The organism is Nocardioides panacisoli, from assembly GCF_019448235.1.
In the GTDB taxonomy this organism is placed as follows: domain Bacteria; phylum Actinomycetota; class Actinomycetes; order Propionibacteriales; family Nocardioidaceae; genus Nocardioides; species Nocardioides panacisoli_A.
In genome coordinates this window covers 2,711,294-2,767,875 of sequence record NZ_CP080409.1, presented here as the reverse complement: position 1 = coordinate 2,767,875, position 56,582 = coordinate 2,711,294, and the positions used below count along the sequence as shown (strand labels likewise).

Below are 56,582 nucleotides of genomic sequence, written 5' to 3'. Positions count from 1 at the left end.
ACGGCGGTGGGCTTGAGGACCTTCAGGCGCAGCACGGACTCGTCGAGGTTGAGGCGGCGCTCGAACTCCTTGACGGTCTCGGTCGCGGCGGTGAGGTCGATGACGACGTAGATGCCCTCGGCGTGCTTGTTGATCTCGTAGGCCAGCCGGCGGCGGCCCCACACGTCGACGTTCGCGATCGTGCCACCGGCCTCGGTGATCACGTCGAGGTACTTGGTCAGCGACGGCTGCGCGCGGCGCTCGTCGATGCTCGGGTCGAGGATGACCATGACTTCGTAGTTGCGCAAAGCGATCTCCACCTCCTGTGGACTCAGCGGCCGCGGTCTCTCCGCGGCAGGAGGGCCTTGCCTGTGCGTCCCCGTCGGTGGGAACGCGACAGGGAACAGTAGCAACGGCCGCGGCCGGCGACCCAATCCCCGTGTCCGTGGTCGGTGGCACGCTGGAGCCATGACCGCATCGCTGAGCCCCAAGCTCGTCCTGGCCGACACCGCGGCCGCCCTGCAGTGGTACGCCGACACCCTCGGCGCCGAGGTCGACCAGCGCTACGTCGCGGGCGACTCGATCGTGTTCGCCTCGATGCAGCTGTTCGGGGCGACGGTCACCCTCAAGGACGGCGACGCCCACGACCCGGTGCCGTCGCCGGGCCCGATCCTGGAGCTGACCGTGGACGATCCCGACGACCTCGTGCACCGCATGCTGGATGCGGGCGCCGAGACGGTGTTCCCCGTCGCCGACCAGCCCTACGGCGCCCGCGGCGGCCGGGTGCGCGACCCCCACGGCGTGCAGTGGCTGGTGCAGACGCCGCTGTGGCTGACGCCGGACCAGGTCCAGGCGGCGATCGACGCGATGGGAGGGTGAGGCCGTGATCGCCATCGGAGCCCACGTCGACCAGACCGACCCCGTCGCCGAGGCGCAGGCCCGCGACACCTCGCTGGTGCAGTTCTTCCTCGGTGACCCGCAGAGCTACCGCGGGCCCGAGGTCACCTACGACGGCGGTGCGGCCGCGCTGCGGACCGCCGCCGAGGCGGCGGGCGTCGACCTCTACGTCCACGCGCCGTACCGGATCAACGTGGCCAGCCTGAACAACAAGATCCGCATCCCCAGCCGCAAGCTGCTCCAGCAGCACATGGACGCTGCGGCCGAGATCGGCGCGAAGGGCCTCATCGTCCACGGCGGTCACGTCACCAAGGACGATGCGCCGGAGAAGGGCTACGACAACTGGCGCAAGGCCATCGAGTCGACCGACATCAAGGTGCCGCTGCTCATCGAGAACACCGCCGGCGGCGACCACGCCATGGCGCGGCTGCTGGACAGCATCGGCCGGGTCTGGGACGCGATCTCCGGAGCGGAGGGCTTCGACGACGTCGGCTTCTGCCTCGACACCTGCCACGCCCACGCCGGCGGCAACCCGTTGGCGACGCTCGCGGCCGACGTACGCGCCATCACCGGCCGCATCGACCTGGTGCACGGCAACGACAGCCGCGACGAGTTCGACTCCGGCGCCGACCGCCACACCAACTTCGGCGAGGGGCTCATCGACCCCGACCTGCTGGCGACCGTCGTGCGCGACGCCGGCGCCCCGGTCATCTGCGAGACGCCGGGTGGCCCGGAGGAGCACCGCGCCGACTTCGCGTGGCTGCGCGACCGGCTCTGACGCCGACACGGTCCCGATCGTCCCGGCCGTTAGCCTGTGCCCCATGCCGAGCGTGCGCGTGATCTCCCCGTCCGAGCACCACGACTTCCTCACCAGCCGAGCCAGTGCCAGCTTCCTGCAGACGCCCGGTTGGGCGGCCGTCAAGAGTGAGTGGCGCCCCGAGTCGCTGGGGTGGTTCGAGGGTGAGGAGCAGGTCGGCGCCGCGCTCGTGCTGCACCGCAAGCTGCCCAGGCTCAACAAGTCGCTGGCCTACCTCCCCGAGGGCCCGGTCATCGACTGGACGACCGACCGCCTCGGCGACTGGCTGGAGCCGATGGTGACCCACCTCAAGCAGCAGGGGGCGTTCGCGGTCCGCATCGGCCCGCCGGTCGTCACCGCCCGCTGGGACGCCCAGCAGGTCAAGGCCGGCATCGCCGACGACGCCGTCACCCGCCTCACCCAGCTGCCGCCCACCGAGCAGGACCCCGCCGGCGCCCGGGTGGTCTCGCAGCTCACCTCGCTGGGCTGGCGCCGGCAGGACGCCGGGGGCGGGTTCTCCGCCGGGCAGCCGCGCTACAACTTCCAGATCCCGCTGGTCTCGACAGGCTCGACCACCGGGGACGGCTCGACCACCGGGGAACGCTCGCCACGCACCGAGGACGACGTCCTCAAGGGCATGAACCAGCAGTGGCGCCGCAACATCAAGAAGGCCACCAAGGCCGGCGTCGAGGTCGAGCAGACCGACCCCCGCGGCGGGCTGAAGCTCTTCCACGACCTCTACGTCCACACCGCCGAGCGCGACGGCTTCACCCCGCGGCCGCTGTCCTACTTCCGCGCGATGTTCGAGGCGCTGGCCGAGCCCCGCGCCGACGCCGTCACCGACCTGCGGCTCTACCTCGCCCGCCACGAGGGCGACCTGGTCGCGGCGACCATCTGGATCCGCGTGGGTGAGCACAGCTGGTACTCCTACGGCGCCTCCTCCACCGAGAAGCGCGACGTACGCGGGTCGAACGCCATCCAGTGGCGGATGATCACCGACGCGCTCACCGAGGGCGCCGCGATCTACGACCTGCGCGGCATCACCGAGACCCTGGACGCCGACGACCCGCACGTGGGCCTGATCCAGTTCAAGGTCGGCACCGGCGGCGAGGCCGTCGAGTACGCCGGCGAGTGGGACCTGCCGATCAACCGTGCCCTGTACAAGGCCTTCCAGATCTACCTGAGCCGGCGGTGACCCGATGAGCCTCACGCTGCACGTCGACGGGCCGCGCTGGCGCGCCCACCTGGAGTCGGTCGCCGCCGCCCACCCGGGGCTGGTGCCGGTCGCCAAGGGCAACGGCTACGGCCTCACCGTCGGCCGCCTCGCGCGGCGGGCGCAGTGGTTGCGCGACCGCGGTCACGACGTACCGGCCGTGGCAGTGGGGACCTATGACGAGATCGCGCAGGTCGCGCCCCGCTGGGACGGCGACATCGTGGTCCTCACGCCCTGGCGGCCGTGGATCGAGCCGCTCGAGCCCCGCCTGGCCGACCGGGTCGTCCACACCGTGAGCCGCGCCGAGGACGTCGGCGCCCTGCTCGCGGTCGACCCCCGCGCCCGGTTGGTGCTGGAGCAGGTCACCTCGATGCAGCGCCACGGGATGCGCGCCGACGACCTGTGGCAGGCGGCGAGCCTGCTGCGGCGCCACCCCGGGGCCCGGTTCGAGGGCTTCGCGATCCACCTGCCGCTGGGCCACGGCGCCCACGTCGCCGAGGTCGGGCGGCTGCTCACCGACGCGGTCGGCGCGGGCCTGGGGCCGGTGACGGCGTGGGTCAGCCACCTCTCCGAGGCCGAGCTCGACCGGGTGCGGTCGGCCCACCCGGGCGTCACGCTCCGGCCGCGGATCGGCACGGCGCTCTGGCTCGGCGACCGCGGCGCGTTCTCGGTGCGGGCCCGCGTGCTGGACGTCCACGCGGTCGCACGCGGTGAGGAGTTCGGCTACCGCGGCCGCAGCATCCCGCGCGACGGGCACCTGTTGGTGGTCAGTGGCGGCACCGCCCACGGCATCGGCCTGGAGGCACCGGCCGGTGACCAAGGTCTGCGGTCCCGGGTCGCGACCGTCGCCCGCGGCGGGCTCGACGCGGCGGGCTGGGTGAAGTCGCCGTTCACCGTGGCCGGCAAGGCGCGGCTCTTCGCCGAGCCCCCGCACATGCAGGCCTCGATGCTCTACCTCCCCGCGGGCGCCGAGGTCCCGGAGGTCGGCGACGAGGTCGACGTCCGCGTCCGCTACACCGCCACCGACGTCGACCGGGTGGTCATCTCCGACTGACGTCGCGGGGACCGTACGACGTCGTGCTCGGGGCGCCAGACGTCGCGGGCGACGAGCGCCACGAGGTAGAGCTCGGCGGCGACGCGGACGAGGATCGCGACCCAGTAGAAGCCGGCGTCCCCGCCGCCGGCGGGCTCGAGGAACCCGCCGAGGTACCACCAGACCATCGCGAAGTAGAAGAGCTCGCCGCCCTGCCACACCAGCTGGTCCCGCCACTGGGGCCGGGCGAGCACGGCCAGCGGGAGCAGCCACAGCACGTACTGCGGCGAGTAGACCTTGTTGATGATCAGGAAGCCGGCCACGATCAGGAAGCCGAGCTGCGCCAGTCGCGGATCCTCGGGGGCCTTCATCCCGAGCACGAAGACACCCAGGCACCACAGGGCGAAGAGCGCCCAGCTCCAAGTGTTGATGGTGCCGGCGGCGAACCCGATGTCGGTGGCCTGGTCGACCAGGAGCCACAGCGAGCCCAGGTCGGCGCCGCGCTCGGCGTTGAAGTCCCAGAAGACGCGCCACTGCTCGCGCCCGGTGAGGTACGCCGGCGCGTTGGCGGCCAGCCAGGCCGCGAAGCTGGTGACCAACAGCGTGGTGAAGTCGGCGATGCGGCGCCGTCGCAGGCACAGCACGAGGAGCCCGCCCAGCAGGAACAGCGGATAGAGCTTGGCGGCGACGCCGAGCCCGATCAGGACTCCGGTCAGCACGGTGCGCTCCCGCGTCCACGCCCACAGGGCGGCGGCGACGAGCGCGACGGCGATGAGGTCCCAGTTGATCAGGCCGGTCAACGCCAGCGCCGGGGAGAGGGCGAACGCCGCCGCGTCCCACGGGCGTCCGGGTGAGACACCGGTGAGGAACCACACCGTGAGCAGCGCGAGCAGGGCGAACCCGACCGCGTTGACCAGCACGAACACGGTGATCTCGGCATCCATCCCGTCCAGCCCCCACAGCTGGGAGGGCGCGGCGGCGTACCGGTCGTCGAGGTCCGGCGAACCCACCAGCCAGTGCGTCACCCACGAGGTGCCCCACGCCCAGTAGGAGATCCCGACGGGGTACTCCATCACCTCGTAGCGGCTGCGCGTCTGGTCGTCACCGGAGTAGGGCCAGGCGTTCTCGGCGAAGCCGCGCGGGATGTAGAGCGGGCGCAGGTCGGTGTAGCACATCTGGGCGTACGTCGCCTCGGTGTCCTCGCTCGCCCCCAGCGAGCACGGCGCCTTCTGCACCACGCCGAGGGCGAAGACCACCGCCGCCAGCAACAGCAGCACTCGCCGCGGGGTCCACCACGGGTGCCGTCCGGCGTGGTCGCCGACGGGTCCACCCACCGCCTCGGAGAGACCGGCCACGACCGGGTCCTCCTGCGTCGGGTGGCGGTGCGTCATCCGCGCGCAGCGGTACGCCGCCGACGGCGCTGGTTGCCACTCCGCGTCGCGGAGGGCTTGGCCGTCGGACTCTGCGAATCGCTCGGGGACTCACTCGGCCCGGTGGGCAGCGACGGTGACGGCTCCTTGCTGGACTTCGTCGGCGACGGCTCCTGGGTCGGCTCCGAGGTCTCCTCGGTCTCCTTGGTCGTCGGTGCCGAGCTCGACGGCTTCTTCGACTGCTGCGTCTTCGTCGGCTCCGGGGGCGGCGGCGGGGGCGGCTCGTAGCCATCGGAGGGCGCCTCGCCGTCGACGTTGGCCGGCGGCGGGAACTCCTCGACCTCCATGCCTTCCATGGAGCGCCGCATCACCGAGTTCCAGGTGTCGAGCGGGAAGCCGCTGCCGAAGAAGGAGGGCAGCCAGCCGTCGAGGCGGCCGACGCCGTTGCCGCGGGTGTAGGAGACCGCGATCGAGCGCTGCGGGGTGTAGCCGGTGTACCAGGCCGAGGTGACCCACCCCTTGTCGTTGGTGGCCGTGCCGGTCTTGCCGGCGCTCGGGCGTCCGATGACCGAGGACTTGCTGCCGGTGCCGAACTGCGCGTTGCGCTGCAGCGCGTAGGACACGTCGGCGGCGATGTCCTCGCTCATGGCGCGGCCGCCGGTGACCTTGTGCTGGTAGCGGGTGCGGCCCTCCTCGTCGACGACCTTGTCGATGATGAAGGCGTCGCTGCGCTCACCGCCGTTGGCGATCGTGCCGTAGCCGTTGGCCATGTTGATCGGGCTGACCGTCTGCGGCCCCAGCGCCACCGAGAGGAACGGGTTCAAGCCGGGGCTGGAGGTGGGCAGGCCGAAGGGGTCCTTCTTGTTGGCCTCGTTGCCGGGGATGCCCATCTTCTCCGCCATGGCGACGATGGCCTCGGGGCCGTCGTTCATGCCCATGGTCATGTCGACGTAGGCGGTGTTGATGGAGTTCTCGGTGGCGGTGACCATGTCCACGCTGCCGTAGTCGTCATCGCCCTGGTTCTCGATCTCGCCCCCGGGGACCTCCAGCGGGGAGTTGCCCTCGAAGCGGTCCTCGAGCGAGAAGCCCTGGTCGATGCCGGCGGCGAGCGCGACGGGCTTGAAGATCGAGCCGGCCTGGCCGCCCTTGACCGCCCAGTTGAGCTGGGAGTCCAGGTAGTCCTGCCCGCCGTAGATGCCGCGGACCGCGCCCGTCCCGGGCTCGGTGACGGCGACGCCCACGTGCAGCTCGTCGTCGGAGAAGCCCTCGGGGCGGGCCTCCTTAACGCCCTGCTCGGCGGCGGCCATGTCCTTCTTGGTGAAGGTGGTGGTGACCTTCAGGCCACCGCCGTCGATCTCCTCGTCGCTGAAGCCGAGGCGCTGGAGCTCACTGCGGACCATGCTCAGCGCGTGGCCCTTCTGGCCGCCGTACCGGTCGCTGTTGGAGATCTGGGGGAACTTGGGCAGCCGCTTGCGCGCCTTGTCGGTCTTCTCGACCGGGGCCGTGCCCATGTCGGCCATGGAGGACAGCACGTAGTCGTAGCGGACCTTGAGGTTGGCCTTGGCGTCCTCGCCGTTGGCCGGGTCGAAGCGGCTGGGGTTGTTGAGCACCGCGGCCAGCACGGCGGCCTGGCGGATGTTGAGCTTCTTGGCGGGCTTGCCGAAGTAGGCCTGGGAGGCGGCCTGGATGCCGTAGGCGCCGCGGCCGAAGTAGATGGTGTTGAGGTAGCCCTCGAGCACCTGCTCCTTGCTGAGCTGGTTCTGCACCTTCAGCGAGAGGACTGCTTCCTTCGCCTTGCGGGTGTAGGTGCGGTCCTGGGTCAGGTAGAGGATCTTGACGTACTGCTGGGTGATGGTCGAGGCACCCTGGGTGGCGTTGCCCTGCGCGTTGCTGAAGGCGGCGCGCAGGATGCCCCGGGGGTCGATGCCGCGGTCGGTCCAGAAGGTCTGGTTCTCCGCGGCGACGACGGCGTCCTTGATGTTGTCCGGCATCTCCTCCAGCGGGATGGAGTCACGCTTCTGCACCGCGAAGGTGCCCATCTCCTGCTTGCCGTCGGCGTACATCACCTGGGTGGTCTCGGTGAGGAAGTCCTCGTTGGGGTCGGGGATGTCGACCGCCTGGTAGAACCAGAAGCCCCCACCGGCGAGCACCAGGGCCAGCACGAGGCCCGAGATGCCGCCCCACTTGAGGAGACGACGACGCCACACGCGCGGCGTGCTCTTCGAGCTCCGCCCGCGTGCGGTCCGCTTCTTGGCAGGGGTCGATGCCCGCTTGCCCTTGGATCTGGCTGCCACGACGAAACAGAGTACGGGTCCACACACGCGCCGTCCCACTTCTCGGACCCGGGTCGCCCGGAGATTCGCGCCGCGGACACACCCCCGGTGGACACTCTCGATCCATCGAGAGTTCACGTTTCGCAGATATATCGATACGATAGGTGTCATGGCACGGCGTGGCGAGACCATCGAGCTGGCAGTCCTCGGACTGCTGCACGAAGGACCCATGCACGGCTACGAGCTGCGCAAGCGCCTCAACCTGATGCTGGGCTGGGGCCGCCTGCTGTCCTACGGCTCGCTGTACCCCGCGCTGAAGAAGATGCTCCGCGCGGGGCTCATCGAGGAGGCGCCGCACCACAGCGCTCCCGCCAACCGTCGCCAGCGCATCGTCTACCAAGTCACCGACCAGGGCACCGACGAGTTCCAGCGCCTGATGTCCGAGGTCGGACCGACCGCCTGGGAGGACGGCAACTTCGACATCCGGTTCCGGTTCTTCTCCTCCACCGACATGGGGGTGCGACTGCGCGTGCTCGAGGGCCGCCGGTCGCGACTGCAGGAGCGCCTGGACCGGGTGCAGCGCGAGCTGTCGATGACCCAGAAGGAAGTGGACCGGTACGCCGCCGAGCTGCAACGGCACGGCGTCGAGTCGGTCGAACGAGAAGTCAAGTGGCTCTCGGAGCTGATCCAGGCCGAACGCGGCGAGGAACCGGCTCCGCAGGGCGACAACTGAGATGGACACCCGACGCGAGGGCTCCCTCGCACCCGAGGCCATGACCACGGCCGCCAAGACAAGGAAGGAATCCCCGATGGGTTCGGTACGAGTAGCGATCGCCGGTGTAGGCAACTGTGCGACGTCGTTGATCCAGGGCGTGCACTACTACAAGGACGCCGACCCGGACGGCTCCATCCCCGGGCTGATGCACGTCACGTTCGGTGACTACCACGTCAGCGACGTGGAGTTCGTCGCCGCGTTCGACGTCGACGCCAAGAAGGTCGGCTTCGACCTGGCCGAGGCGACGCAGGCCTCGGAGAACAACACCATCAAGATCTGCGACGTCCCGCCGACCGGCATCACCGTGCAGCGCGGCCCGACGCTCGACGGCCTCGGCAAGTACTACCTCGAGACCATCGACGAGGCCGACGCCCCGGCCGTGGACGTGGTGCAGGCCCTCAAGGAGGCCGAGGTCGACGTCCTCGTGTCCTACCTGCCGGTGGGCTCGGAGGAGGCCGACAAGTTCTACGCCCAGTGCGCCATCGACGCCGGCGTGGCCTTCGTCAACGCGCTGCCGGTCTTCATCGCGTCCGACCCGGCGTGGGCGAAGAAGTTCGAGGACGCGGGCGTCCCGATCATCGGTGACGACATCAAGTCGCAGGTCGGTGCCACCATCACCCACCGCGTCATGTCCCGCCTCTTCGAGGACCGCGGTGTCGTGCTGGACCGCACCTACCAGCTCAACATCGGCGGCAACATGGACTTCAAGAACATGCTCGAGCGCGAGCGGCTGGAGTCGAAGAAGGTCTCCAAGACCCAGGCCGTCACCTCGAACCTCAGCGGTCCGCTGTCGGGCAAGATCCACGACAAGGACGTCCACATCGGTCCCTCGGACTACGTCCCGTGGCTCGATGACCGCAAGTGGGCCTACGTCCGCCTCGAGGGTCGCGCCTTCGGTGACGCCCCGCTGAACCTGGAGTACAAGCTCGAGGTGTGGGACTCCCCGAACTCGGCCGGCATCATCATCGACGCCATCCGTGCGGCGAAGATCGCCAAGGACCGCGGCATCGGTGGCCCGATCATCTCCGCGTCGTCCTACCTGATGAAGAGCCCGCCGGTGCAGATCGAGGACACCGAGGGTCGCGCCCGCGTCGAGGCCTTCATCAAGGGCGAAGAGTGAGCGCTCGACCCTGAAGGTCCCACGACGACCGTCACCGACGCCCCGGAGGTTCGCCTCCGGGGCGTCGGTGCATCGTGACCGTACTCAGCGTGCGACGGCCACGCTGATCGTGGTGTTGCTGCACCCGAGCGCCGCGGCCTCGTCGCGCAGGAAGTCGCGCTCGGCGGCGTCGACGCTGAGCCGCCACCGGTGCTTCACCGCGACCCACTGCTGCAGGTAGCGGCACTGGTAGAGCGCGGGCATCCACTCACGCGGGTCGCGGTCGCCCTTGGAGCGGTTGGAGCTGGCGGTGACGCCGACGAGCGTGCGGTAGTCGCCCAGGTCGTTGGCGAAGGACTCGCGCGTGCTCGCCGACCACGTGCGGGCACCGGAGTCCCAGGCCTCGGCCAGCGGCACGAGGTGGTCCATGTCGACCTCGGAGTCGTCGTACACGCTCACGCCGTCGTAGTAGGAGTACCAGCGGCCACCGGACAGCGAGCAGCCGCTGCCGACGGTGACCGGGTCGTCGGCCTCGTCGATGAGCACCTCACGGCGGGCGTCGCAGCCGTCGCCGTCGGCGTCGACCCAGTGGTCGAACTCGTCGCGGTCATAGCCGGTGCGGACCTCGTTCGCGACGGTCAGGTCGTCGATCGCGGTCAGGAACGGGGCGGAGTAGGAGCCGGCCGCCTGACTGGGCGGCACGGCGAGCGCGAGCAGTGCGATCGCGAGGATCGCGGTGAGGGGTGCGGCGTACCTGGTGACGCTGGGCATGGGTGCAGACCTCCGAGAACGGTGAGCAGTTGCCCCACGATGCGACCAACCACAGCTGGCCGTCCAGTGCCACGCCGGACGAGCCCGGGTGTCGCTGCGGTGAAGCCTCGGTGACCCGAGCCCGGTCCAGCCGATCAGTCGGGCTCGCTCGCGCCCTCGGCCGGGCCCGGCCGGAGGACGACGTACGCCGCGATGTCGCGGTGGGCACCGTCGCGCCACTGGGCCGCGCGGGCCGTGGCCTCCAGGGTGAATCCGGCGGCCTCGAGTGCGCGCCGCTCGGCCCGGTTGTCGACGTCGGTGTGGGCCTCCACCCGCGACACCGTGGTGTGCCGCCAGAACAGCTCGACGAGCGCGCGCTGCGCCCGGGCGCCGACACCGCGGCCCCGCGCACCGGGCGCCAGCCAGATGCCGATGACCGGGTTGGCCGAGGGCGGGTTCGGGCCCCACCGCCGCCAGACCCAGCTCACGTTCCCCACGGCCGCGTCGTCGGGTCCCGCGACCGTCAACCCACCGGGGTCGGCGGACAGCGAGCTGCTCAGTGGTTCGTGTCGCGGCGGCCGCGGCCCGAAGTCCTCGAAGGGAGCGTCCTCACCGGTCAACGCGGACAGGTCGGCGACGGCCATCGGCCGCAGGGTGGTCAGCACCGCACCAGCCTAGGGAGCACCGTCGCGCACCCGGCGGCGTCGTACCGTCGAGGGGGCAAGAGCGAACCATCCGACAACGGAAAGCGAGCACGCTCGTGCCCACGATCACCACCCGCAACCCCGCCACCGGCGAGGACCTGCAGACCTACGACCTGCACACCGACGCGCAGGTCTCCGAGATCATCGACGCCACCCACCGCGCCTTCGGCGAGTGGCGGCGTACGCCGATCGAGCAGCGCGCCGAGGCGGTGCGCGCGATCGGCCAGCACCTGCGCGACAACGAGCAGGAGCTCTCCGAGCTGATGACCGCCGAGATGGGCAAGCCGATCGCACAGGGCTCGCCCGAGGTGCAGCTGTGCGCGGCCATCTGTGACTGGACCGCCGACAACGCCGCCGAGATCCTGGCCGACGTCGAGCAGCCCAAGGAGGGCGGCCGGGCCCTCATCACCCACCAGCCGATCGGCGTGGTCTACGGGATCCAGCCGTGGAACTTCCCGATCTACCAGGTCATCCGCTTCAGCGTCTCCCAGCTCATCGCCGGCAACACGGTGCTGCTCAAGCACGCCGAGTCGGTCTTCGGCATGGCGCTGCGGCTCGAGGAGCTCTACCGCGCCGCCGGGATCCCGCAGGACGCCTTCCGCGTGCTGCTCATCGACCACGGCCAGTCCGACGACGTCATCGCACGGCCGGAGGTGCGCGGCGTGACGCTCACCGGCTCCGACGGTGCGGGCAAGCACGTCGCCGCCGAGGCCGCGAAGCACCTGAAGAAGGCCGTCGTCGAGCTCGGCAGCAACGACTCCTACCTCGTCCTCTCCGACGCCGACGTCTCCGCCGCCGTCCAGACCTGCGTGCAGGGCCGCATGGCCAACAACGGGCAGACCTGCGTGGCGGCGAAGCGGTTCGTGGTCGTCGACGAGGTCTACGACACCTTCCGCGACGCCTACGTCGAGGCGATGGCGGGCGTCGAGATGGGCGACCCCACCGACGAGGGCTGCCAGCTCGGGCCGATGTCGCGGGTGCAGCTGCGCGACGAGCTCCACGACCAGGTCCTCGCCTCGGTCGAGAAGGGCGCCAAGGCCACCGTCGGTGGTGAGAAGCCCGAGGGAGCCGGCGCGTGGTACCCCGCGACCGTGCTGGAGAACGTCGAGCCGGGCCAGCCGGCGTACGACGACGAGCTGTTCGGGCCGGTCGCGGCGCTGATCCGTGCCCGCGACGACGAGGACGCGATGCGGATCGCCAACGACTCCCGCTACGGCCTCGGCGGCGGCATCTTCTCCGCCGACACCGCGCGGGCGGTGGAGCTGGCCCGCACCGAGTTCGACACCGGCATGGTCAACGTCAACGGGTTCAACCTCGCCAACCCCCACCTGCCCTTCGGCGGCGTGAAGGACTCCGGCTTCGGCCGCGAGCACGGCGAGCCCGGGCTCAAGGAGTTCGTCAACATCAAGACCGTGATGATCGACGGGGACTGATCGCGACGGCGGGGCGGCTCGGGGCCCGTCTGCGATGCTGAACGCATGAGCGACGTCGCGACCCGGGCCCACGAGCTGCTCCGCCTCCACCACACCGGGGAGACGCTGGTGCTCCCCACGGTGTGGGACGCCTGGTCGGCCGAGGCCGTCGTGGCGGCCGGGTTCCCCGCGCTCAGCGTGGGCAGCCACCCGCTGGCCGACGCCCGCGGCCAGCAGGACAACGAGGGCATGACGCTGGCCGACGCGCTGGACGGCGTACGCCGCATCACCGGCGCCGTCGACGTGCCGGTCACCGCCGACATGGAGTCCGGCTACGACACCCCGGCCGCCGAGCTGGTCGAGCGGGTGCTCGAGGCGGGGGCCGTCGGCATCAACATCGAGGACACCGTCCACAGCGAGGGCCGGCTGCGGGAGGTGGCCGAGCACGCCGACTACATCGGCGCGCTGCGGCAGGCCGCCGACGCCGCCGGGGTCGAGCTGGTGATCAACGGCCGCACCGACGCCTTCCTGGGCAAGGTCGCCACGTTCGAGGGCCCCACCGCCGAGGCGGTACGCCGCCTGCGGGCGTGCGAGGAGGCCGGCGCCCGGTGCGTCTACCCGGTCCGCGTCCCCGACATGGCCACCCTGCGCACCCTCCTCGCCGAGGTCTCCGGACCGCTCAACGTCACCGCCCATCCCGTCGACGGCGCCCCGTCGGGCTCGCTGGCCGAGCTGCGGGAGGCCGGCGTTGGGCGCATCACCTTCGGGCCGCTGCTGATGACGGCGCTGACCGGTGCGCTGACCGACCTGGTCACGCCCTGGGGCTGATCGCCCGGCTCACGGGGCTCCCTGGGCTCCCCCGGCTCACCGGTCGTCGGTCGGCGTCGCTCGCTCCAGGAACGAGCGGAGCAGGTCCACGAGGCTGGTGACGGGCAGCTCGGGGTCGAACGCGCGTTGCACGCCCAGTCCGATGCCCAGGGCGAGCAGCTGCACCGCGGCGTCCTCGGGCGGCAGCGGCAGCTCGACGCCGAGCTCGGCGGCCTGGCCGGCCATCAGGTCGGCCAGCGCGCCGGTGAACTCGCGGCGGCGGAGGGCCAGTGCCTCGTGCACGCCCTCGACGTGGCGGTGGCTGGTCGCGAACTCGACCTCGAGTGCGGTCCAGCCCACGTCGCCGATGTGGGTCTCGGCCCAGCCGGTGAAGGCCGCCAACCGGTCCTCGACCGTGGTGGCGGCGCCGACGGCGGCGGTGAGGGAGGTCGCGCGCTCGTGGTGGACGACGTCGATGACGGCGAGGCCAAGCTCGTGCTTGGTGGCGAAGTTGGAGTACACCGCGCCCTTGGAGTAGCCCGCGGCCGCGGCGACCTTGTCCAGCGAGGTGGCGTTGTAGCCCTCGGACAGGAAGAGCCGGTGCGCGGTCTCGACGAGCCGGTCGCGCGTCTGCGCGTGCGTCTCCCGCCGTGTCATCCGTGTCACGCGACCAACCTACCAACTGGGGTACCAATGGGATCCGGATACCGTTAGTATCCGAGCATGACTCGACGACGCGCCCTCGCCATCGGCTGTGGCGGCACCCTCGGCTTCGCCTGGACCGCGGTCGCGCTCCGCGCCCTGGAGGAGGAGCTGGACTGGGACCCGCGGACCGCCGCGGTCCTGCTCGGCACCTCGGCCGGTTCCGAGGCCGTCGCGGCCATCGGCGCCGGCCGCACGCCGCAGGACCTGCTCGACGCGCTGGAGCGGCGGCCCGGCGCCGACCCCGTGCTCAGCCGCCACCTCGCCCGCGCCCCGGGACGCTTCCCGCCGGTCCCCGCGCCGTCGCTGCCCGGGCTGGGACTGGCCCGTGCCACCCGTGCCGGGCGGTCGTCGTACGCCGCCGGGGCGGCCCTGCTGCCGCGCGGCCGGGGCGATGCCACCTTCCTCCGGGACTACGCCGCCGCGCTGACCGACGGCGCACCGTGGGTCGACCACCCGGCGACCTGGCTGGTGGCGGCCGACGCCACGACCGGCGAGCAGGTGCCGTTCGGCGCGCCGGGCGCGCCCCGCGCCGTCCTGGGCGAGGCGCTCGCGGCGTCCTGGGCGATCCCGGGCTGGTTCCCGCCGGTCGAGGTTGCCGGGCGCCGCTACCTCGACGGGGGTGCGGTCGCCTCGGTCTCCGCCGACCTGCTCGCGGACGCACCGGTCGACGAGGTCGTGGTCGTCGCGCCGATGACCACCGAGGGCGGCGTGCCGGCAACCGGCGCGGACCGCGTCGAGCGGGTCCTGCGGCGCCGGATGACCGCCGGGCTGGACCGCGAGGTGGCGGCGCTGCGCGCCGCGGGCATCCGGGTGGTCCGCATCGAGCCGGGCGCGGAGGAGCTCGCGGCGATGGGTCCCAACTTCATGGACCCCGCCCGTCGGGCGGCCACGCTGGAGGCCGCGCGGCGCGCCGTGCCGGCCCGGGTGGCCACCGCCGTCGTCGCAGCCGACCGGGGAGCGAGCGCATGAGCGCCCCCCGGGCCGAGCACCACGAGGTCGTCGTGGTCGGCGCCGGCATCTCCGGCATCGCCGCCACCATCAGGCTGCGCGAGGCCGGCATCAGCGACGTGGTCGTGCTGGAGAAGGCCGACACCTACGGCGGCACCTGGCGCGCCAACACCTACCCCGGGTGCGCCTGCGACGTCCCCTCGGACCTCTACTCCTTCTCGTTCGCCCCCAACAGCGATTGGTCGCGGGTCTACGGCACCCAGCCCGAGATCCTCGCCTACGTCGACGGGGTCGCCCGCGACCACGGCCTCGACGAGGTCACCCGGTTCGGCGTCGAGCTGCTCGACGCGTCATGGGACCGCGACCACTGGGTGCTGCGGACCAGCGCGGGCGAACTCACCGCCCGCTTCCTCGTCGCCGCGGCCGGTCCCTGGAACGAGCCCAAGATCCCCGACCTCCCCGGGCTCGCCGACTTCCCGGGCGAGGTGTGGCACTCGGCGCGGTGGCGCCACGACGTCGACCTGACCGGACGCCGCGTCGCCGTGATCGGCACCGGCGCCTCGGCGGTCCAGTTCGTCCCCGAGATCCAGCCCGAGGTCGCCGACCTCCACCTCTTCCAGCGCACGGCCCACTGGGTGCTGCCCAAGCTGGACCACGCGGTGCCCCGCGCCGAGCGGTGGCTCAAGCGCCGCGCCCCGCTGGTCGCGCGCGCCATCGGCGCCGTCGAGTACGCCGCGATGGAGCTGGTCGGCACCGCGTTCCACCACCCGCGGCCCCTGATGCACGCCCTGGAGAAGGTCGGGCGCGCCCACCTGCGTGCCGTCGTACGCGACGCGCAGCTGCGGGCCGCGCTCACGCCCACCTACCTGCTGGGCTGCAAGCGCATCCTGTTCTCCAACCACTACCTCCCGGCGCTGACGCGGCCGAACGTGACGGTGCACCCGACCGGCGTGGACCGGGTCGAGGGAGCGACGGTCGTGGGCAGCGACGGCAGCAGCGCCGAGGTCGACGCCATCATCCTCGGCACCGGGTTCCACATCCTCGACATGCCCGTCGCCGACCGGGTCCGCGGCGCGGACGGCCGCACGCTCGCCGAGCACTGGGACGGCTCCCCCGAGGCCCACCTCGGCACCGTCGTCGCCGGGTTCCCCAACGCCTTCGTCGTGCTGGGGCCGAGCCTGGGCACCGGCCACACCTCGGCGTTCACCATCGCCGAGGCGCAGGTCGCGCTCATCGTCGACGCGATCACCACCGCCCGCCGCGAGGGATGGTCCGCGCTCGCGGTCCGCCCCGAGGTCCAGGCGGCGTACGTCGCGCAGGTGCAGGACGCGCTCGGGTCGACGGCGTACAACGCCGCCGAGTGCCACAGCTACTACATCGACGCCAACGGCCGGAACAGCTTCAGCTGGCCGTGGTCGACCGGCGAGCTCGTCCGCCGCGTCAGCCGGTTCCAGCCTGACGAGTACCTCGTCACCACCCACGAGACCGCGGAGGTCACCGCATGAGCCGCTACCCCACCATCGACACCGACGGGGCGCTCGTCGCCGTCACCGGCGCCGCCCGCGGCATCGGCCTCGCGACGGCCCGCGCGCTCGTCGAGCGGGGCGCCCACGTCGCGCTGGGCGACCTCGACGAGGCGTTGGCCCGCGACGCCGCTGCCGACCTCGGGCCCCGCGCCAGCGGGCACCGGCTCGACGTCACCGACGAGGACTCCTTCGCCGCGTTCCTCGCCGCCGTCGAGGAGCACCACGACCGTCCGGTCGACGTGCTGGTCAACAACGCCGGCGTCATGCCCAACGGGGCCTTCCTCGAGCAGGACGGACGCACGGACCGGCTGACGATGGACGTCAACGTCCACGGCGTGATCCACGGGATGCGGCTGGTGCTGCCCGGCATGGTCGAGCGCGGCCGGGGCCACGTGGTCAACGTCGCCTCCCTCGCCGGCAAGTTCCCCCTCAAGGGCCTCGCCGTCTACAACGCCAGCAAGTACGCCGTCGTCGGGCTCACCGCCGCGACGCGGCTCGAGCTGGAGGACACCGGCGTCTCGGTATCCGCGGTGCTGCCCAGCGCCGTGCGCACCGAACTCTCCTCCGGCATCGACTACGGCCTGCTGCCCGACGTCGAGCCGGAGGACATCGCCGCCGCCGTGGTGGCCTCGATCGGCCACCGGCGTGCCGAGACCGCCGTGCCGTCCTACGTCGGCGCCGCCACCACCGGCGCCGCGCTGGTGCCCGAGTCCGTGATGCGGCGACTGCGCCGCCTGTTCGGCGACGACGCTGCCATCACCAAGGTCGACGACACCGCCCGCCGCTCCTACCTGGACCGCATCGGCGCCCAGGGCTGACCGAGGGCTGACCCAGGGTTGACCGGGGGCTGACGCGGACGGCCGAGCGGCGGGCCCCGGGGATGGACTTGAATGGCCCCATGAGCGACCCCCGGATCCGGCGCGCGCGACCGGACGACGTACCCGCCCTCGTCGGCCTCGTCCACGAGCTCGCCGACTACGAGCGCGAGCCCGAGTCCTGCCACCTCACCGAGGAGCAGCTCCACACCGCCCTCTTCGGCGAGGCGCCGTCGGTCTTCTGCCACGCCGCCGAGATCGACGGCGAGGTCGTGGGCCTCGCCCTGTGGTTCCGCAACTTCTCCACCTGGGAGGGCGTCCACGGCGTCTACCTCGAGGACCTCTACGTCCGACCCGCCCAGCGGGGCTCCGGCCTGGGCAAGGCGCTGCTCGCCACACTCGCCCGCGAGTGCGTCGAGCACGGCTACGGCCGCCTGGAGTGGGTCGTCCTGGACTGGAACGCCCCCTCGATCGCGTTCTACGAGTCCCTCGGCGCCCGCCCCCTGAGCGAGTGGACGACGTACCGCCTCACCGGGGACGCGCTGCGGGAGCTGGGGGGCTGAGGGATCCCCGGTCAACCGGGGATCCCCTCACTTCCATGGGGTTGCAATCCCATGGAAGTACCAGAATCCCCGGTTGACCGGGGATCCTTGGGGTCACTTCTCGACGTCGGCCTTCAGGTTCGCCAGCGTGTCCTGCATGCCGGCGCGGAGCTCGTCGGTGAAGCCCTGGACGCCGCCGAGGACGACCTTGGTGAGACCGCGGGAGAGGCCGGAGACGCCGTCGGGGGTCTCGCGGCGGTGGGTGACGGTGGTGGTGCCGTCGCCGGCGTCCTCGAGCTGGAAGGACCAGATGGTGCGGTTCTCGGTGATGCGGAACGCGAAGTCGCGCTGCGGCTCGAAGCGGACCACCTTGCCGTTGGTGGGCCAGTGCTTCCAGCCCTGGTGGTTGAGGTTGAGGAAGCGGGCGCCCTGCTTCACCTCGCCGCCGAGGACCTTGGTCTTGACGACCTGGTCGCTCCACTGCGCCATGCGGGGCAGGTCGGTGACGCGCGCCCACACCTGGGCGGGGCTGGCGTTGATGGTCGTCGTCGCGGTCAGTTCGGGAGCTTCGGTCATGCCGGCAGCCTAGAACGCGTTCCGCCGCGTACGACGCCTACTCCGCCTCCCGAGACGCCCACCAGTCCTTGAGGACCACGGTCGCCTCCGCCTCGGTCATCGGCCCCTCGTCGAGCCGCCGGTCCAGCAGGTACTGGTAGGCCTCGCCCACCACGCGGCCCGGCGCGATGCCGAGGATCTCCATGATCTGGTTGCCGTCGAGGTCGGGCCGGATCGCGGCGAGCTCCTCCTCCTCGCTGAGCCGCTCGATGCGCTCCTCGAGGTCGTCATAGGTACGCCGCAGCCGCGCCGCCTTGCGCTTGTTGCGGGTCGTGCAGTCGGCGCGGGTGAGCACGTGCAGCCGCACCAGCTGGTCGCCGGCGTCGCGCACGTAGCGGCGTACGGCGGAGTCGGTCCACTCCCCGGAGCCGTAGCCGTGGAATCGCAGGTGCAGCTCGACCAGCTTGGAGACCGCCTCGGTCTCCTCCTTGGAGAACCGCAGCGCCTTCATCCGCTTGCGGGTCAGCTTCGCGCCGACGACGTCGTGGTGGTGGAAGGTCACCGACCCGTCGTCCTGGAACCGCCGGGTGGCCGGCTTGCCCACGTCGTGCATCAGCGCCGCGAACCGCACCGTGAAGTCCGTGCCACCGAGCCGGTCCTCCTGCTCGATCGCCTGGTCCAGCACGATCAGCGAGTGCTCGTAGACGTCCTTGTGGCGGTGGTGCTCGTCGCGCTCGAGCTGCAGCGCCGGCAGCTCGGGCAGCACCCGGACGGCGAGACCGGTCTCGACCAGCAGTGTCAGCCCGAGCCGGGGGTACGGCGCGCAGATCAGCTTCACCAGCTCGTCACGGATCCGCTCGGCGGAGACGATGTCGATCCGCTCGGCCATCTCCCGCATCGCGCGGACGACGTCCTCGTCGACGCTGAACCCGAGCTGGGCGGCGAAGCGCGCCGCGCGCAGCATCCGCAGCGGGTCGTCGGAGAACGACGCCTCCGGGGTGCCGGGCGTGCGCAGCACCTTGTGCGCCAGGTCCATCACCCCGTCGAAGGGGTCGTCCAGGTCGCGGCCGGGGACCCGCACCGCCATCGCGTTGACCGTGAAGTCGCGGCGGCCGAGGTCGCCGGCGAGGGTGTCGCCGTACGCGACGGCCGGCTTGCGGGAGTCGGCGTCGTAGGCCTCCGAGCGGTACGTCGTCACCTCGACCACCCACGGGCCCTTGCGGCAGCCGATGGTGCCGAAGTCGCGGCCCATGTCCCACCAGGCCTCGCCCCAGGCGCGCAGGATCCGCTCGGTCTGCTCCGGCAGCGCCGAGGTGGCGAAGTCGAGGTCGTTGCTGCGGCGCCCCAGCATCGCGTCGCGCACCGGGCCGCCCACCAGCGCCAGCTCGTGGCCCGCCTCGGCGAAGCGCTCGCCGAGGTCGTCGATCACCGGCGCGATCCGGTCCAGCTCGGCGGCGACGGCCTGTTGCACGTCGACGAGGCGCAGCGGCTCGGCGGTGGATCCGGGGTCGGTCGAAGCGGAGGGCACGGGCGCGCATTCTACGGCCCGGGGGACACCGAGCATTCCCCTCCACGGCCTAGGGTTGGCACGTGCCCCGTCCGACCCTGCCCGCGCGCCTGTGTGCCGGGCTCCTCGCTGCCGCGATCGTGGCCGTCGGCGCGGGTGCGGGCGCCCCGGCTGCGGGGGTCTCGACAGGCTCGACCAACGGCGTCGGCACGGGGGTCTCGACAGGCTCGACCAACGCTGTCGGCTCGGCCAACGGCGTCGGCTCGACCAACGGTGTCGCCGCGGCCGAGGAGGACGAGCGGGGCGACCTGCGGATCACCATCGACGAGCTGACGCCGGGCGCGCTGCCCGAGAAAGGCGCGGTGCGGATCCGAGGCACCGTCACCAACCGCGGCGAGGAGACCTGGGAGGAGGTCCAGCTCTTCCCCTTCGCCGGCACCCGCACCCCGATGACCACCGCCGCCGAGCTCGAGGTCGCCGCGGCCACCTCGCCCACGGCGGTCGTCGGGCCCCGCATCACCGACGTGATCGACGCCATCGGCGACCTCGCTCCCGGGGAGAGCACGGCGTACGACCTCCGCGTGCCGCGGGACCTGATCGCGATCGACGAACCCGGCATCTACTGGTTCGGCGTCCACGCGCTCGGGCAGAGTGAGTCCTCCCCGCGCGACGCCGTCGCCGACGGCCGCGCCCGCACCTTCCTGCCGCACCTGCCCGACAACGAGGAGCCCGTGCCGACCTCGGTGGTCGTCCCGCTGCGCGAGCAGATCGACCACACCACCCGCGGTGCCGTCGCCCAGCGGGGCCGCTGGCTGCGCTCACTGGACGGTGGCACGCTCCGCAAGCTGGTGGACTTCGGCTCCGCGGCCGGCGGCCGGCCCGTCACCTGGCTGCTGGACCCCGCCCTGCTGGACACCGTCGAGCAGCTCCGCGTCGGCAACCCCACCCGCTCGGTCTCACCGACCATCCGGCAGCAGGACGAGGACGAGACCCAGCCCGACCCCGAGCCCGCCGACGACGCCACCGGCGACGACGAGCTCGCCCTCGCCGCCGAGGACTGGCTCGGCGACACCCGTACGGCGCTGCGCGGGTCCACGGTGCTGACCCTGCCCTACGGCGACCTCGACGTGGCGGCCGCTGCCGAGCACGCCCCGGACCTCTACGCCACCGCCCGCGCGCAGCAGGGAGCGGTGGCCGCCGAGTGGCAGCTGCGCACCAGTCCGGCGGTGGCCTCGCCCAGCGGCTACCTGGACCAGACCGGTCTCTCCCTGGTCGACGACAACCCGACGTTGCTGCTCACCGAGCGGATGTTCCCCACCGAGGAGTTCCCCACCGGTCCCCCGACCGTGGTGTCGGTGGACGGCCACCGGGCCGCGGTGACCTCCCACGCCGCCCAGTCCGGCGGCCCCGGGCCGGACCGGCGGCGCGACGCGGTCGCCCTTCGCCAGCGCCTGCTCAGCGAGGCCGCCGTCCGCGCGCTCGACACCGGCTCGACCGCACCGCAGCCGCTGGTCATGACCGTGCCACCGAGCATCAGCGGCGATGCCGAACAGTTCTGGGCCGAGCTCGACCAGCCGTGGTTGGACCTCACCACCGCCGAGGACGCCACCGAGGGCACCGCCACGCCGGTCGACCCCGAGCAGGTCTCCTACCCGCCGCGCCAGGTCAACCTGGAGCTCACCGGCGACGCCTTCGACGCCGCCGAGGACCTCGCCGCGGACGCCCCACTGCTGCAGGACATGCTGACCCTCAACGACACCATCAGCGACCGCCTCGTGCGCGAGATGCTGGCCGCGCTGGGCTACAGCCACCGCGACGACCAGCCCGACACCGTGTCGCGCCTGCGGGAGATCGGTGGCTGGACCGAACGCCGCCTCACCGGCGTCGACATCGTCGCGCCACCGGGCGTCACCCTGGCCAGCGGCACCGGTGACTTCGCCGTCACGCTGCGCAACAACCTCAAGCAACCGGTCACCGTCGGCATCCGCGGCAGCACCGACGGCGCCGCCATCGATCCGGTGGAGCCGGCCGTGGTGCCGCCCGAGAGCCACACCACGGTCTTCCTCAACGCCCGCGCCGAGGGCTCCAGCGTGCACAACCTGCCGCTGGAGCTGGTCACCGCCGACGGCACCGTGCTCGACGTCAGCGCCACGGTGCCGCTGCGGTCGGGCCAGGTCAGCGGCGTGATCTGGCTGGTACTGGGCACGGGGGCCGGGATCCTGGTGGTCGCCATCGCCCTGCGGCTGGTGCGCCGCGTCCGGCGGGCCGGCTCCGAGGGGGACGGCACGACGTGACCGAACGCAGCATCCTGGCCTCCAGCGCAGTGATGGCGGCCGGCACGATCTTCTCGCGTGCCAGCGGCCTGATCCGCTCCATGCTGCTCGCGGCTGCGCTGGGCCTGGGCCTGCACGCCGACATCTTCCAGGTCGCCAACACCGTCCCCAACATGCTCTACATCCTGCTCGCGGGCGGCGTGTTCAACGCCGTGCTGGTGCCGCAGCTGGTGCGGGCGATGAAGAACGACGCCGACGGCGGGGCGTCCTACGTCGACCGGATCATGACGCTCGCCATCTGCTTCCTCGGGGCCGTGACGATCCTGCTGGTCGTCGCGGCACCGTGGGTGATGGACCTGCTGCTCTCCAACCGGTACGACGACCCGGCGCTGGCCGAGCAGCGTGACTCCGCGATCGACTTCGCGCGCTTCTGCCTGCCGCAGGTCTTCTTCTACGGGATGTTCGTCCTGGTCGGGCAGGTGCTCAACGCCCGCGGCCGGTTCGGGCCGATGATGTGGGCGCCGATCGCCAACAACGTGATCGCCGTCGCCATCCTCGTGGTCTACCTCTTCGTCTTCGGCGCCGCGACGACCGAGGAGCAGACCGGGCCGTTCTCCACCTCCCAGGAGGCGCTGCTGGGGATCGGCTCCACGGTCGGGATCGTGGCGCAGTTCCTCATCCTGCTGCCCTACCTGCGCGCCGCCGGGATCTCGTTCCACCCCCGGTTCGACTTCCGCGACACCGGCCTGGGCCACACGCTGCGGCTGGGCGCCTGGACGCTCGGGTTCGTCCTGGTCAACCAGGCGGCGTACGTCGTCACGGTGCGGCTGGCCTCGGGCGGCACGGCCGAGGCGGCCGACGGCACCGGTCTGACGATCTACTCCGGCGCGATGATGGTGGTGATGGTGCCGCACTCGGTCATCACCGTCTCGCTCGCCACCGCGGTGCTGCCGCGGTTGTCCCGGCTGGCCGAGGCCGGCGACCACGCGGCGCTCGCCCGCACGCTGACCGACGCGATCCGGACCGCACTGGTGGTGATGGTGGCCTTCGCGGCACTGCTGCCGGTGGTCGCCGAGCCGGTCGCGCAGGTGGTGTGGGGCCGCGGCGCCGCGGCCGAGACCTACGTGCGTGCGGTGCCGGCGCTGACGATCTTCGGTGTCGCGTTCGTCTTCTTCACCCTGCACTACCTCACGCTGCGTGGCTTCTACGCCATGGAGCAGACCCGCACCGTCTTCTGGGTCCAGTGCATCATCGCGGCCTGCAACGTCTCGGTCGCGGTGGTGCTGGTCGGGCGGACCGCGCCCGAGCAGACCGCGGCGATGCTGGTGACCGCCTACGCGACGGCGTACGCCGTCGGCTCGATGGTCTCCTTCGGGCTGCTGTCGCGGCGGCTGGGCGAGTTCCGTGCCCGCGACCACGGGGCCTACCTGCTGCGGCTCGCGGCGTGCGCGGTCGTGGCCGCCGGCGTGGCCTGGCTGCTGTCGGGCCCGGTGGCCGACCTGCGGGCCGACCTGCCCGGGGCCGACACCTGGTGGTGGGGCGGCGTCGAGGCCGCCGCGCTGGGCGGTGTGGGGCTGGTGGCCTTCGTCGCGGTCGCCAAGCTGGTCGCGCTGCGCGAGCTGACGGTCGTCCTGGACGGCGTCACGGCACGCCTGAGGCGCGGCTGACCGTGTCTCGCCGCCCGACTAGAGTGACGAGCGTGGCGACATCGACACGGCCGGGCGACGTGCTGGCCGGCCGCTACCGGCTCGTCGACCTGCTGGCGGAGAGCGGTGGGGGCCGCTTCTGGCGCGCACAGGACACGATGCTGGAGCGCTATGTCGCGCTGCACGTGCTCGCCGAGGACGACCCGCGGGCCGAGGACCTGCTCGCCGCCGCCCGCGACTCGGCCACGTTCCACGACGCCCGGGTGCTGCGGGTCCTCGACGCCGCGACCACCGACGGGCTCTCCTACGTGGTCAACGAGTGGGGCACCGGCACCTCGCTGGACATCCTCCTCGCCCGCGGCGAGCCGCTCGGGCCGCGTCGCAGCAGCTGGCTGGTGGCGGAGGTGGCCAGCGCGATCGCGGTCGCCCACCACCACGGCGTCACCCACGGGCGGCTGAACCCCGAGAACGTGCTCATCGACCGGTTCGGCGCGGTCCGGATCATCGGGCTGGGCATGGACGCGGCACTGCACGGCATCCCCCGCGGGGACCGGGCGATGGACCGGTCCGACCTGGCCGGGCTGCTGCACTGCTGCCTGACCGGCACCTGGCCCGGTCCGTCGGACTCGCACGTGCCGGCGGCGCCGCGGGAGAACGGTTCGCCGCTGCCGCCGCGGCGGGTGCGCGCCGGCGTACCCCGGGCACTGGACGACATCTGGCGCGAGATCATGGTCAGCCCCCACCGGGGACGCGGCATCGTGCACCACCCGGTCGAGGTGGGGTCGGCGCACGCGATCCGCGACCGGCTGCTGGAGTTCATCGGCGACCCGGCCGGGCTGCCGCAGGCGCTGGCGTCCTCGATCCCGGCGATCAACGAGCTGCAGCCGGTCGACCTGCCCTCGGTCAGGGACCCGCGCCCGCGCGGCGAGGCCGACCGCGGGGCCCCGCCCGCCGAGCCTCCGACCACGGCGATCCCGACGCCGCCCGTGGAGCCGGAGCCCGCGGAGGCCGAGGCCACCGATGCGGCGAGCGCCGACGAGGAGCCCACGCAGCAGGTGCCGCTGCCCACCGACGACGCCGGGGACGACGGCGACCAGCAGACCCAGGAGACCGCAGCGGTGGCACCGCTCGGCCCCGGCGACCCCGGCGACCCCGACAACACCGGCGGCGCCGACCACACCCCGGACCCGGCGGACGACACCGCCGCCCGGGCGGCCGACCCCGACGAGGGCCTGCCGCCCAACGTGAGCGTCAGCGACCTCCCCACCGAGGCCGGCATGCCGGTCTTCGACGACGACACCGACGACGTCGACTGGTTCCGCGCGGCCAGCACGCCCCCGCCGCCGCCGCCGGAGCTGAAGGACCCCGAGCCGCCGCCGCTCTTCGCCCCCGACCCCGAGGAGGGGCAGCCCGTACGCCGTCCGCGCGAGGGCGTGAGCCAGCCCCGGCGCGCACAGTTCGACCCGACGCCGCCGTCCTCACCGGCGCCGCCGCCCCCGGCCAACCCGTGGGAGTCGGACTTCACCGACACCGCCGAGCAGCCCACCGTGCCGGGCCGCAACTGGTTCCGGCTCGCGATGGCGCTGGTGGCCGCGCTGCTGCTGCTCGTGGCGGTCGTCGTGGCCTTCAACCTCGGCCGCGGCCGCACCCCGCTGGGCGCCGAGCCCGACGACACCACGCCCACGCCGACGCCCACCGAGGCGCCGGCGGAGGTCACCGGCCTCACCGCCGTCGACTTCGACCCCTTCGGCAACCCGCCCGAGGAGCATCCCGACACCATCGACCGCACCGTCGACGGCGACGCCGGCACCACGTGGCGCACCATGACCTACCTGCAGCAGTTCGGGCCCGAGGGACTCAAGCCCGGCGTCGGCCTCGTCGTCGACCTGGGCGAGTCGGTCGAGGTCGCCGAGGTGGAGGTCACCGTGGTCGGCGGCGCCACCGACATGGAGCTCTACGTCGGCGACGACCCGCCGTCCGACGCGCCCCAGGGAGAGCCGGCCGCGACCGGCACGGCCGAGCAGTCGACGGTCATCCTCGAGCCCGAGGACGCGACCGGCCAGTACGCCCTGATCTGGCTCACCTCCCTCCCCGAGGTCCCGGGCGGGTTCCGCGGCGAGGTGGCGGAGGTCGTGGTCCGTGGCCGTTGATCGGGACCACCCCGCCGACCCCAGCGACGCCGACCTGCTCGCTGCCCACGTCGACGGGGACCCCGATGCCTTCGGCGTCCTCTTCGCCCGCCACCGCGACCGGCTCTGGGCGGTGGCGCTGCGCACCACCGGGCACCCCGAGACCGCGGCGGACGGCCTCCAGGACGGGCTCGTGGCGGCGTACCGGCGGGCCGGGTCGTTCCGCGGCGACGCCCGCGTGACCACGTGGCTGCACCGGGTCGTGGTCAACGCCTGCCTGGACCGGCTGCGCTCGGAGAGGGTGCGCGCCACGAGCACGTTGCCGGAGGAGACCGAGGCGGCGACGTACGCCGACCGCGCCGGCCGCGCCGGCGACGACACCGCCGATCCCGCCGACCGGGTGGCCGCCGAGGAGCGACGAGCCCGCGTGCTCGCGGCGCTCGCCGAGCTGCCCGTCGACCAGCGCGCCGCACTCGTGCTGGTCGACATGGAGGGCTACTCGGTCGCCGAGGTGGCCGAGATCCTCGAGTGCGCACCGGGCACGGTGAAGTCACGCTGCGCCCGTGGCCGCGCCCGGCTGGTCGAGCGGCTGCGGCCGCTGGTGACCGAGGAGACGTCCGCGCCGGAGGACCGCACCCGGAACCGACCGGACACCCCGGACGTCGGATCGGTGTCGGAACGTGGGCCTCCCGAGGGCCCGACCAACTGACCGACTGACCGGCTGACCTGCCGACCACCGACGACCGTGTTCGACCGATCGAGGACCCATGCCACCCGACTCCCCCACCCCGGAGGAGGAGGCGCGCCTGCGCCGCCTGTTGGCCGACGCGCGCGCCACCGAGCCGATGCCCGACGACGTCGCCCAGCGCCTCGACGCCACGCTGGCCGAGTTGGGCCGGGAACGTGACGCGGCCGCCGGGGGTGACGTCGTACCCCTCGCCCGGCGGAAGCGGCGGGCGATGGTGGGCCTGCTGGCGGCGGCGGCCGTGGTGGTGGTCGCCGGGGTCGGGGTCACCGAGGTGCTGCGCGACAACGGTGCCGGGGATGCGCAGACGGCGAGCGAGGCGGCGGAGGAACCCTCGGCGACCGCTGCGGACCGAAGCCGGCTCCAGGACGGCAGCGCGCTGGAGCAACAGGCTCCCGAGGGGGCGGACGACTCCGCCGCGGCTCCCGAGGAGTCCGCCAGCCAGCGTCGGGACCTGCCGGTCGAGGTGCGTGAGTCCCAGGGCCGTCCGCCGCGGGTGCGGATGCAGCGCCTGGAGCGTGACGCCCTGCGCGTGCGCCGCGACCTCCCCGGCCGCGGCTCGCAGCGGCCCGACACCGCGATCCTCTTCGCCCCGCAGGGGTTCACCTGCGAACCCGAGGCCTGGGGCGCCGGCGTGTTCGCCGCCGTGCGCTACGGCGCCCGCAACGCCGTCCTCGCCTACCGCGAGCCCTCCGAGCAGAACCAGGTGGTGGAGGTGCTGCAGTGCGGCACCGGCGCGGTGCTGCGTTCGGTGACGTTGGCCGCGCCGTAACCGGGGCGTCGTCCACGGGGGAATGGGCCGACCTACCATCGTGTTCACCACGACGTACCCGTCCAGGACGCCGCGGCGTCCCGTCCCGCCAGCCAGGAGCAGACCCGCATGACCGACACCGAACCGCGCAACGTCATCATCATCGGCTCGGGACCGGCCGGCTACACCGCCGCGCTCTACAACGCGCGCGCCTCACTGCAGCCGCTGATCTTCGAGGGCTCCGTCACCGCCGGTGGTGCGCTGATGAACACCACCGAGGTGGAGAACTACCCGGGCTTCCGCGACGGGATCATGGGCCCCGCGTTGATGGACGAGATGCGCGCCCAGGCCGAGCGCTTCGGTGCCGAGCTCATCGCCGACGACGTCGTCGAGGTCGAGCTGGACGGCGACCTGAAGGTCGTCAGGACCGCGACCGACACCTACACCGCCCACAGCGTGATCCTCGCCACCGGCTCCAGCTACCGCGCCCTGGGCCTGCCCAACGAGGCGACGCTGTCCGGCCGCGGCGTCTCCTACTGCGCGACGTGCGACGGCTTCTTCTTCCGCGAGCAGCACATCGCCGTCGTCGGTGGCGGCGACTCCGCGGTGGAGGAGGCGACGTTCCTCACCCGCTTCGGCTCCAAGGTCTCCCTCATCCACCGCCGCGACGAGCTGCGCGCCTCCAAGATCATGCAGGAGCGGGCCTTCGCCGACCCCAAGCTGGAGATCATCTGGAACGCCGAGGTGGCCTCGATCAACGGCGAGGAGTCGCTGGAGTCGCTCACGCTGCGTGACACCGTCACCGGCGCCGAGTCCGACCTGCCCGCGACGGGTCTGTTCATCGCGATCGGGCACGACCCCCGCTCGGAGCTCATCAAGGGCCAGGTGCACCTGGACGAGGACGGCTACGCACTGGTCGCCAACGACTCCACGGCGACCAACCTGCCCGGCGTGTTCGCCTGCGGCGACCTGGTCGACCACCGCTACCGCCAGGCGGTCACCGCCGCCGGCACCGGTTGCGCCGCCGCGCTGGACGCCGAGCGCTACCTAGCCGGCCGTGTCCACGAGGCCAGCGGCGCCGCTGTCAGCTGAGGAACAACTGTCCGTGCGGTGGTGTTGACTCGACATCCACCGCGGCGCCCGGCACACCCGGGCGTCCACCCCAGACCAAGAAGGGACGATCCACCGTGGGCAACATCGCAGCCGTGACCGACGCCGAGTTCGAGGCCGAGGTCCTCAAGTCCGACAAGCCCGTGCTCGTCGACTTCTGGGCCGAGTGGTGCGGCCCGTGCCGCCAGGTCGCCCCGATCCTGGAGGAGCTGGCCGGCGAGTTCGACCAGCAGATCACCTTCAAGAAGATGAACGTCGACGAGAACCCCGTGACCCCGGCCTCCTACCGGGTGACCGGCATCCCGACGATCAACGTCTACTCCGGCGGCGAGGTCGTGAAGACCATCGTCGGTGCGCGCCCCAAGGCCGCGCTGCTCGACGAGCTCAACGACGTCGTCAGCTGATCCCCGAGTCGGCGCGAACCCGGCTTCACGAGCGCGACCCGGTCCGCCGGGTCCCCGGGTTCGTGCCGACGCGACCCATCCGCTCCCCCACCCGCTGGCCCTCCGGCTGCGGCGTGGGGGCGGTCGCCGGGCGTACGACGCCGGCGAGCTTCTCCAACGCGGCCTCGACCCCGCTGCGCCACATCGCCAGGGTCCGCAGGTCCATCCGCATCCGCGGCGTCAGCGGGTGCGGTCGGTGCGTCTTGAACCCGGTGCGGGCGAGGAAGTCCGCCGGCAGCGCGCAGCTCAGGCCCCGTCCGGTCGTGGCGAAGGCCTCCACCGCCCGCACGTCTCCCCGTCCGGCGAGGTCGCGGGCCATGCCCTGCACCAGCAACCGCCCCAGCCCGCCCCGGCGGTGCGGCGGCAGCACGTGCGCAGTCGTCAGCACCACCGCGTCCGGTGAGACCGGTGCCGTCGGGAACCCCGCCGCTCCCGGCACGAACGACGCCGGCGCGTAGCCGATGTAGCCCACCGGTCGCCCGTCGACCAGCAGCACCCGCCCGCACGAGCCCCACTCGCGCAGCACCTCGCTCACCCACGACTCCTTCAGCCGCCGACAGGTGGCGGGATCGGTGGCGTCGCGGCGGCGTACCGGGTCCAGCTCCCAGAACAGGCACCCGGCACAGCGCAGTCCCTCGGCCTCGAGCGCGGCGAGCCGGTCGACCGTCAGCGGCACGGTGGTGCGGGACATGGGCAGCCTCCACCACCAGCCTACGGCGGAACTCGGTGTCGCGGGACGCTCGGCGGCTGCGAGAATGCGGCTCGTGCGCCAGATCCGTCAGAGCAAGAAGCTCCGCAACGTCCGCTACGACGTGCGCGGCCCCATCCTCGTGGAGGCGCAGCGCCTCGAGGCGGAGGGCCACCGCATCCTCAAGCTCAACATCGGCAACCCGGCACCGTTCGGGTTCGAGGCGCCAGAGGCGATCCTGGCCGACGTGACGCACCACCTGCACGAGTCGCAGGGCTACAGCGACTCCCAGGGCATCTACGAGGCGCGCACCGCGGTCGCGCAGTACTACCAGTCCAAGGGGCTGCGGGAGACCGACGTGCCCGACGTCTTCATCGGCAACGGCGTCTCCGAGCTGATCTCCATGGTGCTGCAGGCCTTCGTCGACGACGGCAACGAGATCTTGGTGCCCGCACCGGACTACCCGCTGTGGACCGGCGCGGTCACGCTGTCCGGCGGTGTCCCCGTGCACTACCGCTGCGACGAGGACAACGAGTGGATGCCCGACCTCGAGGACATCGAGGCCAAGATCACCGACCGGACCCAGGCGCTCGTCATCATCAACCCCAACAACCCCACCGGCGCGGTCTACAGCAAGGAGATGGTCGCCGCTCTCGTCGACATCGCCCGCCGCCACGAGCTGGTGGTCTTCGCCGACGAGATCTACGAGAAGATCCTCTTCGATGACGCGGTGCATCACCACGCCGCGGCCGCCGCGGGCTCGGACGTGCTCTGCCTGACCTTCAGCGGGCTGTCGAAGGCCTACCGCGTGTGCGGCTACCGCGCGGGGTGGGTCATGATCTCCGGTCCACGGGAGGCGGCCGCGGAGTTCATCGAGGGCCTGACGCTGATCGCCAACATGCGCATGTGCGCCAACGTCCCCGGCCAGCACGCCATCCAGACCGCCCTGGGCGGCTACCAGTCGATCAACGAGCTGATCGTGCCCGGCGGCAGGTTCTACGAGCAGTCGATGCTCGCGCACCGCCTGCTCAACGAGATCCCCGGCGTCACCTCGGTCAAGCCCCGCGGCGCGCTCTACTGCTTCCCGCGGCTGGACCCCGAGGTCTACCCGATCAAGAACGACCAGGACTTCGCACTGGAGCTGCTGCGCTCGAAGAAGCTGCTCGTCACCCACGGCACCGGGTTCAACTGGCCCGAGCCGGACCACTTCCGGCTCGTCACCCTGCCCGACGTGGAGGTGCTGGAGGAGGCGATCGGCAGGATCGCCGACTTCCTCGCCCAGCGGCGCTGACCCGGGCCGAGCCGCGCGGCCGCAGGTGGCGGCGTACGCCGTAGGCTCGCGCCATGGACATCACCTACCCGCTGGTCATCGCGGCGGCGAAGACCTGGTTCCGCGTTGCTGACTACGACATCCGGATGGAGAACACCGAGGTCATCCCCCGGACCGGCGGTGCCGTGCTCGCGGTCAACCACAACTCCCACCTCGACTTCGTCATCGCTGGCTACCCGGGCGTGGAGCAGAAGCGGTTGACGCGCTTCATGGCCAAGCGGGAGGTGTTCGACCACCCGATCGGTGGTCCCGCGATGCGCTCCTTCGGCCACATCAGCGTGGACCGCTCCTCCGGTGCGGCGTCGCTGCGCGCCGCGGCGGACGCCTGCCGGGCGGGCGAGCTGGTGGGGATCTACCCCGAGGCGACGATCTCCCGCTCGTTCGAGATCAAGCAGCTCAAGAGCGGCGCCGCCCGGATCGCCGCCATGGCCGGTGTCCCGCTCATCCCGATCACCCACTTCGGCGCCCACCGGATCCAGACCAAGGACCACGGGCGCGACTTCTCCCGACACAAGACCATCCTGATCAAGTGCGGCGAGCCGATGCACCCCACCGGTGAGGACCCGGCGGCCGAGACGGCCGAGCTGCACGAGCGGATGACGGCGCTGCTCGACGCCTGCATCACCGAGTACCCCGAGGAGGAGAAGCCCCCGGGCGCCTGGTGGGTCCCCGCGTCGTACGGCGGCTCCGCCCCCACGCTGGAGCAGGCCGAACGGCTCGACGTCGCCGAGAAGGCCGAGCGCGCCCGCCGCAAGGCCGCCAAGTCAGGCGACAAGTAGCCAGATCGACATATCGACACATGGTTTTGTCGACATGTCGACTCCGGTTTCCCGTGAAACGACGGGTCGATTCCACCGGTGTCGTCCGGGTCTCGACAGGCTCGACCAACGGCACCACAGCTCCCCCACCGGCGGTGTCGACGGGGTCGACCACCGGGGCCCACCTCGCCCACCGACGGTCTCGACAAGCTCCACCAACGGAGCGCATCCCGCATCGTCTTGGTGGTCGAGCCGCCCGCGAGGCACGAGCGGGCGAGTCGAGACCTCCCTCCCCGGGAGGACCGATCAGATCGGGCGGTCCTGCCGGTTGCGCGGGTCGATGAGGTCCACGATGCGTTGGAGGTCCTCCAGCGTCGCGAACTCGATGGCGATCTTGCCCTTGGACTTGCCCATCGAGACCTTGACGCGCGTCTCGAGCCGGTCCCCGAGCCGCTCGTCGAGCTCGGCGAGGCCAGGAGCCGTGGGTCGGGCGAAGGTGCGGCGCTGCGGCTGGTCCTCGGAGGAGTCACCGAGCGAGACGAGCTCCTCCAGCGCGCGGACGCTGATCCCCTCAGCGACGACCCGCTGCGCGAGCCGGTCCTGGGTGGCCGGATCCGGCGCACCCAGCAGTGCGCGGGCGTGACCGGCCGACAGCACGCCGGCAGCCACGCGGCGCTGCACCTCGGGACTGAGTCGGAGCAGCCGCAGCGTGTTGGTGATCTGCGGGCGCGACCGTCCGATGCGGTCGGCGAGCTCCTCGTGGGTGCAGTCGAAGTCCTCCAGCAGCTGCTGGTAGGCCGACGCCTCCTCCAGCGGGTTCAGGTTCGAGCGGTGCAGGTTCTCCAGGAGCGCGTCGCGCAGCATGTCGCTGTCGTCGGTGGCACGCACGATGGCCGGGATCCGCTCGAGCCCGGCCTCCTTCGCCGCACGCCAGCGGCGCTCACCCATGATGAGCTCGTAGTCGTCGCCGAGCGGGCGTACGACGATCGGCTGCAGCAGGCCGATCTCCCGCACCGAGTGCACGAGCTCGGCCATCGCCTCCTCGTCGAAGACCTCGCGGGGCTGCACCCGGTTGGGCGTGATGCGGTGCGGCTCGAGCTCGGTGAACCAGGCACCGTCGACGGCGACGAGGTCGGGCTGCTGCTCAGCAGCGGGCGCTCCCCCGCCCGCGGGCGCGGACGCGGGGTCGAGGGCGGGCACGTCCGGTGCGGTCGCGACCGGCGCGGCGCCCGGGCCACCTGCCGACTCCACCGCCTCGGCGTCCTCCGGGGGTGCGGTCGGGATCAGCGATCCGAGTCCCCGACCGAGTCCGCGGTTCTGCTTCTTGCTCACTGGCCCTCTCCTCGCCCGTCTCCGGCGGCCACGCTGGCGGCACCGGACTCCGGGACTGCCTTGCTCGCGATCTCGCGGGCCGCGTCGAGGTAGCTCAACGCCCCGGGTGATGCAGGATCGTAGGTCATCACGGTCTGCCCGTACGACGGCGCCTCCGAGACGCGCACCGAGCGCGGGATCGCGGTGCGCAGCACCTGGTCACCGAAGTGCTCCCGCACCTCCTCGGCGACACCCGAGGCGAGACGGGTCCGACCGTCGTACATGGTCAGCACGATGGTGCTGACGTCCAGGTCGGGATTGAGGTGTGCCTTGACCATCTCCACGGTGGAGAGCAGCTGACCGAGGCCCTCGAGGGCGTAGTACTCGGCCTGGATCGGGATCATCATCTCCTGTCCGGCCACGAGCGCGTTGAGCGTGAGGAGGCCGAGCGAGGGCGGGCAGTCGATGAGGACATAGTCGAAGCGGTCGGGGCCGGCCTCGGCCTCGGTGCCGACCTGCGGGTGGGCGGCGATGGCCTTCTTGAGGCGGTTCTCGCGCGCCACGACGCTGACCAGCTCGATCTCCGCGCCGGCGAGGTCGATCGTGGCCGGCACCACCGACAGGTTCACGGTCTCCTCGCTCTGCTGCATGACGTCGGCGAGCGCCGCCCCCTCCACCAGCAGCTCGTACGTCGACGGCACGCCCTGGTGGTGTGCCACGTCGAGCGCGGTGGACGCGTTGCCCTGCGGGTCGAGGTCGATGACCAGCACGCGCTGGCCGATCTGGGACAGCGCGGCCGCGATGTTCACCGTGGAGGTCGTCTTGCCGACGCCGCCCTTCTGGTTCGCGACGACGAAGACGCGCGTCGCCGCCGGTCGGGACACCGGCTCCTGCCCGCCGCTGCGGGCCAGCACCGTGTGGTGGGCCGCCTCCGCCAGCGGGGTCTGCCGGTCGAACTGCGTGGCGCCGGGACGATTGTCGAAGTCCCCGGCGGTCGGCGGCCGGTAGCCACCGGTTTCACGTGAAACGTCCTCACCGGCGGTTTCACGTGAAACGCCACTGCCGTCGCCGGCAGCATCGATCTCGTGGCTCACGGATGTCCTCCTCGCGCGCCCCGAGGGGGCGCTGACGCTGGTACTTGGGGGAAGTGGTGGTTCAGCGGCGGCGGCGCGGCGTCCGCCGGCCGGATCGTGACCGCCGGGACGAGCCACCCGATGCGGGATACGGTACTCGTTCGGGATCGGCCCAGTGGACACGCACCAGGCGGGTCGGCTCGACTCCGTCGACGCCGACGCCCAACTCCTCCACGGTCGCCGGCGCGCAGCCCAGCTTGGCCAGCGCGGCGGCGGCTTCGGTCACCTCGTCCGCCGCCGAGGAGCCCTTCATGGCGAGCAGTGCTCCGTGCGGGGCGACCAGCGGCATGCACCAGCCGGCGAGTCGCCCGAGAGGTGCGACCGCCCGCGCGGTGACCACGTCGTAGCGCGCGTCGCGCTGTTCCTCCGCCCGCCCGCGGCGTACCTCGACGTGGTCGAGGCCGAGTTCGGCGACCACCTCCTCGAGGAAGGTGGTGCGCCGCAGCAACGACTCGATGAGGGTGAGGCGGAGGTCCGGGCGCGCGAGGCCGAGGACGATCCCGGGCAGCCCGGCACCGGATCCGATGTCGGCGACCGTGGAGTCGCGGGGGAGGGCCTCGGCCAGGACGGCGCAGTTCAGCAGGTGTCGCTGCCACAGGCGGGGCACCTCGCGCGGGCCGATCAGCCCCCGTTCGGCGCCGACGGTCGCCAGGAGCTCGGCGTACCGTTCGACCGCGGGCCAGCGATCGGCGGGGAAGAGCTGACGGGCCTCGGCCGGCGGGGCACCGGCGGCGTGTTTCACGTGAAACGCAGCAGGAGGATCAGTCCGAGGCGGGCAGCACGACGACGTAGCGCCGCGGCTCCACACCCTCGGACTCCGAGACGAGGCCCGCCTCGGCGACCGCGTCGTGCACGATCTTGCGCTCGAACGGCGTCATCGGCTCCAGCGAGGCGCGCTCGCCCGACTCCTTGACCTGCTCGGCGGTCTCGCGGCCCAGCGCCGTGAGCCGATCGCGCTTCTCGGCGCGGAACCCGGAGATGTCGAGCATGAGGCGCGACCGCTCGCCGGTCTCGCGGTAGACGGCAAGCCGGGTCAGCTCCTGGAGCGCCTCGAGGACCTTCCCGTCGCGTCCGACGAGCTGGGTCAGGTCGGCCCCCACGATGGAGACGGCCGCGCGGTCCGCTTCGACGTCGATGTCGAGGTCACCGTCGAGGTCGGCGATGTCGAGGAGCTCCTCGAGGTAGTCGGCGGCGATGTCGCCCTCGTTCTCCAGCTGGTTCACCTGCGGGGAACCCGCGTCCTGCGGCGTGGACCCGGCCTCGGCGGTCTGGTCCACGGGCTGGTCGACGACCTGGTCGTCGGTGCGGTCCTCGGTCGTCACGTCGAGCTCGGCGTTCACTTCTTGCCTCCCGTTGAGCGGTCTTGGTTCCCCTTGCGCTCCGCACGCGTCTTGCGCTGCGGCTGCTGACGCTGCGCCGGCCGGCGGTCAGTCGTCTCGGGGGTGTCGCCGTTGTCGGCGGTGGGGGAGTCGTCCTCGACGAGCTCGCCCTTCTTCCTGGCCTTCTCCTTGTCCCGCTGCTCCTTGGCCTTCGCGGCCTCCGTGCCGGGCGCGGGGTTGTTGCGGATCACGTAGAACTGCTGACCCATGGTCCACAGGTTCGAGGTGGTCCAGTACAGGACCACACCGAGGGGGAACGCGACGCCGGTGATGCCGAAGATGAACGGCAGCACGTAGAGCAGCATCTTCTGCTGCTGGGCGTAGGGGCCCGACAACGCGTCGGCGGGCATGTTCTTGCTCATCAGCTGCTTCTGGGTGAAGAACGTCGTGGCGATCATCGCGACCACCAGCACCGTGGCGACGGCCATCACCGACCAGTTGGGGGAGTCGCCGCCGGGCAGCGAGCCCCAGAACGTCGCCGACACCGGGATGCCGCCGGGGAGCTCGGACAGGCCGAACTGGCGGGCGCGGTCCTCGGTGAGGATGCCGTGCGCCTTGCCGGTCCAGGTGCCGTCGGCGTCCTGGCGGGCCGCACCCTGCAGCAGCCGGAACAGCGCGAAGAAGATCGGCATCTGGAACAGGATCGGCAGGCAGGAGGCGAACGGGTTGGTGCCCGTCTCCTTGTAGAGCTTCATGCTCTCTTCGGCGAACTTCTGCCGGTCGTGGCCGTACTTCTTCTGCAGCTCCTTCACCTTGGGCTGGATGAGCTGCATGTTGCGGCTGGACTTGATCTGCTTCACGAACAGCGGGATCAGCATCGCGCGAATGACGATGGTGAGGCCGACGATGGACAGCATCCACGAGGCGCCGCCCGCGGGGTCCAGGCCGATCGCGGTGAACAGCTCGTGCCACCCCACCAGGATCACCGAGATCAGGTAGTACAGCGGCGTCATGATGAAGTCGCCGATGGAGGCGAGAGCGTCCACGAGTCAGGCTCCTTGTTCGATCGGTGCCGGCTCACCATCACGCGAGCGGGCGGGGGGAACGTGGTCGACCCCACCGGGGGACCAGGGGTGGCAGCGCAGCAGGCGACGTCCGGCGAGCCAGGACCCGCGGAGCGCGCCGTGGGTCTGCAGCGCGTCGAGGGCGTACTGCGAGCAGCTGGGGTAGTAGCGGCAGACCGGACCCAACATCGGGCTGATCAGCAGGCGGTAGAGACGTACCAGGCCCACGAGCAGCCAGCGGACGGGGTTCGGTCGGGCCATCAGGACGCTCCGGCGGCGGACCGCTGGGTGGCCGCGGCCAGTGAGCGGTCGAGGTCGGCGGCCAGGTCGGCGTACGTCGCCCTCGCGGCGGGGGGCTTCGCCCGCAGCACCACGAGTGAGCCGGTCGGCACCCGGGACCAGTCCGCGGCCATCGCGTGCCGCAGGCGGCGCTTGACCCGGTTGCGGACCACGGCGTTGCCCACGGCCTTGCTCACCGCCAGGCCCATCCGGGCCGCGGAGTCGTCCTGCGCGTCACCGGACAGGACATGGGCGACCAACGTCGACGACCCGGCGCGACCCCCGCGCCGGGTGGCGCGACGGAAGTCGGCCGGGTCGGTGAGACGGTGCGCCGAAGGGAGCACGGCGCTACACCTGCTGGCTCTGCGTCACGGTGTCCCGCGACCTCAGACCGTCAGGCTCTTGCGGCCCTTCCGGCGCCGGCTGTTGACGATCGACCGGCCGGCACGCGTGCGCATGCGCAGTCGGAAACCGTGCACCTTGTGGCGACGACGGTTGTTGGGCTGGTAGGTCCGCTTGCTCACGATCGGCCTCTCCGTGCAGGGTTGGAAGTTCCAGGGTCAGCGGCATCCAGGTGTTCGGCTCGAGCACGCTGCTCGTTCGGCTGGCACCGCGCACCCACGCTCGCCCGCTCACGGGCAGGCGATCATGGACATGCGGCGCCGGTCGACACCAGATGACCGCACAACGGTACGCGCGCGGCGTGAGGGGGGTCAAACCCGCGCCAGCCAACCGCAGCAACTTACACGCCTGTAGTTCACTCCCACAACCGCCCGGTGTGAAAAAACCACCGGCGAACCTGTGGACAGCAGTTGCCAATGAGCGCGGCGGAGGTTTAGGTTCGGCCAATCCGGGTTTCCCCGCCGCTCCGGCACACTGGGTTCCCACATCCTCGCGAACGTCACGTTCCCGAGCCAGGAGATGGCCGCTGACCTGCGACGATGCGGTCGGTTCCCGGTTCCACGGACGGGCTCGGGCCAGCACTCACCACCCGTGAGGCACGCTGACATCCACACCCTGTGGACAAAGCTGTGGAGGTGTCCGTGATCCAGACCACACGCCGACCGGTGTGGTGCGTGCTGTGTCACCGCGGGCACGCCGACCAACCGACTGCATGTGAGAGGGATCTGTGACGGGCACGCGCGAGGACGCCGACGGGCACGAGCACGAGAACGGGGCCGATCCCGACACCACGCGGTTGGCCGCCGCCTGGTCCCGGGTCGTCCACGAGCTCCCCGCACACCAGCGGGCCTGGCTCCAGGCGTCGCGTCCGGTGACGATGCACGGCACCACCGCCATCGTCGCGGTCCCTGACGACTTCACCCGCAAGCGTCTCGAGGGCCGCCTCCGTGGCGAGCTGGAGGCCACGCTCACCCAGGCGTGGGGAGCGGCCGTGCAGTTGGCGGTCACCGTCGACCCCACCCTGGAGCACCAGCCGTTCACCGAACCGGCATCCGCTGCAGCGCCCACGGATGGTGATTTGTCGACAAGTCGCCACGGCGACATGTCGGCACCGCTTCCCGAGCCCGTCACACCGGCCCCCAGCGAGCCCCGGCAGCTCGACTTCACCGACCCCGACCCGGTGCACACCGCCGCCACCGCCCCCGCGCCGCCGGGCGAAACGCGGCTGAACCCGAAGTACACCTTCGAGTCCTTCGTCATCGGCTCCTCCAACCGGTTCCCCCACGCGGCCGCGGTCGCCGTGGCCGAGGCGCCGGGGAAGTCCTACAACCCGCTGCTGGTCTACGGGGAGTCCGGACTGGGCAAGACCCACCTGCTCCACGCGATCGGTCACTACGTCCGGAGCCTGTACGCCGGCACGAAGGTGCGCTACGTGAGCTCGGAGGAGTTCACCAACGAGTTCATCAACGCGATCCGCGACGACCGGCAGGACCGGTTCAAGCGCAAGTACCGCGACGTGGACGTGCTCCTCATCGACGACATCCAGTTCCTGGAGGGCAAGACCCAGACCCAGGAGGAGTTCTTCCACACCTTCAACACGCTCCACAACGGCGGCAAGCAGATCGTGCTGACCTCGGACCGCGCACCGAAGGCGCTCGACGCGTTGGAGGACCGACTCCGCAGCCGGTTCGAGTGGGGGCTCATCACCGACGTGCAGCCGCCGGACCTGGAGACGCGCATCGCGATCCTGCGCAAGAAGGCCGCGATGGACCGGCTCACCGCGCCGCCGGACGTGCTGGAGTTCATCGGCTCCAAGATCCACACCAACATCCGCGAGCTCGAGGGTGCGCTGATCCGCGTGACGGCGTTCGCCAACCTCAACCGGCAGGACGTCGACATGACGCTCGCCGAGATCGTGCTCAAGGACCTCATCCCCGAGGGCGGCGAGCCCGAGATCACCGCGCCGCTGATCATCGCCCAGACGGCCGGCTACTTCGACGTCACCATCGAGGACCTCACCGGTCCCAGCCGCGGGCGCCACCTGGTCATGGCCCGCCAGATCGCGATGTACCTGTGCCGCGAGCTCACCGAGCTGTCGCTGCCCAAGATCGGCGCACAGTTCGGCAACCGCGACCACACGACGGTGATGTACGCCGAGCGCAAGATCAACCAGCTCCTCGGCGAGCGGCGCGCGGTGTTCAACCAGGTCAGTGAGCTCACCAACCGGGTGAAGCTCCAGGCCCGCCAGCACTGATCCCACCCACGACGACCACGGACTCGGGCATGCAGACGTCGACCAGCTCCCCAGCGGTTGTGGACCACGCACGCGAATTGCTGGAACTACACGGGGAGGATTCGGTGCACCAAGGACCCTCGGCGTCCACACCGTCCTCGGGGTCCACGGCCGTCACCAGGTTTTCCTCAGGTCGTCCACACCCGCCTGTGCGGTCGAATTCACGGTGTGACCTGCACCGACCGTGGTTGTCCACAGATTCCACAGAACCTGTGACCACTCCGGAATTCCAATTGGATCCTCGGACGGTCAACTCGTTCCGGGCCTCCCACCTGTGGATTTCCCCCACGCGTGGCAGGATGAGCGCCCCTGACTCCGCTGTCTTGCGCACTGTTGTCATTCATCACCGAGGAGCACCGTGAAGTTCCGTGTCGAACGCGACGTATTCGCTGACGCCGTCGCCTGGGCCGCCCGCAGCCTCCCGCTGCGCCCCAGCGCCCCGGTCCTGGCCGGTCTCCTGATCGAGACCGACGACTCCGGCCTGGTGCTCTCGACCTTCGACTACGAGACCTCCGCCCGCGCCGAGGTCGCCGCCGAGGTCAGCGACGAGGGCAGCGCCCTGGTCAGCGGCCGGCTTCTCGCCGACATCTGCAAGAGCCTGCCGGCCAAGCCGATCGACCTCACGCTCGAGGGCGCCCGGGTCTCGCTCACCTGCGGCTCGGCCCGCTTCTCGCTGCAGACGATGCCGGTCGAGGACTACCCCTCGCTCCCGGAGATGCCCGAGGCGACCGGCACCGTGTCCAGCGGTCGGTTCGCCAAGGCCGTCTCGCAGGCCGTCACCGCGGCCGGACGCGACGACATGCTGCCGGTGCTGACCGGCGTACGCATCGAGATCGAGGGCGACACGATCGCCCTGCTCGCCACCGACCGGTTCCGCCTCGCCCAGCGCGAGCTGTCGTGGAATCCCGGCACGCCCGACACCTCGCTCGCCGCGCTGGTGCCGGCGAAGGTCCTCGGTGAGACCGCCAAGTCGCTCACCGACGGCCAGGAGGTCACCATCGCGCTGTCGACCTCCGGGTCCGGCGAGGGGCTGATCGGTTTCGAGGGCAAGGGCATCGGCGGCGTACGCCGCACCACGACCCGGCTGCTGGACGGGGAGTTCCCCAAGGTCCGCAGCCTCTTCCCCAACGAGCGGCTGACCGTCGCCACCATCGCCAAGGAGGACCTGGTGTCCTCGCTCAAGCGCGTGTCGCTGGTCGCCGAACGCAACACTGCGGTCCAGCTGCGCTTCGCCGACGGCGGCCTCACCCTGGACGCCGGCTCGGGCGAGGACGCCCAGGCCACCGAGTCGGTGCCGGCCGAGATCACCGGCGACGACCTGACGACCGGGTTCAACCCCGCTTTCCTGCTCGACGGCCTCGGCGCCATCGACGAGGACACCGTCGAGCTGGCCTTCACCCAGGCCTCCAAGCCCGTGGTGATCTCCGGGGTCGGTGCCGACGACGGCGCCGACATGTTCCGCTACCTGCTGATGCCGCGCCGCCTGCTGAGCTGACCGGCCGTCGTGGGGGATCCCTGCGACCGGCCCGCACCACCGCACGCCACCCGCACCTCGGTGAAAGGAACCCCACCATGCACCTCGGTCTCGTCGGCCTCGGCAAGATGGGCGGCAACATGCGCACCCGCCTGCGCGATCGCGGCCACACCGTCATCGGCTACGACACCGATCCCGACGTCAGCGACGTCGGGAGCATCGAGGAGATGGTGGCCGCACTGCCCGAGGACGCCCCGCGCGTGGTGTGGTCGATGGTGCCGCACGGCGAGCCCACCCATGCCACGGTCCGCGCGCTGGCGGACCTGCTCGGTGGCGGCGACGTGGTCGTCGACGGCGGCAACTCGCGATGGACCGACGACGCGGTCCACGCCGAGGTGCTCGCCGAGCAGGGCGTCGGCTTCGTCGACTGCGGCGTGTCCGGCGGCGTGTGGGGACTGGAGTTCGGCTACGCGCTGATGTGCGGGGGTGCCCACGACGACGTCGCCAAGGTCCAGCCGATCTTCGACGCGCTCAAGCCCGACGAGAAGGGCTTCGTCCACGCCGGCTCCAAGCCGGGCGCGGGCCACTTCGCCAAGATGGTCCACAACGGCATCGAGTACGCGATCATGCAGTCCTACGCCGAGGGCTGGGAGCTGCTGGAGAAGGTCGACATCGTCGACAACGTCCCCGAGGTCTTCGACTCCTGGCGCGAGGGCACCGTCATCCGGTCCTGGCTGCTGGACCTGTTCACCGAGGCGATCCAGGCCGACGAGCACCTGGACTCCCTCGACGGCTGGGCCAACGACTCCGGTGAGGGCCGCTGGACCGTCGAGGCCGGCATCGACAACGCCGTCCCGCTGCCGGCCATCTCGGCCGCGCTCTTCGCCCGGTTCGTCTCCCGCCAGGAGGACAGCCCCGCGATGAAGGCGATCGCGGCGATGCGCAACCAGTTCGGCGGGCACGCGGTCCGGCGCACGGAGCCCGGAGCGGACTGAGACCATGGAGTCGCAGGGTGGCTGCTGCCGGGCGCAGTGAGCCGGACCAGGACCAGCACCGTCCGGCGAGCGGAGTGAGACGTCGTACCAAGCGATCCTGTCGTGGATCGACCCGGACGACGACGAATTCGCTTGGTACGACGAAGCCCGAGTGACCCAGGAGGTGGCGGATGTACGTCTCCCACCTGACGCTGCGCGACTTCCGGTCCTACGCCGAGGTGGAGGTGCCGCTCGAGGCGGGCGTCACGGCATTCATCGGCCGCAACGGCCAGGGCAAGACCAACCTCGTCGAGGCGATCGACTACCTCTCGCGGCTCAGCTCGCACCGGGTGGCCAGTGAGGCGCCGCTGATCCGGGCCGGCGCCGACCGCGCACTGATCCGCACCGCGGTCGTGCGCGACGGGCGCACCGCCACGCTCGAGGTCGAGCTCAACCCCGGCAGGTCCAACACCGCCCGCATCAACCGGTCGCCGCTGCCGCGGGCCCGCGAGCTGGTCGGCATCGTCCGCACCGTGGTGTTCAGCCCCGAGGACCTGGCGCTGGTCAAGGGCGACCCGTCCGAGCGGCGCCGCTACCTCGACGACCTGCTGGTGCTGCGTACGCCGCGCCTGGCCGGCGTGCGCGCCGACTACGACCGGGTGCTCAAGCAGCGCAACAGCCTGCTGAAGTCGGCCCGTCGGGCCGCCAGCTCGCGCCGTGCCGAGCCGCCGCCCACGCTGGCGGTGTGGGACGACCACCTCGCCCGGGCCGGTGCCGAGCTGCTCGCCCACCGGCTGCGGCTGGTGCACGACCTGGCGCCGTACGTCGGCAAGACCTACGTGGCGGTGGCCCGTGGTGCGAGCCAGAACGACGCCCGCATCGAGTACCGCTCCTCCTCCGACCAGGTCGCCGAGCTGCTCGCCGACGATCCGACGCCGGCCCCCGAGGCGTTGGTCGAGGCCTTCCTCGCCGCGCTGGAGTCGCGCCGCAGCGACGAGCTGGACCGGGGCGTGACGCTCGTCGGGCCCCACCGCGACGACCTGGTCTGCAGCCTCGGTGCCGCGGAGGGCAACCGGCTCCCGGTGAAGGGCTACGCCTCCCACGGCGAGTCGTGGTCCTTCGCGCTGGCGCTGCGGCTGGCGGCCTACGACCTGCTGCGTGCCGACGGCGATGACCCGATCCTGGTGCTCGACGACGTCTTCGCCGAGCTGGACTCCCAGCGCCGCACCCAGCTGGCCGAGCTGGTCGCGGACGCCGAGCAGGTGCTGGTGACCGCCGCGGTCGGCGCCGACGTGCCCGAGCAGCTGGCGGGGACGACGTACGTCGTGGCCGACGGGGAGGTGACCCGTGGCTGAGGACGAGGCCCCCGGGGCCGACGGGGCGCCCTCCTCCGCGGCGGAGGACGAGGAACCGCACCGCCCCGACGGGCTCGACCTGGCCAAGTCACTGGTCCGGGGTGCCGCACACGCCGGCGCGGCCGCGGCCCGCAAGCCGTTCCGTCGGACGCGGGGGGCACAGCGCCGTGGTCGCCGTCCCGGCGACGACATCGCGATGAGCGGCGCCCACCCCGATGACCGCGACCCGCAGACCCTGGACGCCGAGCTCGGCCGGCTCGTCGAGGACCAGGGCTGGCGCCTGGACCTGCAGGTGCGCGGCGTGTTCGGGCGCTGGGAGGAGATCGTCGGCCCCGAGATCGCCGACCACTCCACGCCAGAGACCCTCACCGACGGCACTCTCGTTGTCCGCACCGACTCCACCGCGTGGGCGACCCAGCTGCGGCTGCTCGCGCCCAACGTCGTACGCCGCCTCAACACCGAGTTGGGCGACGGCACCGTCCGTGTGGTCGACGTGCGCGGACCGCATGCGCCGAGCTGGAAGCACGGCCGTCGCGGGCTGCGTGACGGACGCGGCCCCCGGGACACCTACGGCTGACGGGGTCCGGCTTGCTAGCGTTCCACCGTGATGGACCGCTATCCGGGGCTCGAGCGCAGGCACGACGCCGCTTCCCGCAGCCTCCTCAGCAGGCGCGGTCGCGTGGTGGTCACCCCCATGCCGCACGCGGGGAGTACGCCGCTCCTCGCCCTGCTGGCCCGCGGCGAGGGCCTCGCCGACCCCGCCCCAGACGACTGGCCGAGCGCCCTGCGGTGGAGCGAGGCGGAGCCGACCGTGCGCAGCGAGGCGGCCGAGTCCGCCGAGTGGGTCCGGCTCACCACGACCCGCCATCCGGCGGCCCGGTTGTGGGCCGCGTGGCAGACGGTGGTGCTGCTCGGCCACGACGCCGCCGAGGTGCGGTTCGGCGAGGCAGCCTGGTTCCCGCGTGACGTCGCGACCGTGGCGGACCTGCTGGCGGCCTACCGCTCCTTCGTCGCGGCGCTGGACTCCGACCTGCTCTTCGCCGACCCGGCGTGGGCCCCGCAGACGCTGCTGGTGGAGTCGATGCCGTCCTTCACCCACGTCGTGGACCACGACCGGCTCGAGGAGGCGATCACCCTGCTCGCCGAGCGACTGGGCGTCGACGCCGCCGACCTGCCCGCCGACGAGGCGCTGCTGCTCCCGCACCACCCGGCCGTCCTCGACGCCGCCGGCGCGGCGGTGGTCAACCGGATCTACGGCCCCGACCTGACCGACTTCGGCCACGAACCGCTCGCCGAGGAGGACGGCGAGCTGCCGCAGGAGTGGCAGGACCGGGCGGCCGCGCTGCTGCCGGCCATCGCCCAGCTGTCCGAGGCCAACGCTCACCGCGAGCGCACCCAGCGCCGCGCCGTCGAGGCCGAGGCGCGGGCCGAGCTCGAGCGCCACCGGGTCGCGCAGCTGCGTGAGCAGCTCGACGAGCGGTGGGACAGTCGCCACGAGCACCGCGCCGCACTGGTCGCGCTGACGGCGCGGCTCGACGGCACCGAGGAGGAGCTCGCCGACGCGCGCCGCGAGCTCATCGACCGCACCAAGGGCACCTGGACGCCCGACCGCGCACGCCAGCGGGCCAAGAACCTCGCCCGCCGCGTGCGCAACCGCGTCACGACCGGCAAGGAGGCGCGTGCCGATGGCTGACCCGGCCCCCGCACCCACCCCGCCCACGCCGCGCCAGCTGGTCTTCGTCACCGGCCTGCGCGGCCGGGCCGTCGACGCCACGGTCGAGGTGCTCCGCGGCCTGGGCGGGCGCCCGAGCCCGGCGCCCGACCCGCCCGAGGGCCTCGTCGACAGCGTCGGCCCCGCTGCCTGGGCCCGCGAGCTCCACGACGGACTCGCCCGGCGCTACGGCCTGCGCCGGCCCGAGACCAGGCCCGACTCGCTGCTGGCCGGTGCGCACGCCAGCTACGACAACGAGGCCCACCGCGCGCTCGACCGCTGGCTGCGCACGGCCTTCGACGAGGCCGACGAGGTCGTCGTCGACGACCCGTGGTTCCCCTGGCTGGTCTCGCTGTGGCAGGTGGCCGCCGGCCGCGCCGGCGCGGCGATCCGCATCGTCGTCGTGGTCGACGATCCGGCCGAGCACGCCGCCGCCGAGGCGGCCGCCGACGACGCCTATCCCGAGGTCGCACTGGCCGCGGAGTGGACCAACACCATGCTCACCCTCGAGCGTGCGACGCGGGACGAGCAGCGCTGCTTCGTGTCCTACGCCGACCTGGTCGCCGACTGGACGCTCACGGTGAAGAACCTCGGCGACGCCCTCGACCTCGCGTTCGTGCAGCAGGCGGCACCGGGCCAGATGATCCGCGCCTCCGAGGCGGCCCCGACCCGACCCGAGACGCCGCGGGACTGGTCCGACCTCGCGGTGCCCGCCGACATCGCCGGGATGGCCGACGCGACCCGCGCCACGTTGCTGCGCCTGGCCGCCGACCGCCACGACGCCGAGGCGCTGGCCGAGGCCGACCGGCTGCGGGCGAGGTTCACCGAGCGCCACGACCTCGCCGCGGCGACGGTGCGCAGCTCGATCATCGACGGGGTGAAGATGGGACGGCGGGGAGCCACCCGATGACCGCCTCGACCGGACCCACCTTCGCGATGGACAACCTCGAGCACGACCCGGAGTTCGTCGCGGTCTGGCCGACCGAGCAGGCCGAGCTGGTCGACGGCTTCACCGCCGTGCTGCGGGTGAAGAACGAGGCTGCGTCGCTGCCGTTCGTGCTGCCGCCGCTGTTCGAGGCGGTGGAGGAGATCGTGCTGGTGGACAACCTCTCCGACGACGGCACCCCGGAGGTTGCACGTGAAACCGCCGAGCGGTGTGGCGCCGCTGACCGGCTGCGGGTCTTCACCTACCCCTTCAACGTGAGCCGCTGCGGCCAGGAGCACCTGGAGACCCCGGCCGCGTCGGTGCACAGCCTGACCCACTTCTACAACTGGTCCTTCTCCCACGTGCGCACCCGCTACTCGCTGAAGTGGGACGGCGACATGGTCCTCACCCCCGAGGGCGTGCGCTACTACCGCGCGCTCGAGTGGCAGCTGGGCAACTCCCGCGCCAGCGTCACCATGCCGCGCCTGGGCCTCTACGTGCAGGACGAGACGCAGGCCTTCCTCGATGTCGGCCTGTTCAACCGCGAGTCCTACGGCTACCCGATGGCCCCGGACTTCACCTACATCAAGGCCTTCGAGTGGGAGATGCGGCACGTCCCCGCCGACGCGGCCAAGATCATGCTCCCCGAGGGGATCTGCATCGAGCTGAAGTGGCTCGACGGCGACGAGTTCTCCCACTGGACCGACCCCGCGGCGTACGACGCGGCCCGGCAGGGGCGCAAGAAGCGCGAGTGGGAGGTCTTCCACGGCCTCCAGGCCGGTGAGGTGCCCGCCGACGTGCTGCCGGTGCAGGCGCCGGAGGGCGTCCACGTGGTCGACCACGTGTCCCGCACCTTCCTGCCGCAGCTGCCGCGTCCGATCTCGGAGTCCGCCGACGCCAAGGACGCGACGATCGCCGCCGGGATCGTGGTGTGAGCGCGCCGGCCCCGACCGCGGCGCGTCCGCCCCGCACCCTCCTGCTGGTGACCGGGCCGTCGTACGGCGGCCTGCGCACCGCCGCCGGTGTGCTGCGCCGGCTGGGTGCCGCGGTGCCGCAACCCGAGCGTGCCGTGGACGACCGGGAGCCGAGCCGACCGAGCGAGCCGCGGTGGGTGGTGGACTTCCACGACCGCCTCATCGGCCACGCCCGCACGATGGCCACCGACGCCCAGCCGCGGGCGTGGCTGCGCACCGGCGTCGTGGGCCGCCGCAGCGACCTGCGCGAGGAGCTCGCCGGCTGGCTGGAGCGCGCGTTCGCCCATGCCGACTCCGACGTTGTCGTGGTCACCGACGCCCAGCTGCCCTGGTACCACTTCCTGTGGCAGTCCGCCGCCGTCGACGTGGGCGCCACCCCGACCGTCGTCCTCCCGGTCCGCCACCCCGCGACCGTGGTGGGGCGGCGGCACGCGGCCGAGTCCTCTCGCGGCGGGGCCCAGCACCTGTTGGCCAGCTGGGTCAACGTGGTGACCGGGCTCGAGCACCGCACCCGCGACGTACGCCGCGTCCTGGTCGACCACGACGCCCTGGTCCGCACGCCCGCGCTGGCGCTGCGTCAACTCGCGGAGACCACCGGCCGCTCCGAGCTGGTCGACCCCGACGCGCTGCGTCGCCTCACGCCGTTCCTGTCCCGCATCGACCTGGCCGCGACCCCGTGGTCGGACCTCGTGGTGAGCGAGGAGCTGCGCTCACTGGCCTCGGTCGCGTGGGACCAGCTGGACCGCATGACGGGCGCCGAGGGCGAGGGTGCGGCCCCGCGCCGGCGCCTGGACGAGGTCCGCGCGGAGTACGCCGCCTACTACGCCGGCGAGGAGGCGCTGGTCAGCGCCTCGATCACCAACGCGGCGTGGCAGGGCCGCATCGAGCGGCGCCGCCGGATCAAGCGCCTGGCCGAGCTGGCCGAGGAGCGCAAGGCGGCCCAGCAGGCTCAGAACTCGTAGCCGAACCGCTCGATGTCGGCGGCGTACACCTCCGCGACCCGCTGCCGGGTCGCGTCGTCGTAGTAGTCGCGGTAGTCGGTGTGGGGGCTGGTGTTGAACCGCGGCACGGACTCCGGTGCGGGGATGTCGAGCCGGCCGAAGACCTCCTGGAGGTCGCTGGCCAGGGTCTCGGTGCGGCCGATGAAGTCGGCCTCGCGGTCGCCGGCGCGGAGGTACTCCAGCTGCGGTTTGCGCAGCCGCTCCCACTTCTGCGGCGCCTCCATGATGAAGCTGTGGAAGTCGACGTAGTTCTTCGCGATGTCACCGGCGAAGGGGACGTTCTCGACCTTCTTGATCGCCCACGGCTTGCCCTCCTCGGCCTTTTCGCGCCAGTTCATCGCCATGGCGTGCCAGGACACCAGCCGGGCCCAGGGGTTCCGGACGAACCCGAAGATGAAGTAGTCGCTGGCCTCGGGGTGGTGCTCGAGGATCTCGGTCAGCGGCGCGTGGCGACGGGCCTCGCCCTCGCGCAGGTCGTCGAAGGCGTCCTTCATGACGTTGTCGACCGTCGAGCCCCCGGTCTTCTGCACGTGGACGAACAGTGCACGGCGCGAGTCGGAGATCTGCACGCGGGCAGCATACCGACCGCCGAGGTTAGGATCGTCGGGAGCCGAACCCAGTCGAGCCCGCCAGCGGGCACGGCCGTGTCCGCGTCCGCACCTGAGCCGGCCCTGAGGAATCCATGAAGCGCGTCATCACCTACGGCACCTTCGACCTGTTCCACATCGGGCACCTCAACCTGCTCGAGCGGCTCGCGGAGCTGGGCGACCACCTGACCGTCGCGGTCTCCACCGACGAGTTCAACCTCGGCAAGGGCAAGGTCTGCTCGATGCCCTACGACGAGCGCTCCCGGATCGTCGGGGCGCTGCGGTGCGTGGACCGGGTGATCCAGGAGGAGTCGTGGGACCAGAAGCCCCGCGACGTGCAGGAGCTGGGGATCGACGTGTTCGGGATCGGCGACGACTGGCAGGGCAAGTTCGACCACCTCGCGCAGTACTGCGAGGTCGTCTACCTGACCCGCACGCACGGCATCAGCACCACCTCGCTCAAGCTCGACATCGCGATGAACGCCGACGCCCGCAAGTGAGCGCCGGCTCCGGGACGGACCCCGGTCGGTGACGCCGGGCGGTGCCCGGGCGGACGTCGCGATCGGACTGGGCTCCTCCACGGCGATCTGCGGGGTGCGGGCGCGTACCCAGCCCCGGAGGTGGGCCCGCGGGAGCCGCGAATCCGCCGTCACGGGTCGCTGAGGGGCAATTTTCCGCCGCTGACCCCCCATTCTGGGTGGGGAGGAGCGTGTCTGCGGGCCTGTGGGCCGGTAAGATCGATTCATCGAGGTCACGGAGATCGCCTTGTCGAGCGCCGTGGCCTCCTCCCTGTCACTGTGAGATGAGGTCCGCGTGTCCGACCAGCCCGTCACCACCGGCGAGAACGTGCCCAGCGTCGACTACGACGCGTCCGCGATCCAGGTCCTCGAGGGGCTCGAGGCGGTGCGCAAACGCCCGGGCATGTACATCGGCTCCACCGGCGAGCGCGGCCTGCACCACCTGATCTGGGAGATCGTGGACAACGCCGTCGACGAGGCGCTGGCCGGTCACTGCGACCGGATCGTCGTGACGCTGCTCGCCGACGGTGGCGTCCGGGTCGAGGACAACGGCCGCGGCATCCCCACCGACACCGCCAACGGCCAGGAGCTGCCGGCGGTGACGCTGGCGCTGACCGTGCTGCACGCCGGCGGCAAGTTCGGTGGCGGCGGCTACAAGGTCTCCGGCGGCCTGCACGGCGTGGGCGTCTCGGTGGTCAACGCCCTCGCGTCCCGGCTGGAGGTGGAGGTCAAGAACCGCGGCCGGCTGTGGCGCCAGACCTTCCAGCTCGGCACCCCCGACGCCGACCTGGCCGAGGTCCGCGAGCTCGAGGCCGACGAGCAGACCGGCACCACCGTCACCTGGTGGGCCTCGGAGGACATCTTCGAGACCACGACGTACTCGCTGGAGACCATCACCGGGCGTATCCGCGAGATGGCCTTCCTCAACAAGGGCCTGGAGATCGTCGTCCGCGACGAGCGGCCACAGGCCGACGACATCGCCGAGGCCGTCGAGGACGACACCGTCTCCTCCGACGTCGACGGCGGCAGCGACGCCATCAAGGCCGCCGAGGGGGGCGGGCTGGAGCAGGTGTTCTGCTACCAGCGTGGCCTGGTCGACTACGTCGAGCACCTCAACCGGCGCAAGGAGAAGACCAACGAGACGGTCATCTCCTTCGAGGCCGACACCCCCGAGGACGTCGAGAACCACATGAGCGTCGAGGTGGCGATGCAGTGGAACGCCTCGTTCAACGAGTCGGTCCACACCTTCGCCAACACCATCAACACCCACGAGGGCGGCACCCACGAGGAGGGCTTCCGCGCGGCGCTGACCTCGCTGGTCAACGGCATGGGCGAGGACTGGGGCCTGATCAAGAAGCGCGAGGACCGGGTCTCGGGCGACGACATCCGCGAGGGCCTCACCGCGATCATCTCCATCAAGCTCGGCGAGCCGCAGTTCGAGGGCCAGACCAAGACCAAGCTCGGCAACACCGAGGCCAAGGGCTTCGTGCAGCGGGTGGTCAACGAGGAGCTCGGCGCCTGGCTGGAGGCCAACCCCAACGAGGGCAAGACCATCCTGCGCAAGGCCCAGGCCGCGGCGACGGCACGGATCGCGGCCCGCAAGGCGCGCGACCTGGCCCGCTCGCGCAAGGGCCTGCTCGGTGGCGGCGGCCTGCCGGGCAAGCTGTCGGACTGCCAGTCGACCAACCCCGACGAGTGCGAGGTCTTCATCGTCGAGGGTGACTCCGCGGGCGGCTCGGCCAAGTCCGGTCGTGACCCGCGGGTGCAGGCGATCCTCCCGATCCGCGGCAAGATCCTCAACGTCGAGAAGGCGCGCATCGACAAGGTGCTGGCCAACACCGAGGTGCAGTCGATCCTCTCCGCGCTCGGCACGGGCATCCACGAGGAGTTCGACCTCGACAAGCTGCGCTACCACAAGATCGTGCTGATGGCCGACGCCGACGTCGACGGCCACCACATCAACACGCTGCTGCTGACGCTGCTGTTCCGCTTCATGCGGCCGCTGATCGAGCACGGCTACGTCTACATGGCGCAGCCGCCGCTCTACCGGCTGCGGTGGAACAAGCCCCACGAGCACGAGTTCGTCTACTCCGACGCCGAGCGCCTCGCGCTGCAGGAGGCCGGCATCGAGGCGGGCAAGAAGCTGCCGAAGGAGAACCCGGTCCAGCGCTACAAGGGTCTGGGCGAGATGAACGCCGACGAGCTGTGGGAGACCACGATGGACCCCGACCAGCGGCTGCTGCTGCAGGTCAGCCTCGAGGACGCCGCCCAGGCCGACGAGATCTTCTCCATCCTGATGGGCGAGGACGTCGACCAACGCCGCTCCTTCATCCAGCGCAACGCCAAGGACGTCAGGTTCTTGGACATCTGATGTGTCCCGACAGTCTCGACGACCGGTGGTCGAGCCTGTCGAGACCCGTATCCCGCCATCTAGCGCCACGCGTAGACATCGTTAGACCCAGTCAGAGAGAGCAATCGTGACCGAGACCCCCACCACGCCCGAGGGCCCCACCGGCCGGATCGAAGCGGTCGACCTGCAGGAGTCGATGAAGCGCTCCTACATCGACTACGCGATGGCCGTCATCGTCGGGCGCGCGCTGCCCGACGTACGCGACGGGCTCAAGCCGGTGCACCGGCGCGTGCTCTACGCGATGTACGACGGTGGCTACCGTCCCGACCGCGGCTACTCCAAGTGCAGCCGCGTCGTCGGTGACGTGATGGGTCAGTACCACCCGCACGGCGACTCCGCGATCTACGACACCCTGGTCCGCTTGGCGCAGACCTGGGTGATGCGGGCGCCGCTGATCCACGGCCAGGGCAACTTCGGCTCGCCGGGCAACGACCCCGCCGCGGCCATGCGGTACACCGAGTGCCGCATGGCGCCGCTGGCGATGGAGATGGTGCGCGACATCGACGAGGACACCGTCGACTTCGTGCCCAACTACGACGGCCGGTCCGAGGAGCCGTCGATCCTGCCGGCGCGCTTCCCGAACCTGCTGGTCAACGGCTCCTCGGGCATCGCGGTCGGCATGGCCACCTCGATCCCGCCGCACAACCTGCGCGAGGTGGCGGCCGGCGCGAAGTGGGCGCTGGAGCACCCCGACGCCTCGCGCGAGGAGCTGCTCGAGGCGCTCATGGAGCGCATCAAGGGCCCCGACTTCCCCAACGCGGCGCTGATCGTCGGCCGCGAGGGCATCGAGCAGGCCTACCGCACCGGCCGCGGCTCGATCACCCAGCGCGCGGTGATCGAGGTCGACGAGGACGCCAAGGGCCGCACCTGCCTGGTCATCACCGAGCTGCCCTACATGGTCAACCCGGACAACCTGGCGCTGAAGATCGCCGAGCTGGCCGACTCCGGCAAGGTGCAGGGCATCAGCGACGTGCGCGACGACACCTCCTCGCGCACCGGCCAGCGGCTGGTCGTGGTGCTCAAGCGCGACGCGGTCGCGCGGGTGGTGCTCAACAACCTGCTCAAGCACACCGAGCTGCAGACCAACTTCAGCTGCAACATGCTCGCGCTGGTCGACGGCGTGCCCCGCACGCTGACCATCGACCAGTTCATCAGCCACTGGGTCGACCACCAGATCGACGTCATCCAGCGCCGGACGCGCTACCGGCTGGCGAAGTACCAGCGCGAGGCCCACATCTACCGCGGCCTCGCCAAGGCGCTGGACATGCTCGACGAGGTGATCGCCCTGATCCGGCGCTCGCCCGACGTCGACGAGGCCCGCACCGGCCTGATGCAGCTGCTCGACATCGACGAGCTCCAGGCCAACGCGATCCTGGAGATGCAGCTGCGGCGCCTGGCGGCCCTGGAGCGGCAGAAGATCATGGACCGGCTCGCCGAGCTGGAGGAGATCATCGCCGACCTCGAGGACATCCTGGCCCGCCCCGAGCGGCAGCGCCGGATCATCGCCGAGGAGCTCGACGAGATCCTGGAGAAGTACGGCGACGAGCGGCGTACGCAGATCATCGCCGCCGACGGCGACCTCTCCATGGAGGACCTGATCCCCGACGAGGACCTGGTCGTCTCCATCACCCGCGGCGGCTACGCCAAGCGGACGCTGGCCAGCCACTACCGCACGCAGAAGCGCGGCGGCAAGGGCGTGCGCGGCGCGGCACTGCGCGGCGACGACGTGGTGCGGCACTTCATCGCCACGTCCAACCACCACTGGCTGCTGTTCTTCACCGACCAGGGGCGCGTCTACCGCACGAAGGCCTACAACCTGCCCGAGGCGACCCGTGACGCCAAGGGCGGCCACGTGGCGGGCCTGCTCTCCTTCCAGCCCGACGAGCAGATCGCGCAGGTGCTGGCGATCCGCGACTACGACCAGGAGCCCTACTTGGTGCTCGCCACCCGCAACGGGCTGGTGAAGAAGACCCGGCTGGGTGACTACAACTCGCCGCGGCAGGCCGGCGTCATCGCGATCAACTTCCGCGAGGACGACGACGAGCTGATCGGTGCCGAGCTGGTCTCCGGCGACGACGACATCCTGCTGGTATCCCACAAGGGGCAGGCGATCCGCTTCCGCGCCGACGACCAGCAGCTGCGGCCGATGGGGCGGGCGACGTCGGGTGTCACGGGCATGAAGTTCCGCGAGGACGACTCGCTGCTGTCGCTGTCGGTGATCCGGGCCTCGCAGGTCGCGGCCGAGGAGGCTGCCGGCCTGGCGGCCGAGGACGACGAGTCCGCCGACGTCGAGGCGAGTGAGGTCGACGTCGAGACCGTCAAGGCGCAGTACGTCTTCTCCATGACCGACGGCGGCTTCGCCAAGCGCAGCCGCATCAACGAGTACCGCCTCCAGGGACGCGGTGGCCTCGGCATCAAGGCGATGACGCTGACCAACGCCGACCGGGGCGGTCTGGTGGGTGCCTTCATCGTCGAGGACGGCGACGAGGTGCTCTCGATCACCCAGTCGGGCCAGGTCGTGCGCAGCCCGATCAACGAGGACTTCCGGCCCACGGGCCGTGCGACGCAGGGCGTGAAGTTCGTGACGCCCAAGTCGGGCGACGCGGTCGCGCTGGTGGCCCGCTCGGTGGAGACCACCGCCGCCGAGGAGGAGGCGGAGGAAGCCGCTGCCGAGGAGGGCGCCGAGCCCGCCGAGGCAGGCGTCGAGGGAGCGGTCGAATCGGCGGATCAGGGTTCGGGTGCCACAATCGAGCCGACCGAACCCGCGGCTGACCCCGGGGAGAGTGAGGACTGATGACTGATCGTCACACGGATTCCCGTGGCGAGGTCTCGGAGGAGACCGACGCGGAGAAGACCAAGGTCGCCGGCATCCCGCGGGTGACCGAGGAGACCTCGACCGAGAAGTCAGCGAGCTCGGGCAAGCAGCAGAAGCCCGAGCCTGCCAAGAATTCCGACGCGGCGAAGCAGGCCGACTCGGGCTCGGAGCAGCAGGACAAGCCGGCCAAGCAGTCGTTCGCGGCGGCGGCCAAGTCCACGCTGGACGCGGCGAAGAAGGCGGCGAGCCAGGTGGGTGGCGAGCGCGGGGAGAAGTCCGCCTCGCCGGTGACCCAGACGGCCCCTGCCCCCAAGCGCGGCCCGCGTCGTGCGCGGCTCCGGCTGACCCGGATCGACCCGTGGTCGGTGATGAAGACCGCGTTCCTGCTCTCGATCGCCTTCGCGGTCGTGACCGTGGTCGCGGTCGGCATGGTCTGGCAGGTGCTGGGCGCCGCCGGCGTGTGGGACTCGATCAACGAGACGGTCCAGTCCGGCATCGGCGGCGACGACATCTCCTCCTTCCAGGTCGAGGACTACGTCGGCACCTCCCGCGTGCTCGGCTTCACGATGCTGGTCGCCGCGGTGGACGTCGTACTCATCACCGCGGCAGCGACCCTGTCGGCCTTCCTCTACAACATGGCCGCCGCCCTCCTGGGCGGCGTCGAGGTCACCCTCTCCGAGGACGTCGACTGACCCTTGGTGGTCGAGCCGCCGCCGAGGGCCGAGGCGGCGTGTCGAGACCCCCAACCCGTTTTGTCCGTCCCCTCGACGGTCGGGTAGTGTTCCGGCTTGGTTCACACCACACGAGGGCCTATAGCTCAGACGGTTAGAGCGCTGTCCTGATAAGACAGAGGTCACTGGTTCAAGTCCAGTTAGGCCCACTCTCGAGACCACCGGAGGTCACAGGTGATCAAGAAGGTCGTCCTTCTCGTCCTCGCTGCGGCCGGCGCGGCGTTCGCGAACAAGAAGCTCCAGGAGTCCAAGGCCGAGCAGGCCCTCTGGTCCGAGGCGACCGACTCGCTGCCCCACTCCTGACCCACCCAAGGGGCCTTGGCGCAATTGGTAGCGCACCTGCTTTGCAAGCAGGGGGTTAGGGGTTCGAGTCCCCTAGGCTCCACCACGCGGAACCGCACGTCGCACTGCGGTTCCCTTATCGTTTCGAGCACTCTCCGGTCAGCGCACAGGAACGTACCGAACGGCTGGGATCGGACCTCCTGACGCGCTCATGGCCCGCGATTGCTGCCGTTCGGTACGTCCGCGTGCGCGGCGGAGCCCGACGAGGTTTGGTTTCGCCCGAATCGGTTACCGGACGGTCGACCGGGACGACGAGTCGTCCCCACCGATCGAAGGGAGCCAGATCATGGGCCAGGTCCAGAAGTCCATCGACGTGGACGTGCCGGTGAGCACCGCCTACAACCAGTGGACGCAGTTCGAGAGCTTCCCGGAGTTCATGGGAGGCGTGGAGTCGATCACTAAGGTCGACGAGAAGCGCAGCCACTGGGTCACCGACATCGTCGGCGTCGAGCGCGAGTTCGACACCGAGATCACCGAGCAGCACCCCGACCAGCGCATCGCGTGGACGAGCGTCGACGGTGACGCCGAGCACGCCGGCGTGGTCACCTTCCACCACCTCGACGACGACAAGAGCCGCGTCATGGTCCAGATCGACTGGGACGCCTCCGGCGTCGCCGAGAAGGTCGGGTCGGCGGTCAATGCCGACGACCGGCAGGTGGAGAAGGACCTCGAGCGGTTCAAGGAGTTCATCGAGAACCGTGGGCAGGCCACCGGCAGCTGGCGGGGCGACGTACCGGCCGGCTCCTGAGCCGACCGGCCCCGACAGGAACGCCGACGCGGTGCCGCGGGGTCAGCGCGAGTCGCTGGCCAGCGGCGCCGGGTCGGCGATCTCGTCCTCGAGCCGCTTGAGCCAGGAGTTCGCGGCGAGGGCGGCCAACGCCAGCGCCACCACCGTGCCGGCTAGACCGAGCAGGCCGCTCCCGGTCGCAGCGAGTACGACGTACCCGATGGTCGCCGCGGCAGCTCCGGCCAACGCGTAGGGCAGCTGGGTAGTGACGTGGGTGATGACGTTGCAGCTGGCGCCGGTCGAGGACAGGATCGTCGTGTCCGAGATCGGCGAGCAGTGGTCGCCGAAGACCGACCCGGCGAGCACCGCCCCGAAGGCGGGGATCAGCAGCTCGGGTTCACCGACCGAGGTCATCAGGGCACCGGCGATCGGCAGCAGGATCGCGAAGCTGCCCCACGACGTGCCGGTCGAGAACGCCATCGCGCCGGCCAGCACGAACATCACGGGCACCAGCCACGCCGCCGCGATGCCGGCGTCCTCGACGAGCCCGGCCAGGTAGTCGCCGGTGCCGAGGGACTCGATCAGCGCCCCGAGCATCCACGCCAGCACCAGGATGTAGACCGCCGGCAGCATCGAGGTCACGCCGTTCCACGTGCCC

Annotated in this window: 55 protein-coding genes and 2 tRNA genes (2 of these 57 running past the window's edge); 38 read left to right on the top strand and 19 right to left on the bottom strand. The window is 71.6% G+C overall.

Going from position 1 to position 56,582, the window contains the following annotated elements:
- Positions 1–287: the 5' portion of a 30S ribosomal protein S6 gene (rpsF, locus tag KUV85_RS13385; RefSeq protein WP_219960390.1), read on the bottom strand. It extends 28 nt beyond the left edge of the window; 287 of the gene's 315 nt are visible here — the first part of the coding sequence; the start codon lies at positions 285–287; the stop codon falls past the left edge of the window.
- A gap of 160 nt (positions 288–447) precedes the next feature.
- Between rpsF and KUV85_RS13380 the strand changes: the two genes are divergently transcribed.
- The 4 genes from KUV85_RS13380 to KUV85_RS13365 are packed head-to-tail and all read left to right on the top strand — an operon-like array spanning position 448 to position 3,939.
- The gene (locus tag KUV85_RS13380) at positions 448–858 is read left to right on the top strand and encodes a VOC family protein (protein WP_219960389.1); all 411 of its coding nucleotides are present in this window, start codon (positions 448–450) and stop codon (positions 856–858) included.
- Between the two features lie 7 nt (positions 859–865).
- A complete protein-coding gene (locus tag KUV85_RS13375) occupies positions 866–1,654 on the top strand; it encodes a deoxyribonuclease IV (RefSeq protein WP_237690296.1) in 789 nt (262 codons plus the stop codon).
- A gap of 43 nt (positions 1,655–1,697) precedes the next feature.
- Positions 1,698–2,867 (top strand): lipid II:glycine glycyltransferase FemX, encoded by a 1,170-nt coding sequence (locus KUV85_RS13370; protein ID WP_219960387.1) that lies wholly within the window; start codon positions 1,698–1,700, stop codon positions 2,865–2,867.
- Positions 2,868–2,871: 4 nt separating this feature from the next.
- Positions 2,872–3,939 (top strand): alanine racemase, encoded by a 1,068-nt coding sequence (locus KUV85_RS13365; RefSeq protein WP_219960386.1) that lies wholly within the window; start codon positions 2,872–2,874, stop codon positions 3,937–3,939.
- Here KUV85_RS13365 and KUV85_RS13360 read toward each other — a convergent pair.
- The gene (locus tag KUV85_RS13360; RefSeq protein WP_219960385.1) at positions 3,897–5,309 is read right to left on the bottom strand and encodes a glycosyltransferase family 87 protein; all 1,413 of its coding nucleotides are present in this window, start codon (positions 5,307–5,309) and stop codon (positions 3,897–3,899) included. The two genes, KUV85_RS13365 and KUV85_RS13360, sit on opposite strands and share 43 nt — an antisense overlap.
- On the bottom strand, positions 5,306–7,582 hold the full coding sequence (locus KUV85_RS13355) for a transglycosylase domain-containing protein (RefSeq protein WP_219960384.1): 2,277 nt from the start codon (positions 7,580–7,582) through the stop codon (positions 5,306–5,308). Before KUV85_RS13355 ends, KUV85_RS13360 begins: the two co-directional genes overlap by 4 nt.
- A gap of 148 nt (positions 7,583–7,730) precedes the next feature.
- On the opposite strand from KUV85_RS13355, the gene KUV85_RS13350 reads away from it, so the two are divergent.
- Together KUV85_RS13350 and KUV85_RS13345 are read left to right on the top strand one after the other, a co-directional pair.
- Complete coding sequence (locus tag KUV85_RS13350; RefSeq protein WP_219960383.1) at positions 7,731–8,294, top strand: PadR family transcriptional regulator; 564 nt, start codon at positions 7,731–7,733, stop codon at positions 8,292–8,294.
- Between the two features lie 76 nt (positions 8,295–8,370).
- Positions 8,371–9,456 carry an inositol-3-phosphate synthase gene (locus KUV85_RS13345; protein ID WP_219960382.1) on the top strand — a complete coding sequence of 362 codons (1,086 nt, stop codon included), beginning with the start codon at positions 8,371–8,373 and terminating at the stop codon, positions 9,454–9,456.
- Positions 9,457–9,540: 84 nt separating this feature from the next.
- Here the strand turns inward: KUV85_RS13345 and KUV85_RS13340 are convergent, their stop codons facing one another.
- Entirely contained in the window at positions 9,541–10,206 is a 666-nt protein-coding gene (locus KUV85_RS13340) for an HNH endonuclease family protein (RefSeq protein WP_219960381.1), read from the bottom strand.
- Positions 10,207–10,340: 134 nt separating this feature from the next.
- On the bottom strand, positions 10,341–10,850 hold the full coding sequence (locus KUV85_RS13335) for a GNAT family N-acetyltransferase (protein ID WP_237690139.1): 510 nt from the start codon (positions 10,848–10,850) through the stop codon (positions 10,341–10,343).
- A gap of 95 nt (positions 10,851–10,945) precedes the next feature.
- On the opposite strand from KUV85_RS13335, the gene KUV85_RS13330 reads away from it, so the two are divergent.
- Positions 10,946–12,322 carry an NAD-dependent succinate-semialdehyde dehydrogenase gene (locus tag KUV85_RS13330; protein ID WP_237690138.1) on the top strand — a complete coding sequence of 459 codons (1,377 nt, stop codon included), beginning with the start codon at positions 10,946–10,948 and terminating at the stop codon, positions 12,320–12,322.
- A 45-nt stretch (positions 12,323–12,367) separates the two neighbouring features.
- Positions 12,368–13,129: an isocitrate lyase/PEP mutase family protein gene (locus tag KUV85_RS13325; protein WP_219960379.1), complete on the top strand. Its 762-nt coding sequence runs from the start codon at positions 12,368–12,370 to the stop codon at positions 13,127–13,129.
- Positions 13,130–13,165: 36 nt separating this feature from the next.
- On the opposite strand, the gene KUV85_RS13320 is transcribed toward KUV85_RS13325, so the two are convergent.
- Positions 13,166–13,765, bottom strand: a complete 600-nt coding sequence (locus KUV85_RS13320) for a TetR/AcrR family transcriptional regulator (protein ID WP_237690295.1) — start codon at positions 13,763–13,765, stop codon at positions 13,166–13,168.
- A 66-nt stretch (positions 13,766–13,831) separates the two neighbouring features.
- Between KUV85_RS13320 and KUV85_RS13315 the strand changes: the two genes are divergently transcribed.
- The 4 genes from KUV85_RS13315 to KUV85_RS13300 all read left to right on the top strand — a co-directional run bounded on the left by KUV85_RS13315 (position 13,832) and on the right by KUV85_RS13300 (position 17,665).
- The gene (locus KUV85_RS13315) at positions 13,832–14,782 is read left to right on the top strand and encodes a patatin-like phospholipase family protein (protein ID WP_219960377.1); all 951 of its coding nucleotides are present in this window, start codon (positions 13,832–13,834) and stop codon (positions 14,780–14,782) included.
- Positions 14,779–16,266 (top strand): flavin-containing monooxygenase, encoded by a 1,488-nt coding sequence (locus KUV85_RS13310; protein WP_219960376.1) that lies wholly within the window; start codon positions 14,779–14,781, stop codon positions 16,264–16,266. Before KUV85_RS13315 ends, KUV85_RS13310 begins: the two co-directional genes overlap by 4 nt.
- Positions 16,263–17,105 carry an SDR family oxidoreductase gene (locus KUV85_RS13305; protein ID WP_219960375.1) on the top strand — a complete coding sequence of 281 codons (843 nt, stop codon included), beginning with the start codon at positions 16,263–16,265 and terminating at the stop codon, positions 17,103–17,105. The genes KUV85_RS13310 and KUV85_RS13305 overlap by 4 nt, the downstream gene beginning before the upstream one ends.
- Before the next feature lie 80 nt (positions 17,106–17,185).
- Entirely contained in the window at positions 17,186–17,665 is a 480-nt protein-coding gene (locus KUV85_RS13300) for a GNAT family N-acetyltransferase (protein ID WP_219960374.1), read from the top strand.
- Positions 17,666–17,758: 93 nt separating this feature from the next.
- Here KUV85_RS13300 and KUV85_RS13295 read toward each other — a convergent pair whose 3' ends face one another.
- Together KUV85_RS13295 and KUV85_RS13290 are read right to left on the bottom strand one after the other, a co-directional pair.
- Positions 17,759–18,220 carry an SRPBCC family protein gene (locus KUV85_RS13295; RefSeq protein ID WP_219960373.1) on the bottom strand — a complete coding sequence of 154 codons (462 nt, stop codon included), beginning with the start codon at positions 18,218–18,220 and terminating at the stop codon, positions 17,759–17,761.
- Positions 18,221–18,257: 37 nt separating this feature from the next.
- Entirely contained in the window at positions 18,258–19,763 is a 1,506-nt protein-coding gene (locus tag KUV85_RS13290) for a CCA tRNA nucleotidyltransferase (RefSeq protein ID WP_425299356.1), read from the bottom strand.
- Positions 19,764–19,789: 26 nt separating this feature from the next.
- On the opposite strand from KUV85_RS13290, the gene KUV85_RS13285 reads away from it, so the two are divergent.
- The 7 genes from KUV85_RS13285 (at position 19,790) to trxA (ending at position 28,764) form a co-directional block, all read left to right on the top strand.
- The gene (locus KUV85_RS13285; protein ID WP_219960371.1) at positions 19,790–22,000 is read left to right on the top strand and encodes a DUF6049 family protein; all 2,211 of its coding nucleotides are present in this window, start codon (positions 19,790–19,792) and stop codon (positions 21,998–22,000) included.
- Positions 21,997–23,646: a murein biosynthesis integral membrane protein MurJ gene (murJ, locus tag KUV85_RS13280; RefSeq protein ID WP_219960370.1), complete on the top strand. Its 1,650-nt coding sequence runs from the start codon at positions 21,997–21,999 to the stop codon at positions 23,644–23,646. The genes KUV85_RS13285 and murJ overlap by 4 nt, the downstream gene beginning before the upstream one ends.
- Before the next feature lie 32 nt (positions 23,647–23,678).
- Positions 23,679–25,775 carry a protein kinase family protein gene (locus KUV85_RS13275; protein ID WP_219960369.1) on the top strand — a complete coding sequence of 699 codons (2,097 nt, stop codon included), beginning with the start codon at positions 23,679–23,681 and terminating at the stop codon, positions 25,773–25,775.
- Entirely contained in the window at positions 25,765–26,463 is a 699-nt protein-coding gene (gene sigM / locus KUV85_RS13270) for an RNA polymerase sigma factor SigM (RefSeq protein ID WP_219960368.1), read from the top strand. Before KUV85_RS13275 ends, sigM begins: the two co-directional genes overlap by 11 nt.
- A gap of 58 nt (positions 26,464–26,521) precedes the next feature.
- Positions 26,522–27,271, top strand: a complete 750-nt coding sequence (locus KUV85_RS13265; RefSeq protein ID WP_219960367.1) for a hypothetical protein — start codon at positions 26,522–26,524, stop codon at positions 27,269–27,271.
- A gap of 108 nt (positions 27,272–27,379) precedes the next feature.
- Positions 27,380–28,342, top strand: a complete 963-nt coding sequence (gene trxB, locus KUV85_RS13260; RefSeq protein WP_219960366.1) for a thioredoxin-disulfide reductase — start codon at positions 27,380–27,382, stop codon at positions 28,340–28,342.
- Between the two features lie 95 nt (positions 28,343–28,437).
- A complete protein-coding gene (gene trxA / locus KUV85_RS13255; protein ID WP_273543988.1) occupies positions 28,438–28,764 on the top strand; it encodes a thioredoxin in 327 nt (108 codons plus the stop codon).
- Between the two features lie 25 nt (positions 28,765–28,789).
- Here trxA and KUV85_RS13250 read toward each other — a convergent pair whose 3' ends face one another.
- Entirely contained in the window at positions 28,790–29,494 is a 705-nt protein-coding gene (locus KUV85_RS13250) for a GNAT family N-acetyltransferase (protein WP_219960365.1), read from the bottom strand.
- Between the two features lie 64 nt (positions 29,495–29,558).
- Between KUV85_RS13250 and KUV85_RS13245 the strand changes: the two genes are divergently transcribed.
- Positions 29,559–30,782 carry a pyridoxal phosphate-dependent aminotransferase gene (locus KUV85_RS13245; protein ID WP_273543987.1) on the top strand — a complete coding sequence of 408 codons (1,224 nt, stop codon included), beginning with the start codon at positions 29,559–29,561 and terminating at the stop codon, positions 30,780–30,782.
- 53 nt (positions 30,783–30,835) lie between these two features.
- Complete coding sequence (locus KUV85_RS13240) at positions 30,836–31,600, top strand: lysophospholipid acyltransferase family protein (RefSeq protein ID WP_219960363.1); 765 nt, start codon at positions 30,836–30,838, stop codon at positions 31,598–31,600.
- A gap of 285 nt (positions 31,601–31,885) precedes the next feature.
- Here KUV85_RS13240 and KUV85_RS13235 read toward each other — a convergent pair whose 3' ends face one another.
- The 8 genes from KUV85_RS13235 to rpmH all read right to left on the bottom strand — a co-directional run bounded on the left by KUV85_RS13235 (position 31,886) and on the right by rpmH (position 37,209).
- The gene (locus tag KUV85_RS13235) at positions 31,886–32,911 is read right to left on the bottom strand and encodes a ParB/RepB/Spo0J family partition protein (RefSeq protein ID WP_219960362.1); all 1,026 of its coding nucleotides are present in this window, start codon (positions 32,909–32,911) and stop codon (positions 31,886–31,888) included.
- Positions 32,908–33,984, bottom strand: a complete 1,077-nt coding sequence (locus tag KUV85_RS13230; protein ID WP_425299355.1) for a ParA family protein — start codon at positions 33,982–33,984, stop codon at positions 32,908–32,910. Before KUV85_RS13230 ends, KUV85_RS13235 begins: the two co-directional genes overlap by 4 nt.
- A gap of 61 nt (positions 33,985–34,045) precedes the next feature.
- The gene (gene rsmG, locus KUV85_RS13225) at positions 34,046–34,765 is read right to left on the bottom strand and encodes a 16S rRNA (guanine(527)-N(7))-methyltransferase RsmG (protein ID WP_219960361.1); all 720 of its coding nucleotides are present in this window, start codon (positions 34,763–34,765) and stop codon (positions 34,046–34,048) included.
- A 19-nt stretch (positions 34,766–34,784) separates the two neighbouring features.
- Positions 34,785–35,363 carry a protein jag gene (locus KUV85_RS13220; RefSeq protein ID WP_425299354.1) on the bottom strand — a complete coding sequence of 193 codons (579 nt, stop codon included), beginning with the start codon at positions 35,361–35,363 and terminating at the stop codon, positions 34,785–34,787.
- The gene (yidC, locus tag KUV85_RS13215) at positions 35,360–36,388 is read right to left on the bottom strand and encodes a membrane protein insertase YidC (RefSeq protein WP_219960360.1); all 1,029 of its coding nucleotides are present in this window, start codon (positions 36,386–36,388) and stop codon (positions 35,360–35,362) included. The genes KUV85_RS13220 and yidC overlap by 4 nt, the downstream gene beginning before the upstream one ends.
- A gap of 3 nt (positions 36,389–36,391) precedes the next feature.
- Entirely contained in the window at positions 36,392–36,667 is a 276-nt protein-coding gene (gene yidD / locus KUV85_RS13210; protein ID WP_219960359.1) for a membrane protein insertion efficiency factor YidD, read from the bottom strand.
- Positions 36,667–37,029 carry a ribonuclease P protein component gene (gene rnpA, locus KUV85_RS13205; RefSeq protein WP_219960358.1) on the bottom strand — a complete coding sequence of 121 codons (363 nt, stop codon included), beginning with the start codon at positions 37,027–37,029 and terminating at the stop codon, positions 36,667–36,669. Before rnpA ends, yidD begins: the two co-directional genes overlap by 1 nt.
- A 42-nt stretch (positions 37,030–37,071) precedes the next feature.
- Positions 37,072–37,209 carry a 50S ribosomal protein L34 gene (rpmH, locus tag KUV85_RS13200; protein ID WP_219960357.1) on the bottom strand — a complete coding sequence of 46 codons (138 nt, stop codon included), beginning with the start codon at positions 37,207–37,209 and terminating at the stop codon, positions 37,072–37,074.
- A 605-nt stretch (positions 37,210–37,814) separates the two neighbouring features.
- On the opposite strand from rpmH, the gene dnaA reads away from it, so the two are divergent.
- From dnaA to KUV85_RS13155, 9 genes are all read left to right on the top strand, one after another.
- Positions 37,815–39,341: a chromosomal replication initiator protein DnaA gene (dnaA, locus tag KUV85_RS13195; protein ID WP_425299352.1), complete on the top strand. Its 1,527-nt coding sequence runs from the start codon at positions 37,815–37,817 to the stop codon at positions 39,339–39,341.
- A gap of 397 nt (positions 39,342–39,738) precedes the next feature.
- The gene (gene dnaN, locus KUV85_RS13190) at positions 39,739–40,875 is read left to right on the top strand and encodes a DNA polymerase III subunit beta (RefSeq protein WP_219960356.1); all 1,137 of its coding nucleotides are present in this window, start codon (positions 39,739–39,741) and stop codon (positions 40,873–40,875) included.
- A gap of 77 nt (positions 40,876–40,952) precedes the next feature.
- Entirely contained in the window at positions 40,953–41,849 is an 897-nt protein-coding gene (gene gnd / locus KUV85_RS13185) for a phosphogluconate dehydrogenase (NAD(+)-dependent, decarboxylating) (RefSeq protein ID WP_219960355.1), read from the top strand.
- A 170-nt stretch (positions 41,850–42,019) separates the two neighbouring features.
- Positions 42,020–43,183: a DNA replication/repair protein RecF gene (gene recF / locus KUV85_RS13180; protein ID WP_219960354.1), complete on the top strand. Its 1,164-nt coding sequence runs from the start codon at positions 42,020–42,022 to the stop codon at positions 43,181–43,183.
- Positions 43,176–43,760, top strand: coding sequence for a DUF721 domain-containing protein (locus KUV85_RS13175; protein WP_219960353.1), 585 nt, complete (start codon positions 43,176–43,178; stop codon positions 43,758–43,760). The genes recF and KUV85_RS13175 overlap by 8 nt, the downstream gene beginning before the upstream one ends.
- Positions 43,761–43,790: 30 nt before the next feature.
- Entirely contained in the window at positions 43,791–44,876 is a 1,086-nt protein-coding gene (locus tag KUV85_RS13170) for a hypothetical protein (RefSeq protein WP_219960352.1), read from the top strand.
- On the top strand, positions 44,869–45,804 hold the full coding sequence (locus KUV85_RS13165; protein ID WP_219960351.1) for a hypothetical protein: 936 nt from the start codon (positions 44,869–44,871) through the stop codon (positions 45,802–45,804). The genes KUV85_RS13170 and KUV85_RS13165 overlap by 8 nt, the downstream gene beginning before the upstream one ends.
- The gene (locus KUV85_RS13160) at positions 45,801–46,754 is read left to right on the top strand and encodes a hypothetical protein (RefSeq protein WP_219960350.1); all 954 of its coding nucleotides are present in this window, start codon (positions 45,801–45,803) and stop codon (positions 46,752–46,754) included. The genes KUV85_RS13165 and KUV85_RS13160 overlap by 4 nt, the downstream gene beginning before the upstream one ends.
- Positions 46,751–47,755 carry a hypothetical protein gene (locus KUV85_RS13155; protein ID WP_219960349.1) on the top strand — a complete coding sequence of 335 codons (1,005 nt, stop codon included), beginning with the start codon at positions 46,751–46,753 and terminating at the stop codon, positions 47,753–47,755. Before KUV85_RS13160 ends, KUV85_RS13155 begins: the two co-directional genes overlap by 4 nt.
- Here the strand turns inward: KUV85_RS13155 and KUV85_RS13150 are convergent.
- The gene (locus tag KUV85_RS13150; RefSeq protein ID WP_219960348.1) at positions 47,743–48,363 is read right to left on the bottom strand and encodes a sulfotransferase family 2 domain-containing protein; all 621 of its coding nucleotides are present in this window, start codon (positions 48,361–48,363) and stop codon (positions 47,743–47,745) included. The two genes, KUV85_RS13155 and KUV85_RS13150, sit on opposite strands and share 13 nt — an antisense overlap.
- A gap of 113 nt (positions 48,364–48,476) precedes the next feature.
- Between KUV85_RS13150 and KUV85_RS13145 the strand changes: the two genes are divergently transcribed.
- From KUV85_RS13145 to KUV85_RS13110, 8 genes are all read left to right on the top strand, one after another.
- Positions 48,477–48,881 carry an adenylyltransferase/cytidyltransferase family protein gene (locus tag KUV85_RS13145; protein ID WP_219960347.1) on the top strand — a complete coding sequence of 135 codons (405 nt, stop codon included), beginning with the start codon at positions 48,477–48,479 and terminating at the stop codon, positions 48,879–48,881.
- A gap of 313 nt (positions 48,882–49,194) precedes the next feature.
- Positions 49,195–51,270, top strand: coding sequence for a DNA topoisomerase (ATP-hydrolyzing) subunit B (gene gyrB / locus KUV85_RS13140; protein WP_237690137.1), 2,076 nt, complete (start codon positions 49,195–49,197; stop codon positions 51,268–51,270).
- A gap of 175 nt (positions 51,271–51,445) precedes the next feature.
- Positions 51,446–54,103: a DNA gyrase subunit A gene (gyrA, locus tag KUV85_RS13135; RefSeq protein ID WP_237690291.1), complete on the top strand. Its 2,658-nt coding sequence runs from the start codon at positions 51,446–51,448 to the stop codon at positions 54,101–54,103.
- A complete protein-coding gene (locus tag KUV85_RS13130; RefSeq protein ID WP_219960345.1) occupies positions 54,103–54,816 on the top strand; it encodes a DUF3566 domain-containing protein in 714 nt (237 codons plus the stop codon). Before gyrA ends, KUV85_RS13130 begins: the two co-directional genes overlap by 1 nt.
- A gap of 114 nt (positions 54,817–54,930) precedes the next feature.
- A tRNA-Ile gene (locus tag KUV85_RS13125) sits at positions 54,931–55,004 on the top strand.
- A gap of 25 nt (positions 55,005–55,029) precedes the next feature.
- Positions 55,030–55,158 carry a DLW-39 family protein gene (locus KUV85_RS13120; RefSeq protein ID WP_219960344.1) on the top strand — a complete coding sequence of 43 codons (129 nt, stop codon included), beginning with the start codon at positions 55,030–55,032 and terminating at the stop codon, positions 55,156–55,158.
- A 9-nt stretch (positions 55,159–55,167) separates the two neighbouring features.
- Positions 55,168–55,243 (top strand) — tRNA-Ala (locus tag KUV85_RS13115).
- A 240-nt stretch (positions 55,244–55,483) separates the two neighbouring features.
- The gene (locus KUV85_RS13110) at positions 55,484–55,945 is read left to right on the top strand and encodes an SRPBCC family protein (protein WP_219960343.1); all 462 of its coding nucleotides are present in this window, start codon (positions 55,484–55,486) and stop codon (positions 55,943–55,945) included.
- A gap of 42 nt (positions 55,946–55,987) precedes the next feature.
- Here KUV85_RS13110 and KUV85_RS13105 read toward each other — a convergent pair whose 3' ends face one another.
- On the bottom strand, positions 55,988–56,582 hold the 3' portion of the coding sequence (locus tag KUV85_RS13105) for a Na+/H+ antiporter NhaC family protein (RefSeq protein WP_219960342.1). It continues 1,010 nt past the right edge of the window; only the last 595 of its 1,605 coding nucleotides appear in the window; the start codon falls outside the window, past its right edge; the stop codon is at positions 55,988–55,990.

Excerpts from the sequence above, each read along its gene's own strand:
- KUV85_RS13245 (WP_273543987.1), top strand. The coding sequence starts at position 29,559 with ATGCGGCTCGTGCGCCAGATCCGTCAGAGCAAGAAGCTCCGCAACGTC.
- KUV85_RS13315 (WP_219960377.1), top strand. The coding sequence starts at position 13,832 with ATGACTCGACGACGCGCCCTCGCCATCGGCTGTGGCGGCACCCTCGGC.
- KUV85_RS13320 (WP_237690295.1), bottom strand. The coding sequence starts at position 13,765 with ATGACACGGCGGGAGACGCACGCGCAGACGCGCGACCGGCTCGTCGAG.
- KUV85_RS13165 (WP_219960351.1), top strand. The coding sequence starts at position 44,869 with ATGGCTGACCCGGCCCCCGCACCCACCCCGCCCACGCCGCGCCAGCTG.
- KUV85_RS13360 (WP_219960385.1), bottom strand. The coding sequence starts at position 5,309 with ATGACGCACCGCCACCCGACGCAGGAGGACCCGGTCGTGGCCGGTCTC.
- KUV85_RS13380 (WP_219960389.1), top strand. The coding sequence starts at position 448 with ATGACCGCATCGCTGAGCCCCAAGCTCGTCCTGGCCGACACCGCGGCC.
- KUV85_RS13300 (WP_219960374.1), top strand. The coding sequence starts at position 17,186 with ATGAGCGACCCCCGGATCCGGCGCGCGCGACCGGACGACGTACCCGCC.
- gnd (WP_219960355.1), top strand. The coding sequence starts at position 40,953 with ATGCACCTCGGTCTCGTCGGCCTCGGCAAGATGGGCGGCAACATGCGC.
- KUV85_RS13295 (WP_219960373.1), bottom strand. The coding sequence starts at position 18,220 with ATGACCGAAGCTCCCGAACTGACCGCGACGACGACCATCAACGCCAGC.
- KUV85_RS13305 (WP_219960375.1), top strand. The coding sequence starts at position 16,263 with ATGAGCCGCTACCCCACCATCGACACCGACGGGGCGCTCGTCGCCGTC.
- KUV85_RS13240 (WP_219960363.1), top strand. The coding sequence starts at position 30,836 with ATGGACATCACCTACCCGCTGGTCATCGCGGCGGCGAAGACCTGGTTC.
- yidD (WP_219960359.1), bottom strand. The coding sequence starts at position 36,667 with ATGGCCCGACCGAACCCCGTCCGCTGGCTGCTCGTGGGCCTGGTACGT.
- KUV85_RS13370 (WP_219960387.1), top strand. The coding sequence starts at position 1,698 with ATGCCGAGCGTGCGCGTGATCTCCCCGTCCGAGCACCACGACTTCCTC.
- KUV85_RS13345 (WP_219960382.1), top strand. The coding sequence starts at position 8,371 with ATGGGTTCGGTACGAGTAGCGATCGCCGGTGTAGGCAACTGTGCGACG.
- KUV85_RS13130 (WP_219960345.1), top strand. The coding sequence starts at position 54,103 with ATGACTGATCGTCACACGGATTCCCGTGGCGAGGTCTCGGAGGAGACC.
- KUV85_RS13310 (WP_219960376.1), top strand. The coding sequence starts at position 14,779 with ATGAGCGCCCCCCGGGCCGAGCACCACGAGGTCGTCGTGGTCGGCGCC.
- recF (WP_219960354.1), top strand. The coding sequence starts at position 42,020 with ATGTACGTCTCCCACCTGACGCTGCGCGACTTCCGGTCCTACGCCGAG.
- KUV85_RS13340 (WP_219960381.1), bottom strand. The coding sequence starts at position 10,206 with ATGCCCAGCGTCACCAGGTACGCCGCACCCCTCACCGCGATCCTCGCG.
- KUV85_RS13290 (WP_425299356.1), bottom strand. The coding sequence starts at position 19,763 with ATGCTCGGTGTCCCCCGGGCCGTAGAATGCGCGCCCGTGCCCTCCGCT.
- gyrA (WP_237690291.1), top strand. The coding sequence starts at position 51,446 with ATGAAGCGCTCCTACATCGACTACGCGATGGCCGTCATCGTCGGGCGC.
- KUV85_RS13325 (WP_219960379.1), top strand. The coding sequence starts at position 12,368 with ATGAGCGACGTCGCGACCCGGGCCCACGAGCTGCTCCGCCTCCACCAC.
- KUV85_RS13110 (WP_219960343.1), top strand. The coding sequence starts at position 55,484 with ATGGGCCAGGTCCAGAAGTCCATCGACGTGGACGTGCCGGTGAGCACC.
- KUV85_RS13350 (WP_219960383.1), top strand. The coding sequence starts at position 7,731 with ATGGCACGGCGTGGCGAGACCATCGAGCTGGCAGTCCTCGGACTGCTG.
- KUV85_RS13145 (WP_219960347.1), top strand. The coding sequence starts at position 48,477 with ATGAAGCGCGTCATCACCTACGGCACCTTCGACCTGTTCCACATCGGG.
- KUV85_RS13250 (WP_219960365.1), bottom strand. The coding sequence starts at position 29,494 with ATGTCCCGCACCACCGTGCCGCTGACGGTCGACCGGCTCGCCGCGCTC.
- KUV85_RS13160 (WP_219960350.1), top strand. The coding sequence starts at position 45,801 with ATGACCGCCTCGACCGGACCCACCTTCGCGATGGACAACCTCGAGCAC.
- KUV85_RS13365 (WP_219960386.1), top strand. The coding sequence starts at position 2,872 with ATGAGCCTCACGCTGCACGTCGACGGGCCGCGCTGGCGCGCCCACCTG.
- KUV85_RS13170 (WP_219960352.1), top strand. The coding sequence starts at position 43,791 with ATGGACCGCTATCCGGGGCTCGAGCGCAGGCACGACGCCGCTTCCCGC.
- KUV85_RS13265 (WP_219960367.1), top strand. The coding sequence starts at position 26,522 with ATGCCACCCGACTCCCCCACCCCGGAGGAGGAGGCGCGCCTGCGCCGC.
- trxB (WP_219960366.1), top strand. The coding sequence starts at position 27,380 with ATGACCGACACCGAACCGCGCAACGTCATCATCATCGGCTCGGGACCG.